Source organism: Microbacterium sp. Root180 (assembly GCF_001428485.1).
Lineage (GTDB): Bacteria > Actinomycetota > Actinomycetes > Actinomycetales > Microbacteriaceae > Microbacterium.
This window is the reverse complement of the sequence record NZ_LMHS01000001.1, coordinates 112,726-170,396: the sequence shown is the minus strand read 5'-3', so window position 1 is coordinate 170,396 and position 57,671 is coordinate 112,726. Positions and strand designations below refer to the sequence as shown.

41 protein-coding genes (2 of these 41 only partly in view) are annotated in these 57,671 nt (G+C 70.8%); 18 read left to right on the top strand and 23 right to left on the bottom strand.

Annotation, left to right across the window (positions count from 1 at the left end; translation table 11 throughout):
* From ASD93_RS00740 to rpoB, 14 genes are all read right to left on the bottom strand, one after another.
* A protein-coding gene (locus ASD93_RS00740; protein WP_056117651.1) for an RDD family protein crosses the window boundary here: on the bottom strand, positions 1-840 show its 5' portion. It extends 468 nt beyond the left edge of the window; 840 of the gene's 1,308 nt are visible here — the first part of the coding sequence; the start codon lies at positions 838-840; the stop codon falls past the left edge of the window.
* Positions 841-864: 24 nt separating this feature from the next.
* Positions 865-1,749, bottom strand: coding sequence for a hypothetical protein (locus tag ASD93_RS00735; protein WP_056117650.1), 885 nt, complete (start codon positions 1,747-1,749; stop codon positions 865-867).
* On the bottom strand, positions 1,746-3,182 hold the full coding sequence (locus ASD93_RS00730) for a DUF5684 domain-containing protein (RefSeq protein WP_162253377.1): 1,437 nt from the start codon (positions 3,180-3,182) through the stop codon (positions 1,746-1,748). Before ASD93_RS00730 ends, ASD93_RS00735 begins: the two co-directional genes overlap by 4 nt.
* A 17-nt stretch (positions 3,183-3,199) precedes the next feature.
* Positions 3,200-5,713: a transglutaminase-like domain-containing protein gene (locus tag ASD93_RS00725; protein WP_082569089.1), complete on the bottom strand. Its 2,514-nt coding sequence runs from the start codon at positions 5,711-5,713 to the stop codon at positions 3,200-3,202.
* Positions 5,710-7,083 carry a DUF58 domain-containing protein gene (locus ASD93_RS00720; protein WP_056117647.1) on the bottom strand — a complete coding sequence of 458 codons (1,374 nt, stop codon included), beginning with the start codon at positions 7,081-7,083 and terminating at the stop codon, positions 5,710-5,712. Before ASD93_RS00720 ends, ASD93_RS00725 begins: the two co-directional genes overlap by 4 nt.
* Entirely contained in the window at positions 7,080-8,045 is a 966-nt protein-coding gene (locus ASD93_RS00715; protein ID WP_056117644.1) for an AAA family ATPase, read from the bottom strand. Before ASD93_RS00715 ends, ASD93_RS00720 begins: the two co-directional genes overlap by 4 nt.
* Positions 8,046-8,074: 29 nt before the next feature.
* Entirely contained in the window at positions 8,075-14,008 is a 5,934-nt protein-coding gene (locus ASD93_RS00710) for an Ig-like domain-containing protein (RefSeq protein ID WP_056117643.1), read from the bottom strand.
* Complete coding sequence (locus tag ASD93_RS00705) at positions 14,008-15,144, bottom strand: serine/threonine-protein kinase (RefSeq protein WP_056117641.1); 1,137 nt, start codon at positions 15,142-15,144, stop codon at positions 14,008-14,010. Before ASD93_RS00705 ends, ASD93_RS00710 begins: the two co-directional genes overlap by 1 nt.
* Positions 15,145-15,279: 135 nt before the next feature.
* A complete protein-coding gene (locus tag ASD93_RS00700) occupies positions 15,280-15,939 on the bottom strand; it encodes a hypothetical protein (RefSeq protein ID WP_056117638.1) in 660 nt (219 codons plus the stop codon).
* An 84-nt stretch (positions 15,940-16,023) separates the two neighbouring features.
* A complete protein-coding gene (locus tag ASD93_RS00695) occupies positions 16,024-16,509 on the bottom strand; it encodes a hypothetical protein (RefSeq protein ID WP_056117636.1) in 486 nt (161 codons plus the stop codon).
* Positions 16,510-17,460: an ABC transporter permease gene (locus tag ASD93_RS00690; protein WP_056117634.1), complete on the bottom strand. Its 951-nt coding sequence runs from the start codon at positions 17,458-17,460 to the stop codon at positions 16,510-16,512.
* A 93-nt stretch (positions 17,461-17,553) separates the two neighbouring features.
* The gene (locus tag ASD93_RS00685; protein ID WP_056117632.1) at positions 17,554-18,174 is read right to left on the bottom strand and encodes a hypothetical protein; all 621 of its coding nucleotides are present in this window, start codon (positions 18,172-18,174) and stop codon (positions 17,554-17,556) included.
* A 122-nt stretch (positions 18,175-18,296) separates the two neighbouring features.
* A complete protein-coding gene (gene rpoC / locus ASD93_RS00680; RefSeq protein ID WP_056117630.1) occupies positions 18,297-22,172 on the bottom strand; it encodes a DNA-directed RNA polymerase subunit beta' in 3,876 nt (1,291 codons plus the stop codon).
* A 47-nt stretch (positions 22,173-22,219) separates the two neighbouring features.
* Entirely contained in the window at positions 22,220-25,708 is a 3,489-nt protein-coding gene (gene rpoB / locus ASD93_RS00675) for a DNA-directed RNA polymerase subunit beta (protein ID WP_056117627.1), read from the bottom strand.
* Between the two features lie 275 nt (positions 25,709-25,983).
* On the opposite strand from rpoB, the gene ASD93_RS00670 reads away from it, so the two are divergent.
* Positions 25,984-31,254 carry a DUF4062 domain-containing protein gene (locus tag ASD93_RS00670; protein ID WP_162253376.1) on the top strand — a complete coding sequence of 1,757 codons (5,271 nt, stop codon included), beginning with the start codon at positions 25,984-25,986 and terminating at the stop codon, positions 31,252-31,254.
* Positions 31,255-31,270: 16 nt separating this feature from the next.
* On the opposite strand, the gene ASD93_RS00665 is transcribed toward ASD93_RS00670, so the two are convergent.
* Together ASD93_RS00665 and ASD93_RS00660 are read right to left on the bottom strand one after the other, a co-directional pair.
* Positions 31,271-32,848, bottom strand: a complete 1,578-nt coding sequence (locus tag ASD93_RS00665; RefSeq protein ID WP_235566842.1) for an urea amidolyase family protein — start codon at positions 32,846-32,848, stop codon at positions 31,271-31,273.
* Positions 32,842-33,597 carry a LamB/YcsF family protein gene (locus tag ASD93_RS00660; protein ID WP_056117623.1) on the bottom strand — a complete coding sequence of 252 codons (756 nt, stop codon included), beginning with the start codon at positions 33,595-33,597 and terminating at the stop codon, positions 32,842-32,844. Before ASD93_RS00660 ends, ASD93_RS00665 begins: the two co-directional genes overlap by 7 nt.
* A gap of 53 nt (positions 33,598-33,650) precedes the next feature.
* Here ASD93_RS00660 and ASD93_RS00655 point away from each other — a divergent pair, with 53 nt between their 5' ends.
* The 3 genes from ASD93_RS00655 (at position 33,651) to ASD93_RS00645 (ending at position 35,784) form a co-directional block, all read left to right on the top strand.
* Positions 33,651-34,514: a spermidine synthase gene (locus ASD93_RS00655; RefSeq protein WP_056117622.1), complete on the top strand. Its 864-nt coding sequence runs from the start codon at positions 33,651-33,653 to the stop codon at positions 34,512-34,514.
* 224 nt (positions 34,515-34,738) lie between these two features.
* On the top strand, positions 34,739-35,266 hold the full coding sequence (locus ASD93_RS00650) for a hypothetical protein (RefSeq protein WP_056117621.1): 528 nt from the start codon (positions 34,739-34,741) through the stop codon (positions 35,264-35,266).
* 29 nt (positions 35,267-35,295) lie between these two features.
* Positions 35,296-35,784 (top strand): SprT-like domain-containing protein, encoded by a 489-nt coding sequence (locus tag ASD93_RS00645; protein WP_056117619.1) that lies wholly within the window; start codon positions 35,296-35,298, stop codon positions 35,782-35,784.
* Here ASD93_RS00645 and ASD93_RS00640 read toward each other — a convergent pair whose 3' ends face one another.
* Positions 35,785-36,423 carry a 2-phosphosulfolactate phosphatase gene (locus ASD93_RS00640; RefSeq protein ID WP_056117617.1) on the bottom strand — a complete coding sequence of 213 codons (639 nt, stop codon included), beginning with the start codon at positions 36,421-36,423 and terminating at the stop codon, positions 35,785-35,787.
* Positions 36,424-36,588: 165 nt separating this feature from the next.
* Here ASD93_RS00640 and ASD93_RS00635 point away from each other — a divergent pair, with 165 nt between their 5' ends.
* The gene (locus tag ASD93_RS00635) at positions 36,589-37,104 is read left to right on the top strand and encodes a hypothetical protein (protein ID WP_056117615.1); all 516 of its coding nucleotides are present in this window, start codon (positions 36,589-36,591) and stop codon (positions 37,102-37,104) included.
* Between the two features lie 123 nt (positions 37,105-37,227).
* Here ASD93_RS00635 and ASD93_RS00630 read toward each other — a convergent pair whose 3' ends face one another.
* The gene (locus tag ASD93_RS00630) at positions 37,228-38,694 is read right to left on the bottom strand and encodes an ABC transporter permease (RefSeq protein ID WP_056117614.1); all 1,467 of its coding nucleotides are present in this window, start codon (positions 38,692-38,694) and stop codon (positions 37,228-37,230) included.
* On the bottom strand, positions 38,691-39,473 hold the full coding sequence (locus ASD93_RS00625; RefSeq protein WP_056117611.1) for an ABC transporter ATP-binding protein: 783 nt from the start codon (positions 39,471-39,473) through the stop codon (positions 38,691-38,693). Before ASD93_RS00625 ends, ASD93_RS00630 begins: the two co-directional genes overlap by 4 nt.
* Before the next feature lie 138 nt (positions 39,474-39,611).
* On the opposite strand from ASD93_RS00625, the gene ASD93_RS00620 reads away from it, so the two are divergent.
* Positions 39,612-40,301, top strand: a complete 690-nt coding sequence (locus ASD93_RS00620) for a hemerythrin domain-containing protein (protein ID WP_056118979.1) — start codon at positions 39,612-39,614, stop codon at positions 40,299-40,301.
* Positions 40,302-40,386: 85 nt separating this feature from the next.
* Here ASD93_RS00620 and ASD93_RS00615 read toward each other — a convergent pair whose 3' ends face one another.
* Complete coding sequence (locus tag ASD93_RS00615) at positions 40,387-41,025, bottom strand: response regulator (protein WP_056117609.1); 639 nt, start codon at positions 41,023-41,025, stop codon at positions 40,387-40,389.
* Positions 41,022-42,194, bottom strand: coding sequence for a sensor histidine kinase (locus tag ASD93_RS00610; RefSeq protein WP_056117607.1), 1,173 nt, complete (start codon positions 42,192-42,194; stop codon positions 41,022-41,024). Before ASD93_RS00610 ends, ASD93_RS00615 begins: the two co-directional genes overlap by 4 nt.
* A gap of 239 nt (positions 42,195-42,433) precedes the next feature.
* On the opposite strand from ASD93_RS00610, the gene ASD93_RS00605 reads away from it, so the two are divergent.
* From ASD93_RS00605 to ASD93_RS00565, 9 genes are all read left to right on the top strand, one after another.
* The gene (locus ASD93_RS00605; protein ID WP_056117605.1) at positions 42,434-43,282 is read left to right on the top strand and encodes a nitrilase-related carbon-nitrogen hydrolase; all 849 of its coding nucleotides are present in this window, start codon (positions 42,434-42,436) and stop codon (positions 43,280-43,282) included.
* Positions 43,283-43,293: 11 nt separating this feature from the next.
* The gene (hydA, locus tag ASD93_RS00600) at positions 43,294-44,727 is read left to right on the top strand and encodes a dihydropyrimidinase (RefSeq protein ID WP_056117602.1); all 1,434 of its coding nucleotides are present in this window, start codon (positions 43,294-43,296) and stop codon (positions 44,725-44,727) included.
* 16 nt (positions 44,728-44,743) lie between these two features.
* On the top strand, positions 44,744-45,760 hold the full coding sequence (locus tag ASD93_RS00595) for a TIGR03842 family LLM class F420-dependent oxidoreductase (protein WP_056117599.1): 1,017 nt from the start codon (positions 44,744-44,746) through the stop codon (positions 45,758-45,760).
* Positions 45,757-46,686 (top strand): ABC transporter permease, encoded by a 930-nt coding sequence (locus tag ASD93_RS00590; protein ID WP_056117597.1) that lies wholly within the window; start codon positions 45,757-45,759, stop codon positions 46,684-46,686. The genes ASD93_RS00595 and ASD93_RS00590 overlap by 4 nt, the downstream gene beginning before the upstream one ends.
* Positions 46,683-47,507: an ABC transporter ATP-binding protein gene (locus ASD93_RS00585; protein WP_056117595.1), complete on the top strand. Its 825-nt coding sequence runs from the start codon at positions 46,683-46,685 to the stop codon at positions 47,505-47,507. The genes ASD93_RS00590 and ASD93_RS00585 overlap by 4 nt, the downstream gene beginning before the upstream one ends.
* A complete protein-coding gene (locus ASD93_RS00580) occupies positions 47,504-48,334 on the top strand; it encodes an ABC transporter permease (RefSeq protein WP_082569087.1) in 831 nt (276 codons plus the stop codon). Before ASD93_RS00585 ends, ASD93_RS00580 begins: the two co-directional genes overlap by 4 nt.
* A 55-nt stretch (positions 48,335-48,389) precedes the next feature.
* Positions 48,390-49,571: an ABC transporter substrate-binding protein gene (locus ASD93_RS00575; RefSeq protein ID WP_056117593.1), complete on the top strand. Its 1,182-nt coding sequence runs from the start codon at positions 48,390-48,392 to the stop codon at positions 49,569-49,571.
* 151 nt (positions 49,572-49,722) lie between these two features.
* Positions 49,723-51,039, top strand: a complete 1,317-nt coding sequence (locus tag ASD93_RS00570; RefSeq protein WP_056117591.1) for an aspartate aminotransferase family protein — start codon at positions 49,723-49,725, stop codon at positions 51,037-51,039.
* Between the two features lie 52 nt (positions 51,040-51,091).
* Entirely contained in the window at positions 51,092-52,624 is a 1,533-nt protein-coding gene (locus tag ASD93_RS00565; protein ID WP_056117589.1) for a CoA-acylating methylmalonate-semialdehyde dehydrogenase, read from the top strand.
* A 136-nt stretch (positions 52,625-52,760) separates the two neighbouring features.
* Here the strand turns inward: ASD93_RS00565 and ASD93_RS00560 are convergent, their stop codons facing one another.
* Both ASD93_RS00560 and ASD93_RS00555 read right to left on the bottom strand, forming a co-directional pair.
* A complete protein-coding gene (locus ASD93_RS00560; RefSeq protein ID WP_056117588.1) occupies positions 52,761-53,744 on the bottom strand; it encodes a diacylglycerol/lipid kinase family protein in 984 nt (327 codons plus the stop codon).
* Between the two features lie 229 nt (positions 53,745-53,973).
* Positions 53,974-54,456 carry an Lrp/AsnC family transcriptional regulator gene (locus ASD93_RS00555; RefSeq protein WP_056117585.1) on the bottom strand — a complete coding sequence of 161 codons (483 nt, stop codon included), beginning with the start codon at positions 54,454-54,456 and terminating at the stop codon, positions 53,974-53,976.
* Positions 54,457-54,577: 121 nt separating this feature from the next.
* On the opposite strand from ASD93_RS00555, the gene ASD93_RS00550 reads away from it, so the two are divergent.
* The 3 genes in view from ASD93_RS00550 to ASD93_RS00540 are tightly spaced (at most 40 nt apart) and all read left to right on the top strand, a layout consistent with a single transcriptional unit that may run on beyond the window.
* The gene (locus ASD93_RS00550) at positions 54,578-56,005 is read left to right on the top strand and encodes a DUF6421 family protein (protein ID WP_056117581.1); all 1,428 of its coding nucleotides are present in this window, start codon (positions 54,578-54,580) and stop codon (positions 56,003-56,005) included.
* Entirely contained in the window at positions 55,998-56,717 is a 720-nt protein-coding gene (locus tag ASD93_RS00545) for an SDR family NAD(P)-dependent oxidoreductase (protein ID WP_056118973.1), read from the top strand. The genes ASD93_RS00550 and ASD93_RS00545 overlap by 8 nt, the downstream gene beginning before the upstream one ends.
* A gap of 40 nt (positions 56,718-56,757) precedes the next feature.
* Positions 56,758-57,671 carry the 5' portion of a threonine aldolase family protein gene (locus tag ASD93_RS00540; RefSeq protein WP_056117580.1) on the top strand. The gene runs 157 nt beyond the window's last position, so 914 of the gene's 1,071 nt are visible here — the first part of the coding sequence; its start codon is at positions 56,758-56,760; the stop codon falls past the right edge of the window.

Here is a 57,671-nt window from a genome sequence, read left to right as displayed (position 1 = left end):
GACAGGGGCGAAGGCGGCCGACGCGGCATCGAAGGGGGTGGCGCCCGGCGCGAACGGGGAGCCGCCGCCGGGAGAGGCCGGCCCGCTCGCGACGGGGGCGGGCGCGGCATCCGCTCCCGGCACGCCGTCGATCACGCTGAGGTCCTCGGCTGCCCGGGCGAGCGCCCACTGCGCCCCGGTCCCTCCGGGACCCACGACGCCCGCACGGGAGCGCGCGTCGGGAATGCGCAGCGCGACGGACTCGGGGGCGCCGCTGGCCATGGACGGAAGATCCTCGCCATCGTCGGCGCGGTCGCGCAGCGCGCGGCGCGCATGACGCAGCGCCTTCGCGTCGAAGGGGTCGAGACCCGCGCGCGCATCGATCAGCCAGCATCCGCCGATGCGGTCCAGGATGCTGCGCCCCCGCCGCTGCGCATCCCACAGCCCTGAGGCGAACAGCAGCGCGGGCCCGACCACGATGAGCACGATCGTGCTCGCCCACAGCACCAGCGCCCGCAGGACGATCCGCCAGAAGCCCGGCCGGCCGAGGTCGGAGACCGACACCGACCGCAGTCGCATCGCCGCCTTGCCCGCGGTCACGCCGCGACGACCGTGCATGATCAGCTGCACCAGGCCGAAGAGGCCGGACAGCACGACGCCGGCGAGAACGAGGATCGCCGGCAGAACGGAGCGGTCCCCCATCGCGAGCATGATGGCGCCCATCGCCGCGGGCGCGGCGAGGAGCAGCCAGATCGAGACATCGATCGCGAAGGCGAGCGAGCGGTAGCCCGTGCCCGCGGACACGAGTCCGAGCCGGGCCGCGGACACCGGATCGGCCTCCAGCGGGTGGTAGTCGGTCATGTCATCCTCAGGTCACCGGAGCCGTCAGGTCAGCAGGAACACGAGCGCCGTCGTGGCCGCGATCGCACCGGCTGCCGCGCAGAGCACCACGATCAGCACCCGGCGACGCGCCCGCGCGCGAGCAGCACGCTCCACACTCTCACGATCGGGCGCCTCGGCCCGCACATCGGCGGCCGGCGTGCGCGGCGGGGCCGGCGCGCGCGCGGCCGTCACGGAGGGAACGGCACGGGGTCGCATCGGCGTGCGCAGGGAATCGGCATCCGGAACGCGAGCATCGCGCGCGCCCGTCGCCTCCTCCGGGGCGGGAGCGGCCTCGCGTGGTCGCGCGCGCGACGGCGGGCGGATGATCGTGTCCTCATCCTCGGCAACCGTGTCGGACGCAGCCGAGGACGTGCGGCGGGAGACGACGGTGTCGTCGACCGGAGTGGAGGCCACGGATTCCGCGCCCCGGAGGGAGGGCGCGGTGTCATCGGGCACATCCGGGTCGAACACCCGCCGGCGGGACGACACCGCGGTGGCATCGTCGGTCTCGGCAGCGGGACGGCGGCGGACCGAGATCTCCGTGGCGTCATCCACCGGATCCTCGGCCGGACGCCGGCGCGCCGAGATCTCCGTCGCCTCATCCACCGGATCCTCCGCCGGACGCCGGCGCGCCGAGATCTCCGTCGCCTCATCCACCGGATCCTCCGCCGGACGCCGGCGCGTCGAGATCTCCGTCGCCTCATCCACCGGATCCTCGGCCGGACGCCGGCGCGTCGAGATCTCCGTTGCCTCATCCACCGGATCCTCGGCCGGACGCCGGCGGGTCGAGATCTCCGTCTCGTCGCTCACGAGGTCGTCGGACGCATCCGGTCCGGACCGGTCGGCGCTAGGGGCGGGGCCCCGGTCAGGGACGTCGGCAGCCGTCATCGGCCCGCATCGTCGGGCACGAGCCGGAGCTCGGCATCGCCGAGCAGCAGGCGCGAGGCCGCCCGGTGGGGCGCTCCCGGGGTGATCTCACGTTCGGAGCCGTCGGCCGAGACCAGCACGGTGCCGTTGGTCGAATGCAGATCGGTCACCGACCACTCCTCGCCGTCGCGCTCCAGCCGCAGGTGCGTCTTGGATACGGTGCCGTCGTGGACCTCGACGATCTGCGCGTTCGGGTACGCCGTGCTCGGCGAGGGACGCCGGCCGACGAGGACGATCTCGGCGACGAGAGCGACCGTCGATCCGGTCGGGAGCACGACCGACCAGTGGGACTCGCGCCGGTTCGCGGCGACCGTGGGGTCGACGGCGTCGCCGGGGATCTCGGGACGGACGTGCTGAGCGGACACCGAGGCCCGGGCCGACTGCGGACCGCCGGCGGACGGCGCTCCCATGACCGCCGACACCTCGCCCGAGGCCTCGGGGAAGACATCCGTCTCCGGGAACGGCGAGCGCGCCGGGGACCAGGGCTCGCGTCGGCTCGTCGAGCGTGAGGCGGGCACGCGGGTCACGGCGGGCATCCCCGCACCTTCGGCCACGTCATCGTCGTGCGCGACGGCGGAGATCGGCGACGGCGCACCCGCGACGGCCGCCGTGACCTCGCTGGTCAATTCGCCGACGGCGCCGAGGTCGAAGCCGCCCCAGCCCTGGTTGGCGCGCGCACCGGATGCCGGAGCCGGCGACGCCGGCTCGGCGAGCACGTCGTCGCTCGACGGGAGCGGAGGCACGGGGGGCACAGCGGGCGCGGAGGAGGGCAGTAGCGGAACGAACGAGATCGGCTCATCGGGAGACTCGACCGACGAGGAGTCCGGCGCCGGGGTCGGCAGCAGCGGCGGCACGTGGTCGTCCGCGGGCACTGCGCTCGAGGGTGCCCATCCGTCGACCGTCACAGGAGGAGGTGCAGGGGCAGGGGCGGGCAGCGGCGGCGGGCCGGCCGCAGCCGGCGAGAACGCAGACACGCCGTCACCGGCGTCTGTCGTCGAGCGGCGGACTCCTGCCACCTGCTCCGCACCCAGCCAGCGCGCCGAGCCGAATCCGAGCACCGTGGCCCACACCGGGAAGAGCAGCGCCGCCAGCACGGTCATCCCGGCCCCCAGGCCGAACGAGACATTAACGCGGTAGCAGGCGATGACCATGACCACCCACAGCGCCAGCGCGCCCGCCACCGGCACGAGGGCGAGGAGCACGAACCACCCGGAGAACCCGCCGAGCTGGAGCAGCACCACGACGTTGAGCACCGGGACCCAGGCCTTCCAGCCCTCTTCTCCCGACTTGCGGAACACGGCCGAGAGTGCGAGCGCCGTCCAGACGTAGAGCGCAGCGAACGCGGCCACACTCAGGAGGATCGGAGCGACCGCTGCCGACGGATCGACGGTCATGGCGGCATCGACGGCATTCATGGCATCGGACGCGCGGGCTGCGGGGCCCGGCGCCTCCCCCTTTCGGCGAAGCGAGGTCCGGAGCCCGGGGCGGGCGCCAGATGTCGGACGAACGATCTCAACGATACGGCGGCGACGAGTCTGCGCCAGAATCCTCGCTCACGTGCGAGGAAGCGACGCTGCTCCTCCACCGCTCGCCAGTACTCCTCGGCATCGACGATCGTCTCGTCTCCGCTTGAGAATACGGCGCGATCGGCGGTGACGGCGAGATTGCGCCCAGCCTGCGTGCCGAACTCGTCGGCGAGCTCGCTGCGGGTGTGGGTGCGCGGTGCCTCCCGACCTGCGTCGACTGCGGCGTCGACGTACTCCTCCCAGCCACCCGAGATCTGCGCGACCGGCGATCCGGCGCGGCGCCGGGCGCGGCGGCGGGACGCCTTCGCCCCGATCACGATGAGGAACGGTCCGAGCGCGAGACCGAGGATCAGCAGCACGATCCCGGTGGTGCGCAGCACGGGCCACAGCCACGCGAGGTCCAGCCCCGCGTCGTCGGCCGCAGGATCATTGGATCCCGAGTCCTCCTGCACGGGATCCGGCGGGACCACCTCCTCGACCCTGTCCGGGCGGACCTCGGTGACGACCTCGGGGTCGCGCTGCTCGGTGACATCGAGGCTCGGCGCGTCCGCGTACTGCGGCGTGACATCGATCGGGACCCAGTCGCCTCCTGCGGTGTGGATCTCGGTCCATGCCGTCAGATCCTGCGCGCGGCACACGCCCTCGTCGCACACCGCGAGCCCCGGACCCGCGTCGGCGAGCCGGGCGCCCAGCACGACGCGCGCCGGGAACCCGAGCTCCCGCGCCATGAGTGCCACGGCGACCGCGAACTGCTCGTCGTCTCCGACCGCGGCGACGTAGTTGCCGGATGCCTCGGCCCGCGGATCGGTCTCGCGCTCCAGCAGTCGCGAGAACATCGCATCGATGCGGGCGAGGGAGTGGCCGGAGGCGCTCGGCTGGAACTGGTAGTCCGTCAGCGACTCGGTCCATGCCGGCGCCTCGTCGCCGAGGGCGAGTCCGTGACTCAGGTAGCCGCGCTCACGCAGCAGCGAGACGAGGCCCGCGAGCGCCGCGCCGCCCGTGCCCGAGACGTGCTCGTCCATCCACGCGCGCAGGCTCTCCGGGGCCGCGACCGCGCCGTCCACGCCGCCCGGCGGGACGGCGGCGGCCAGATCGGGCGAGACGGGCTCGACGCCGCGGAGCGTGTAGGCGTCACCGGCCTGCAGACCGCCGCCGGCGGTCTCCACCCCCGCGGCGGCGGCCGCGTTGTAGTAGAACCTGTTGGCGAGGCTCGCCGCGCGCGCACCGGAGAACTCGACCGATGAGAGCCGACCGGCTGTCGGCATCCAGATCCCGTCGAGGCCGTCGATGGTGACGCGAGCCTTGACGGGTGTTCCTTCACCCGCGTCGAGACTCGACGGCACGCGCACGAACCGGCCCGCCTCGACAGACCCCTCCCCACCGGAGCGGAAGACCTCGCCGTCGTATGCGTCGAGCGTCGCGAGTCGCACGCGGGCGGGAAGGTCCGCGGCCGAGTCCACCGTGAAGAGGACGTCGTCCGCGCGCTCGCCTTCGAACAGCGCGCGGTACTCGGCCAGCGGGCTCACTGCCGCGGAGCGGTCGATCTCGGGGCCGATCGCGCTGCGGAGCACCTCGCGCTCGGCGCCGCGCGCCGCGAACGGAACCACGCCGACCGCGACGACGAGGGCGGCCGCGACCATCGCTGCGCCCAGGGCGGTGCGCCGACGATCCGCGCGGGAGGGTCGCCGCGAGACGCGCACGCCGCTGGAGACGGCGGCGCGCTGGAGTGCGTGGACGCGCGCGTCATGTGTGCGCCACGCGAGCCACAGCAGGCACGCGAGCAGCGTCGCCGCACCCAGCGCCGTCTCGAGGGGGGCGTACAGGGTGAGCGGACCGATCACGAGCGGGGCGCTCGTGACGGTGCGCCCGAAGAAGAGACCGAACGACGTCATCGCGAGGGCGACCGGGACGGCGGCATAGGCCCAGCGGTCGGAGCGCCACGACAGCAGCAGGAGGACGCACGTCCCGACGAGGAACACCACCAGCGCCGGGACGAGCAGGTTGCGGTAGGCGGCCACGGGGAGCTCGACGGTGATGAGGTCCTTCCAGGCCAGGACGACACCCGCGGTCACCTCGCCGACACCCCGCACGAGCTCGGCCGGCCCGCCGAGCCGCGACGGCACCGCAAGCGGTACGCCGAGCACGAGGAACGCCGCCCCGAGCGCGCCCGCCACGATCCAGCCGCTCCAGCGGAAGCGATAGGCCGCGCTCGCGATCGCGGCCGCCACGAGCGCGCTCACGCCGACGAGAAGTCCCAGGTGCCACGAGCGGTAGATCGGCCACGCCGCGACGGCGGCGATCACGACCACCGCCGCCGTGAACGCGGCGCCGACGGCCACGTTCGGCACCAGGCGGGCGGCGCGCTCGACCGGGGGCGCGGCATCCGTGGACGCCGTCATGCCGTCGCCCCTCTCAGGAGGAGCCCCGAGAGGTCGTCGAGCGTGCCGACGGTGAGCACAGTCATGCCCGACAGCGGCTGCATTCGCGGGTGCGCGCGCTCGTCGCACAGCACCGCGACCACGGCGGTGTCGGCGGGGAATGCCAGTGCCGCCTGCTGCAGCCGCGTGAGCGTCACGCGCGATCCGACCACGACGAACGCGATCGACAGCCGGTCGCCGGACTCGGCCGTGAGACGGCACACCTCCGAGACCGGCATGGTGTTCTCGAGCAGCTCGACGCCGCTGAATCCGTCGAGCATCGGGCGGGGCGCGTCCGCCGGGATGCGGCGGATCGAGCGCAGCCGGCCGCGTACGACGCGGGGGATCTCCGACCCCACCACGATCTCGACGTCGCGCGCGTCGCGGACCGCGCGCAGCCCGAGCGACGCGGCGCAGCCGACGGCCAGTTCGAACTCGTCGGCGTCGGCGTACTCCTGCTCGGCGGCCGCGAGCACGACGGCCATGCGGGAACGCCGCGACTCCTCGTACTGCCGGACCATGAGCCGACCCGTCTTCGCCGTCGACTTCCAGTGGATCTGACGGCGCGAGTCGCCGGGCGCGTACTCGCGGATCGCGTGGAACGACATGTCGGAATCGACCAGTCGCCGCGTAGGGCTGCCCTCCAGGTCGCGGATGAAGCCCGCGCTCGTGGAGGGCAGGGACGTCGTGCGGGGGTGCACGAAGACCTCGTGCACGTCGTCGAACGCGTGCTCGCGGCGCAGCAGACCGATCGGGTCGCTGCGCACGGTCGTCGCCGGACCGACGGTGATGATGCCGCGCCGCAGCCCGGGGATGTCCAGGGGCTGCGACACGGCGTGCCCCGGGCGCAGCAGCGGCACGCCGAACTCCACGAGCCCCGACCCCACCGGGATGTCCAGGCGCCCGGGCAGTGCGATCCGGTGACCGTCGTTGCGCACCACGATCTCGCCCTCGACGCCGTCGCCGGCCACGACCCGCTCATGAACGAGCGAGAGGCTCACGTCGTACGACCGGGCGCCGAAGAGGAAGGGGACGGATGCCGCAGCCAGCACGAGCGCGGCGGCGCCGGCCACCATCCACTCGACCCAGCCGAAGACGATGCCCACACCGAGTCCGATGGTCGCTGCCAGGACGACGAGCACGCCGGCCGGCCGCACCGTGCGCGCCGACCACGTGGCAGCCGCGGACGCCCCCTTCGTGATCGCGGTCCACACGCCGGTCCACCACACGACCGCGCGCACCAGCGAGCGCCCACGGCCGGACGACGCCACCGCAGTCTCGGTGACATGCGTGCGGCCGTCGGCGCCGGTCGAGGCGGACGTGCGGGTGAGGCGGGACTCGGTCAGGCTCATACGGCCTCGCGGCGGCTGGGCGGAGCGATGTCGAGGAGCACCTGGCCGATGACCGCCTCCTGGGTGACCCCGTCGAACTCCGCTTCGGGGTGCAGGATGAGGCGGTGCGACAGAACGGGGACGGCGAGCGCCTTCACGTCGTCGGGCGTGACGTAGGTGCGGCCCTGTGACACCGCGCGCGTGCGCGCGGCGTGCGTGAGGGCGAGGGCGCCGCGGATGCTGACGCCCAGCCGCACCTCGTCCGCGGACCGGGTGCTGTCCACGAGGCGCGCGACGTAGTCGAGAACGAGCGCGTCGACGTACACCAGTCGAGCGAGATCGGCCATGCCGACGAGCGACTGCGGGGTGAGGACCGGTGCCAGCTCGGCGGTCGCGACCGCGGCGCCGTCGAGGATGCGCACAGTCGCCGCATGGTCGGGGTAGCCCAGCGAGGCGCGCATCATGAAGCGGTCGAGCTGGGCCTCGGGCAGGCGGTAAGTGCCGGCCTGCTCGACGGGATTCTGCGTGGCGAGCACGAGGAACGGCACACCGACCTGCCGTGAGACGCCGTCGATGGTGACGCGCCCCTCCTCCATGACCTCCAGCAGGGCCGACTGCGTCTTCGGGCTGGCGCGGTTGATCTCGTCGGCGAGCACGATGTTCGCGAAGATCGGGCCCGCGTGGAACTCGAACACGCCCTCTTTCTGGTCGTACACGCTGATGCCGGTGATGTCACCGGGAAGCAGATCGGGGGTGAACTGGATTCGCGTGTTCGTCCCCTGGACGGACTGGGCGACCGCGCGGGCGAGCGAGGTCTTGCCGGTGCCGGGCACGTCCTCGAGCAGCACGTGTCCGTCGCTGAGCATCGCCGTGAGCACGAGTTCGACGACGTGGCGCTTGCCCAGCACCGCGCGCTCGACGTTGTCGGCGATCTGGCTGAACGTCTGCGCGAACCAGGTCGCCTGCTCCTGCGTGATCGTCATGATGTCCTCTGCTGTTGGGCCGTGACGGCTCACGGATCGGGAGTTACCGGGGAGTTGGGATCGCACGCGGCGGAGAAGGTGGAGGATGCCGCAGCCAGCCCCCAGCCTCGCGAGTCCCAGTTCACGGACACGGCGATGCCGTCGACGCGCACGGCGCCGACCGGAACGGTCCAGGTGCCGGGCGTGCGCGTGAGCACAGCGTCGTCCTCGTCGTAGAACACCAGGCCGGCATTGTCGAAGGAGAAGACCGCGGCACCGTCGGTGGAGCTTCCCCCGACCGGCAGGTCCGCGCCGCCGACGCAGCTCGCGACGCCCCAGGTGGCCTGCACCGGATAGGGCGCGCTGCCGGCTCGGGGGGCGACCGGGGCCCACGGCGTGGCCGTGCCCCACAGCTCGTGCACGTAGCGCACCTCGATGTTGGGATCCTGCCCCACGACGGATGTCGGCCAGCCGCGGAACTCCGCGCGGTTCCTGTTGGGGAGGCGTTCGCTCGACTGCGGCGCATCGCGGATCACCCAGTCCGCGCGCTGCCCGTCCACGGCCGGGTCGGGTGCGACCACGAACGTCCATCCGGTCGGCGCAGTGCCCGACTGGACGGCGCGCACCTTCTCGGTCACCGACGACGAGCCGAAGGCCTCATCCTGCCACCAGGACTCCACGCAGAGACGGAAGGTGTACTCGTTCCCGTCCTGCAGGCCCGTGAAGGTCGCCATCGCGCCGCCAGCGATCGGAGTGCAGCTGCTGCCTTCTGGCACGATGCCGTATCGCACCGTCGATCCGTCGCCGTTGCGCAGCGCGGTCGCGCGCGCGGTGACCGTGGCGGTGCCGTCGCCATTGGATACGGAGCTCAGCGACAGGCGCGGGTCGAGGGGGGCTCCGACGCCGTTGCCGGTGACCGTCACTGCCGCGCCGGACTCGCTCCCGCCGAGACCCGGAGGCAGTGCGAAACGCGAGAACGGGGTGACGGTGATCGGCGTCGCCGAGTTCGTGCCCACCTGATACGACGGCACCTCGAGGCGCGTCTGATTGCGGCCGAGGGGGATGCGCACGCGCTCCCCCGTCGCGCTGTTGATCTCGACACTGCCGGTCTCCGCGGGCACCAAGCCCTCGATGGTGAGAGCCACCAGTCCCCCCTCCCCGGCAGTGACGACGGGGCGTACGGTCACCGCGGACGGAGCGGGCGGCGTGTCGTACGCCCAGCCGGATGTGCGCACGCCGGCGCGGGACTCGCCCACACCGTTCACCGCGAACGCCTCGTAGGTGCGCTCCTCGCCGTTGGGCGCCTCGATCGCGGGGCAGATCCCGTCGGCCGAGCACTGTGCCACGGTCTGACCGTTCCAGCGCAGGACGAAGCCCGACAGGGCGGGGTACGCCTGTCGCGCCTCTCCGGGGTCGACGCGCAGCGTCAGGCTCTCATCGGCGTAGGCCGTCTGCGACACGCTGGCGGGCGCCTTCGGATAGCCGAGCAGATCGAGGAGCACACGCCCATCGCGTTCGGCGTTCGTCACGCGCGACTGCGCGTCTCTCACCGAGAAGCTCGCGGTGCAGGTCGCCCCTGGCGCATCCGCCGCCCACGACGCGAGCACCGACGTCGGTGAGGCGACACGGAACTCCACCCCGGCGCAGGCGCCCGTCGGCCGCACGTCGACCACCTCGAGGGGGGTGCGCGGCAGCGGGTTGACCTCGCCGCCGGCGCCGATCACGTGGATCGTGCACGACGAGCCGGTGGCCTGCGAGCACTGCTGCACGGCAGAGCCGCCCTGGGGCAGCGTCGACGGCGCCGCACCGACCCGCAGGATGAGGCGTACGGGCGCCAGCGGGTGGCTGGTGACGGTGACGATCGCCGCCTCCTCGAATCCGGGCACGGCGCGGTCCGCACCGGTGACGGTCACGGTCGACCCGTCGAGGGACACATCGAAGGCGGAGCCCGAGTAGTCGAGCGAGTACACGATGCCGTCCCAGTCCTCCCGAAGCTGCCACGTCGTCATGTCCCGAAGATCGAACCTCGCCGTCTCACCGGGTCCGACCGTCATCGACCCGGGACGCAGGACCGGCTGCGGGTCGAGCGGTATCACGGTGATCGGCACGGAGAGGTAGGTCCAGTCGTCCTGGCCCTCGAGCCGCACCGGCACCCGGCACGAGTCCACCCACGGCGCACCTGCCCCGGCGTCGTACCGCACGGTGGTTCCCGACCCGACGCTGCACTCCGCCTCCCCGCGGGCGCCCGACGCGCGCACGTCGCCGCCCACCTCGATGCGGCTCCCCCGTGGCTTGGCGACGAGATCGGCCATGTCGAACGACACCGACTCGAGCTCGGTCACCTCGGGCGACGAGAAGCCCGTGCGCAGCGCGAGCGCGAGGTCGTCGTCGCCGGGGACGCGCAGGAACGCGTACGTCGTGACCTCACCGGAGGACCCCTCGCCGGTCACCGCGAATGGGATAACCCGGGACTTCGCCGGGAGGGGCCCGCTCAGCTCCCAGCCGTCGGCCGTGACCTCGTCGGCCGCTCCCCAGAGCGAGAGCTCGAGATCGGACACGTCGCCGCCGGACCAGGTCGCCTTCCCATCCAGCACGTCCACGCCGTCGGGGAAATCCTCGCGGGTCTCCGCGGAGAGACTCGTGTCGGCGACGATCGGATAGTCGGGGACGCTCTCACGCACCACCTCGACGACGATGAGACCGCGCCCCGTGTTGCCCGAGCTCGACTCGATGTCGTACAGGAACGACATCGTGGTCGGCTCGGTGCCCGCCGCGATCACGACCGTGGTGTCGTCGCGGTCTTCGATCTGCGCCTCGAGGCGCGTGAACTCGGGGTTGGCGCCGCCGTCCATGAGCGTCTCGGGAAGATCCGGCCAGACGTCGGTGATCTCCAGGGTGCCCAGTGTCGGATCGACGTCGTTCGCGAGGGGGCTCACGCGGATCCTGCTCTCGGCGCCCGCCTGGACCTGCACGTAGTCGGTGAAGGTGATCGGGCTCGGGTTCGCCTCGCTGTCGAGAACGCCGATGCGCACGGTCGCCTCGCCGGTCTTGCCGAAGGCGTCGACGACGCGATAGCCGAACGACACCTGGCCGCTGTCCCCGGGCACGCTCGAGTACACGATCGACGACCCGTCGGCGGAGATCGCGGCCGCACCACGCTCGGGCTGAGACACGATGCGATCGAGCGTCACGACATCCCCGTCGGGGTCCATGCCGAAGCCGTCGAACTCGATGACGGCCGCCTGGCCGCTCAGCGCGCGCCCCTCGAGCGTGTCGGGGACCGGTGCGCGGTTGGTGTCGTCCGGCAGCACCCGGATGCGAACGGTCGCCGTGTCCGCGAGCGCGGGCGCGCCCGTCGTGAACACGGAGTAGTCCACTCCGTACTCCCCCGGCTCGCTCGGAGCCAGGTAGCGCAGCACGTCGCCAGAGGCGAACGCCAGCGCGTCGTCGGTCGACGACGCGACCGTCGCCGGATTCAGGGTCGGACGGCCGCCTGCCGGGGAGATGTCGTTCTCGAGCACCGGGATGTCGATCTGGGCGCCGCTGCGGACGACGACCGAATCGTCGACCGCGATCGGCGCGAGCTCGGGCGCGGGCGGGAGCAGGTACACCGTCGCCTCGCCCTCCACGCTCGCGCCGCGATCCTCGGTGCCGTCGCTCACGATGTAGCGAACCGTGCCGAGGCGTCCCGCCGCGCCGGTGGCTGTGCTGCCGGACACCCGCAGGTTGTTCTGGCCGACGCCGTCCACCGAGAGCGTCGCACCGTCATCTGCCGTGGCGACCACGTCGCTCAGCAGCAGCACCCGGCGGGTGGGATTGGACACCGGAGCGAAGACGTCGAGAGTCGCGTCCTCCTGGGGATGAACGAAGGCCACGACCGGCGACGTCGCGAGATCCGCGGGCGCATCCGCAGGAAGAAGGGTGATTCGGGCCGTGCCGGTCGCGTCCGTCGTGCCGTCGGTCACGGTGAAGTCCACGCGGAACGTCCCGGCGGACTCCGCCGAGAAGTCGAACGATGTCGAGCCGTCGACCACGGTGGCCGTGGCCGCGGCGTCGTCGAGCACGCGCACCGAATCGAGGGCGAGCGTTCCAGCCGTGCCGGTGACGTGGGGGGCGACGTCGATCGTGAGCGAGGCATCCGCTCTGTCGACGACGGCGAACGACTGCACGTGCAGCTGCGGCTCGGGCGACACGCGCACCAGCAGCGACTTCTCCGCGGTCATGCCCGCGGTGTCGGAGACCGTCACGACGAGTTCGATGAGCTCCTCACCACCGGAGCCGTCGTCGTCGTGCTGGTACACCACGTCGCCGGACGGGGTCGACGCCACACTGCCGCCCCCCGTCGTGTCGAGGACGGACAGCAGCACCAGGGGGTCGCCCTCCGGGTCGACCCAGCCGGGGAGCACCGGCACCGTGATCGTGCCGCCGCGCTGGACCTCCGGCTGCGGCCACTCGACGAGGCAGCGCTCGACGCCGCACCACGCCGGGGCGGTATCGACGGACTCCGCGACCGCCGTCAGGGTCACGGTCGTCGGCGTCGACAGCAGGCCCGCCTCGGATGTGCCGTCGGTCACCGCATACGAGAACGTCGCCGAACCGGTCGCGCCCGGCGTCGTCCTGATCGCAAGGCGCTGCCCGTCGTCGGTGATCGAGACCGTGCCGAATCCGGGATCGAGGCCGGTCACCGACTCGGGGTCGATGCTCAGCACGTCCTCGTTCGGGTCGTGGTCGTTCAAGAGCACCGAGAGCGAGGTCAGGCTGCCCGCGCGAACCCCGAAGGCATCGGGCTCGGCGATGGGCGGCTTCGGATCCAGGACGACCGGCAGCTCCTCTTCGCTGGGGACGGCGTTCGGGTCGATGCGATCGTCGAGCGACCAGTCCTGACTCGAGGGGATGAGGTCGCCGTCGGGCACGCTCCACGCCCACCCCGACCGCGTCTCGTTGAGGATGACCGATTCGCCCCCTGTGACGAACGTGGGGCGTCGCTGGTCGGGCAGCGTCTGGGCGCCGTAGTCGAGCACGACGGGCTCGGCATCCGATCTCCACAGCACGCCGCCCGAATCGCCCTGCGCGAGCCAGGCCGCGAACACCGTGCCGTCGTGCACGATCGGCCGCGCCGGCGTGCCGAAGACCGTCCCGGTGCCCCCGGTCTCGATGTCGAAGCCCGAGCCGTCCGCCGGCACGCGGATGAGCGCCGTCTCGTCGGCGAGGTACACGTCGGTGCCGTCGGCATCGGGCTCTCCCACCACCACGGCGCCCGTCGTCGGCGCCTGCGCGGGGTCCTCGCCTCCGCGCAGCCACACGTCGCCGTCCTCGGCGTCCACCACGGCCCACACATCGCCGGCGGAGGTGACTTCGGGTGCGACCAGTCCTTCCGCGACCAGCGGGTCGCGCCCCTTCACCTCGCCCGAGCCGATGTCGAACCGCACCACCGATCCGTCTTGACGCGAGTACGCGAAGAGGATGCCGCGCTCATCGACCGCGATCGCATCGGCGGTGTACTGCGGGGCGTCCTCGTCGTCGGACGGGAAGGGGTCGAGCTGCGTCGGCTCCCCCGTCGACAGGAGTCCGGCGAACACGGCACCCACCTCGGTGCGGTACGCGACGAAGTCACCTGCGGTCGCGACGTCGGTCGTGCCCGCAGGCGTGGATGCGGAGGCGCGGAGGGTCTCTTCATCGAGATCGGCGGGCAGCGCCTCGTCGATCCGCGTGACCTTCGAGTAACTGTCGCTGAAGACGTAGGCGGCGTCGCCGGTCTGCACGACCTGGTCGGGGTTGCTGATGGCGCGCACGGTGTCGAGCTCTCCGACCGCGGTGTTGACCCGCGCGTAGCGCCGGCCCTCGCCCGTCTGCAGAGCCCACACCGCCGTATCGACCTCCGGCGTCTCCTGCGCATCGAGCCCCGGCCAGATCACGCTCACCCCGACGACCACCGCGATCGCAGCGGCGGACGCGACGAGACCGGAGACCGTGCGACGCCGCATCACAGCATCCCCGTCGCGAAGAGGGTCGCGAACACGGCGCCGACCGCCACCAGGGCACCCGCGGCCGCGCCGATGATCCAGGGCACAGCACTCCTGCGCCCCGGCGTCGGAGCCGAGAAGTCGGTGTCCTCGTCGCGCGCGAGCTCGGAGACGCCGGTCGAGGCGCGGCGCTTGCGCGTGAGGTCGCGCTCGAGCTGCGAGCGCGTCGGACCCCTCAGCGCCGAATCGCTGAAGTCCACCGGAGCGGATGCCGGTGACCACTCCTCGTCGGGGATCTCCAGCGGCGTCGGGGACAGTCCCAGCTCGGCCTGCACGGCGCGCAGCGCGTCGGCGAACGCCCGGGCGGACTCGTAGCGACGCCCGGGATCGCGGTTCATCGCGGTCGCGAGCACCGCCTGCAGAGACGCAGGCACGTCGGTCCGCGTGATCTCGGTGTAGCTCGCGCGAGCGATGCGCCGCCGGAGCATGTCCTTCGTGTTCTGGCCGCGCTCGCGGCGCTCGAACGGGCTGTGACCGGCGAGCAGGGAATAGACCGTCGCACCGAGGCTCCACACCTCGCTCGCGATCGATCCGGCGGTCTGCTCCGCGACGACCTCGGGGGCGCTCCACGGGATCGACATCGCCAGGACCTCGTCGGCGCTCTTCTGGATGAGGGAGGACGAGATGCCGAAGTCGGCGAGGACTGGGGTTCCGAAGGTCGTGATCAGGATGTTGCTCGGCTTGACGTCGCGGTGCACGAGGCCGGCCCGGTGCGCGGACTCCAGCGCACCGGCCATGCGCACGCCGATCGCGAGGACTTCATCGACCGGAATGCGCTCGATGCGGTAGCGCTGCGCGAGCGAACCGGGGCAGAACTCCATCACGATGTACGGGCGGCCATCGGCCGAGATGCCGGCCTGATACACCGTGACGATCGACGGATGCGCCGACAGATGGGCGAGCACGTCGGCCTCGGCGTTGAACATGCGCCGCAGCTCGGGATCGCGCACGTCGCTCGGCATGACTTTCACCGCGACATTTCGGCGCGGCATGTCCTGTTCGTAGAGGAACACATCGGCGAATCCGCCTGATCCGAGGGGCCGGATGTAGGCCAGGCCCGGGAGGATGGGCGGCGCGGACGGAAGCCTGGTCGCCACGACACCTCCCCCGAGTCCGTTCCGCCGGGACTCCGGCGTGCCGACAGCACAGCAAACCCGGCCATGCTAACAAAACCACACATCATGAGCCTGGGCGTGGACCCCGAGGTGACGCAGGAACAGCCTTTGTTTTCCTCAGCCGCCCGTGGACGGATCGTGCGGGTCGAATGGCGCGTCGAGGGAGCGGGTGAGCTCCTCGAGCATCGCTTCGATCTGCGGTTCGACGAACTCGGTGATGGCGGCCTGGATGCGCAGTCGATGGTGCAGCAGGATCGTGCACACCTCGCGGCCGACCATGTTCGCGTAGTCGTCGGCGAGTCCCACCTCCTGCCGGAGCGCCGCCTTGGCCTCATCGCTCAGCGGCGGAAGGGCGGGGATGTCGGCGTCGAACTCGTCGGCGAGCCCCGAGATCGTGAACAGGAACGGCGAGCCCGGGACCGGGTCGGGATCGAGCGGGAGGCCCTCGTACTCCGGCTCGAGATTCTCGGCCGGTCGATACGTGCGCGTGCGGTTGCGTGCGGCCTGCTGGTCGAGCTCGGCCTGCAGCATCGGCAGGTTCATCGAGGTGTATTCCGCGACGGCGCGGTCCACGATCGTCTTCATCCGCGTCGAGAGCCCGTGCTGCACTCCGTGCGGGACGTCGGCCCCGAGACCGGCGGCCGAGAGCACCGGGGAGCCCAAGCAGCGCCGGCACGGCGCCACGCGACCTCGGTGAGTCGCGGGCTCCCACCGGGGCAGCCACGCGAGCCAGGCGTCCACCGCCTGGCTGACCTGCGTCTCGAGCGAGCGCTCCACAGCGTCAACGGTAGTACCGCGAGCGGCCGATCGACGGGATTCCGCAGATCACACCCGGAGAACGGTGGATGCCGCGGCATCCGATCACTCGTCGAACTCGTCCTCCCACGGCCACCGTGGCCGGCCCGCGCGGGTGCGCACGAGGGCGATCCCACCCCACGCGCAGACGAAGGCGGCGCAGGCGACGACGAGGCCGAACCACGTCGTCGCGATGCGGCCGGCGACGGCAGTGGCCACCGCGACGCCCGCTCCGGTGATGACCGCCCCGGCCCACAGGCCCCCGACATATGCGAGGAAAGTCGCAGCGGCGATCCACGCGGACGCCCAATACGACGCCGGCGTTCGTCTCAGCGCTGTCGCCAGAGCTCCCGCGAATCCGAGCGTGGCCAGCGCCGTCGCCATGATGCCGGGGAACTGTCCGAGCCCCGGAGTGGCGATGACATCCTCGCCGATGGCCAAGCTCGTCATGCCCAGCCCGAAGATCAGCAGCGCGACGAACGCCGCCGTCGCGAACACGAGCGCGGTGACCGGGCGGACGGGTCCGCCCTCGGGATCCGCTGCCCCGGACATCTACTGACGGACGAGCTGCGGCCCCGCCTCGAGCGTGCGCTCGTACTCGCGCTGCGCCTCGACGTTGAGCTCGGTCACCCGCTTGCCGCGGGCGGCAGCCCACGCGCCGAACCAGACCGTGAGCTCGCGGCCGATGATGAAGGCGGCGATCGCCCCGGGGGCGAGCACGTGATCGGCCATCAGCTCCGCGCCCTGCGAGGCGGTGATGTTCCAGAACTGTTCCTGGAAGAGCACGCCGAGCAGATACCCGCCCCAAGAGGCGAACCCGACGAGGAGACCGAAGATCACCCACGAGCCCCAGCGTCCGCGGTTGATGATGGCACCGAGAAGCCAGAACGCGATGAAGAAGACGATGACGGGCACCCACAGCACCCACGAGGCGAGGGTGGCGAGCGCGACCTCGGCGACGTTGGCGCCGGTGAGCTCACCCGAGAGCGCCGCCAGACCCAGCCACACGGCGATGTACAGCACCGCGAACGAGAGTGCGGCCACGAGGCCGATCGCGCCGGCGGCGGCGCGGTTTCCCCGTGGCCTGGGCGCTTCCGGCGCCTGCACGAAGATCGGCTGGGGCGCGACGGCCGCCGCGGCGACCACGGCGGGCTCCGAGACGGGCTCGCTCGGGGTCACGGCAGGAGCGACCGCCACGGTCTCGGCGGCCGGCTCGTAGGCGGCGACCGCAGGCGTGTCGTAGACAGCGGTGTCGGATGCCGCAGCCGGCGCCGCCTGGTCGCTCAGCGACGCGGCCTCAGGCGAGTCCCACGGGTCGGGCTCGGCCGCAGCCGGAGTCTCGGCGGGAGTGTCGGCGACCGGAGCATCGGTAGCCGGAGCATCCGCGCTGTCGTTGCGCACGGCCTCGGCCTCGGCGAGTCCCTCGTGTGCATGACCGACGACGTCATCGACCGGCTTCGGGTCGTCGACCGGCTCGCCATAGGACGACTTGGGGTCACTCATCGCAGGCACTCCTCACGCGAGGGTTACGACCTCGCAGTGCGAGGGTAGCCCGCGTCCCCCCGTGCAGCGCGCAGGCGTGCCGGTCTTTCGGCGTCATCGGCCGAAGACGGATCTCTCCAGGCGGGCGCCGTAGTCCTCCGGATGCCATGCGCGCTCGATCGTCGCCAGCCACAGGCCCTCGCGCAGCACATGCGCCTCGGCGGTCTCGCCCGAGGTCCGCGTGCAGCGGACGATGCCGTCGCCCGCGGCGCAGGCGAACCCCTGGCCGCGGAGTGCCGCCTCCCCGAGCCCGGAAGCCTCCGGCGCGATCGCCGAGAGCGTCGAGACAACGCCGCGCCCGTCGCGATCGGTCCATGCGCACGACACGCGCACCTGAGGCGCCAGCACTTCGCCGAGGGCCGGCACTTCGGTGGGCGGGGCGTCGAACGACTGGTCGAGGATCGTGCGACCCTGCCAGGTCATCTCGTTCCAGAGGCTGTTGGAGTACAGGGCGCGGCAGTCGAGCGCGTCGCCGGCGAGAGCCGCGCGGGCGGCGGTGTCGCCGGCGGACGGCGCCGGCTGCGGATTCGTCGCGTTGCGCAGCATCTCGCCGGTCCACGCGACGGTGACGGGAACCATCGGCAGCGACATCCAGACCAGCGCGGCGACGATCGCCGCGCAGATGATGCCGACGGGCGCCGCGATCCACGAGTTGCGCCCACTCACGCGTGCCATGGCCCCCACCACCTTCCTGCTCCACGGTACGTCGGGATGGACGGATGCCTCCGCAGGGCGCGCACGAACCACGAAGGGCCCCGGGATGTCCCGGGGCCCTTCGTGTGTCAGTCGGTCAGCGTCTAATTGTAGTTGCCGCTGAAGTCGCCGTCGGAGGAGAAGCTGTCGAAGTCGACGTAGCTCAGGTCGGCGTCCGAGTAGGCGCCGTCCGAGGCGAAGATGCGGTTGGGGTACCGCTCGCTCTTGGCCTCCTCCGTCGCCTCGACCGAGACGTTGCGGTACTTCGCAAGTCCGGTTCCGGCGGGGATGAGCTTTCCGATGATGACGTTCTCCTTGAGGCCGACGAGCGGGTCGCTCTTGCCCTCCATCGCCGCCTGGGTGAGGACGCGCGTCGTCTCCTGGAACGACGCGGCCGACAGCCACGACTCCGTCGCGAGCGACGCCTTCGTGATACCCATCAGCTCCGGACGGCCCGACGCGGGACGCTTGCCCTCGCCCACGGCCTCGCGGTTCATGTTCTGGTAGCGCTTGAAGTCCACCAGCTCACCCGGCAGCAGCGTGGTCTCACCGTGGTCGACCACGGTCACCTTGCGCAGCATCTGACGGACGATGACCTCGATGTGCTTGTCGTGGATCGGCACACCCTGCGAGCGGTAGACGCCCTGGACGCCGTTGACGAGGTACTTCTGCACCTCGCGGGCACCCATGACGCGCATGACCTCCTTGGGGTCGAGCGTGCCGACCTGCAGGGGCTGACCGACGGTGACGTGCTGTCCGTCCTCGACCAGAAGCGTCGCGCGCTTCAGGACCGGGTAGACGTGCGGCTCGTCGCCGTTGTCGGGCGTGAGGATGACCTTCTTCGACTTGTCGGTCTCGTCGATCGTGATGCGTCCATCGGACTCGGCGATCGGCGAGGCGCCCTTCGGGGTGCGAGCCTCGAACAGCTCCTGCACGCGGGGAAGACCCTGCGTGATGTCGTCTGCCGACGCCGACCCACCGGTGTGGAAGGTGCGCATCGTCAGCTGCGTGCCGGGCTCACCGATCGACTGGGCCGCGATGATGCCGACGGCCTCGCCGATGTCGACGATCTTGCCGGTCGCGAGCGAACGGCCGTAGCACTTCGCGCACACGCCGACGGCCGAATCGCAGGTGAGGACCGAGCGAACCTTGATGCTCTCGACGCCCGCCTCGACCAGCTTGTTGATGAGCACGTCGCCCACGTCGTCGCCTGCCGCCGCGAGGACCTCGCCCTTGGCGTTGACGGCATCAGCCGCCAGCGTGCGGGCGAACACCGAGTTCTCGACGTTCGGGTCCTTCACGAGGACGCCGTCCGCACCGATCGTCGCGATCGGAAGCTCGAGGCCCTTGGTCGTTGCGCAGTCCTCCTCGCGGATGATGACATCCTGCGAGACGTCGACGAGGCGTCGCGTGAGGTAGCCCGAGTCGGCCGTACGGAGGGCCGTGTCGGCCAGACCCTTGCGGGCACCGTGCGTCGCGATGAAGTACTCCGCCACCGACAGACCCTCGCGGTACGAGGAGATGATCGGACGGGGGATGATCTCACCCTTGGGGTTGTTCACCAGGCCTCGCATACCCGCGATGTTGCGGATCTGCAGCCAGTTACCACGAGCACCCGACGACACCATGCGGTTGATGGTGTTGTCCTCCGGGAAGTTGTCGCGCATCGCCTTCTGGACGGCGTCGGTCGCCTCGGTCCAGATCTTGATGAGCTCCTGGCGACGCTCGGAGTCGGTCGTGAGACCCTTCTCGAACTGCGCCTGGACCTTCGCGGCCTGCTTCTCGAAGCCGCCCACGATCTCGGCCTTGTTCGGCGGGGTGAGGATGTCGCTCAGCGCCACCGTGACACCCGAGCGGGTAGCCCAGTAGAAGCCGGCGTCCTTGATGCGGTCGAGCGAAGCCGCGACCTCCACCTTCGGGTACTCCTCGGCGAGCTTGTTGACGATCTGCGACAGCTTGCCCTTGTCGGCCTGCTCGCGAACGAACGGGTAGCCCTTGGGGAGCGTGTCGTTGAAGATCGCCTGGCCGAGCGAAGCATCCACCAGTCCGTGGCGCTCGTAGCCCTCGGGGGCTTCGCCCTCGAGGAACGTGAGACCGGGCACGCGGATGCGGACCTTGGCCTGCAGGTCGAGGGTGCCCTCGTCCTTGGCCAGGATCGCCTCGCCGACCGAACCGAACACGCGACCCTCACCGGCGGCGCCGGCCTTGACCGTCGTCAGGTGGTGCAGGCCGATGATCATGTCCTGCGAGGGCAGGGTCACCGGACGGCCGTCCGACGGCTTGAGGATGTTGTTCGAGGCGAGCATCAGGATGCGGGCCTCGGCCTGGGCCTCGACCGACAGCGGCAGGTGCACGGCCATCTGGTCGCCGTCGAAGTCCGCGTTGAAGGCGGCGCAGACGAGCGGGTGCAGCTGGATGGCCTTGCCCTCGACGAGCTGCGGCTCGAACGCCTGGATGCCCAGACGGTGGAGCGTGGGCGCACGGTTGAGCAGCACGGGGCGCTCGCGGATGATCTCCTCGAGCACGTCCCACACCTCGGGACGCGTGCGCTCGACGGCACGCTTGGCGGCCTTGATGTTCTGCGAGTGACCGAGGTCGATCAGGCGCTTGATCACGAACGGCTTGAACAGCTCCAGCGCCATCTGCTTGGGCAGACCGCACTGGTGCAGCTTGAGCTGGGGTCCGACGATGATGACCGAACGGCCCGAGTAGTCCACGCGCTTGCCGAGCAGGTTCTGACGGAACCGGCCCTGCTTGCCCTTGAGCATGTCGGACAGCGACTTGAGCGCACGGTTGCCCGTGCCCGTCACGGGTCGACCGCGGCGGCCGTTGTCGAACAGCGCGTCGACAGCCTCCTGCAGCATCCGCTTCTCGTTGTTGACGATGATCTCGGGGGCACCGAGGTCGATCAGACGGCGGAGGCGGTTGTTGCGGTTGATCACGCGGCGGTACAGGTCGTTGAGGTCGGAGGTCGCGAAGCGGCCACCGTCCAGCTGCACCATCGGGCGCAGCTCCGGCGGGATCACCGGGACGACGTCGAGCACCATCGAGGCCGGGCTCATGCCGGTCTGCAGGAACGAGTTGACGACCTTCAGGCGCTTGATCGCACGGATCTTGCGCTGGCCCTTGCCCTCGGAGATCTGCAGGTGCAGGCTCTCGGACTCGGCCGCGAGGTCGAACGCCTCGAGGCGGCGCTTGATCGACTCGGCGCCCATGTGGGCCTCGAAGTACTGACCGAAGCGGTCCTGGAGCTCGTGGAAGATCTCGTCTTCGCCCTTGAGCTGGCCGACCTCGAGCGTGCGGAAGTCCTCCCACACCTTCTCGAGACGGATGACCTGGTCGTCCGCGGACTTGCGGATCTGGGCCATCTCCTTCTCGGCGGCGTCCTTGACCTTCTTCTTCTGGTCGGCCTTCGCGCCTTCCTCCTCGAGCACGGCGAGCTCCTCCTCCAGCTTCTGGAGGCGGGCCGCGACGCGCGAGTCGCGACGGTCGGCCAGCGTCTTCAGCTCGAGGCGGATGTTGTTCTCCTGCGTCGCGAGGTCGCGGTGACGCGCGTCCTGGTCGACGGAGATCACCATGTACGCGGCGAAGTAGATGACCTTCTCGAGGTCCTTCGGCGCCATGTCGAGCAGGTACCCGAGGCGCGAGGGCACGCCCTTGAAGTACCAGATGTGGGTCACGGGAGCGGCGAGCTCGATGTGGCCCATGCGCTCACGACGCACCGAGGACTTGGTGACCTCGACGCCGCAGCGCTCGCAGACGATGCCCTTGAAGCGGACGCGCTTGTACTTGCCGCAGGCGCACTCCCAGTCGCGGGAGGGTCCGAAGATCTGCTCGCCGAAGAGGCCGTCCTTCTCCGGCTTCAGCGTGCGGTAGTTGATCGTCTCGGGCTTCTTGACCTCGCCGAAGGACCAACGACGGATGTCGTCAGCGGTGGCCAGGCCGATGCGAAGCTGTTCGAAAGTGGTTGATTCGAGCACTAGTTCTCAGTTCTCCTGTATCGGAATTCTGTATCGGACCCGGCGGCTTAGATCTCGTCGATCGACGAGGACTCGAAGCGGCTGGAGATGTTGATGCCGAGCTCCTCCGCAGCGCGGAAGGCGTCGTCGTCGGTGTCGCGGAGGTTGACAGGCGTGCCGTCGGCCGAGAGGACCTCGACGTTCAGGCAGAGCGACTGCATCTCCTTCATGAGCACCTTGAAGGACTCGGGGATGCCGGGCTCCTGGATGTTCTCGCCCTTGACGATCGCCTCGTAGACCTTGACGCGGCCGAGGATGTCGTCGGACTTGATCGTGAGGAGCTCCTGGAGCGCGTATGCGGCGCCGTAGGCCTCGAGGGCCCACACCTCCATCTCACCGAAGCGCTGACCGCCGAACTGCGCCTTACCACCGAGCGGCTGCTGGGTGATCATCGAGTACGGGCCCGTCGAGCGCGCGTGGATCTTGTCGTCCACGAGGTGGTGCAGCTTCAGGATGTACATGTAGCCGACGGAGATCGGAGCCGGGAACGGCTCGCCGGAGCGGCCGTCGTACAGCAACGTCTTACCGGTCGAGTCGATCAGGCGCTCGCCGTCGCGGTTGGGCGTCGTCGAGTCGAGCAGACCCGCGATCTCGGCCTCGAACGCACCGTCGAACACCGGGGTGGCGACCTTGGTGCCCGCGGGGGCCTCGAACGCCTGCTTCGGCAGCTGGGCGGCCCACTCGGGCGTGCCCTCGACCTTCCAGCCCTGCTTCGCGATCCACCCGAGGTGGAGCTCGAGCACCTGGCCGAAGTTCATTCGACCGGGGATTCCGAGCGGGTTCAGCACGACCTGGACCGGCGTGCCGTCCGCGAGGAACGGCATGTCCTCGACGGGGAGGATCTTCGCGATGACGCCCTTGTTGCCGTGACGGCCGGCGAGCTTGTCGCCCTCGGTGATCTTGCGCTTCTGGGCGATGTAGACCACGACGCGACGGTTGACGCCCGAGCCGAGCTCGTCGTCGCCGTCCTCGGCGTTGAACTCCTTGACGGCGATGATCGTGCCCTGCTCACCGTGGGGAACCTTCAGCGACGTGTCGCGCACCTCGCGGCTCTTCTCGTTGAAGATCGCGCGGAGCAGGCGCTCCTCGGCCGACAGCTCGGTCTCGCCCTTGGGCGTGACCTTGCCGACGAGGATGTCGCCGGGGCGAACCTCGGCGCCGATGCGGATGATGCCGCGCTCGTCCAGATCCTTCAGCAGGTCGGGGCTCACGTTGGGCAGATCGCGCGTGATCTCCTCCTTGCCGAGCTTCGTGTCACGGGCATCCACCTCGTACTCCTCGATGTGGATCGAGGAGAGGGTGTCGTCCTTCACGAGGTCCTGGCTGAGGATGATGGCGTCCTCGAAGTTGTGACCCTCCCACGTCATGAACGCGACGAGGAGGTTCTTGCCGAGCGCCAGCTCGCCGTTCTCGGTCGCAGGACCGTCGGCGATGACCTCGCCGGCCTCGATGCGCTCGCCCGCCGAGACCACGACGCGCTGGTTGTACGACGTGCCCTGGTTGGAGCGGTCGAACTTGCGCAGGAAGTAGTCCTGGGTGCCGCCCTCGTCGAGCTGCACGGTGACCACGTCGGCCGAGACCTCGAGCACCACACCGGCCTTGTCGGCCGTGATGACGTCACCGGCGTCGATGGCTGCGAAGCCCTCCATACCGGTGCCGACGACCGGCGACTCGGAGCGGAGGAGCGGCACGGCCTGGCGCTGCATGTTCGCACCCATGAGGGCGCGGTTGGCGTCGTCGTGCTCGAGGAACGGGATGAGCGAGGTCGCCACCGACACCATCTGGCGCGGCGAGACGTCCATGTAGCCGATCTCGTCGGCGTGGAAGAGGTCGACCTCGCCGCCCTTCTTGCGCGCGAGGACGCGGTCCTCGGTGAAGTGACCGTCGGCCTTGAGCGGCGCGTTGGCCTGGGCGACGATGAAGTCGTCCTCCTCCGACGCGGTCAGGTAGTCGATCTGCTCGGTGACCTTGCCCTTGACGACCTTGCGGTACGGCGTCTCGATGAAGCCGAACGCGTTGATGCGCGCGAACGACGCGAGCGAGCCGATGAGGCCGATGTTCGGGCCTTCCGGGGTCTCGATCGGGCACATGCGGCCGTAGTGCGACGGGTGGACGTCGCGGACCTCGACGCCTGCGCGCTCACGCGACAGACCGCCGGGGCCGAGGGCCGACAGGCGGCGCTTGTGGGTCAGACCCGCGAGCGGGTTGTTCTGGTCCATGAACTGCGACAGCTGCGACGTGCCGAAGAACTCCTTGATCGCGGCGACGACGGGGCGCACGTTGATCAGGGTCTGCGGCGTGATCGCCTCGATGTCCTGCGTGGTCATGCGCTCGCGGACGACGCGCTCCATGCGCGACAGACCGGTGCGGACCTGGTTCTGGATGAGCTCGCCGACCGCACGGATGCGACGGTTGCCGAAGTTGTCGATGTCGTCGATGTCGAGGCGGATCTCGGCCGGCTTGCCGCCGCGGATGCCGTCGAAGGTGACGTCGCCGCGGTGCAGGCGGACGAGGTACTTGATGGTCGCGACGATGTCGTCGACCGTCAGCACCGAGTCGCTCAGCGGCTTGTCGAGGCCCAGCTTCTGGTTGATCTTGTAGCGACCGACCTTCGCGAGGTCATAGCGCTTCGAGTTGAAGTAGAAGTTGTCCAGCAGCGCGCGGGCGGCCTCGGCGGCGACCTGCTCGCCCGGACGGAGCTTGCGGTAGATGTCGCGGAGCGCATCTTCCTTCGAGATGATCGTGTCCTTCGACAGGGTCTCTTCGATCGACTCGTAGCCGGCGAACTCCGCGAGGATGTCCTCGCTGGTCAGGCCGAGGGCCTTGAGGAAGACGGTGACCGACTGCTTGCGCTTGCGGTCGATGCGCACGCCGACCTGGTCGCGCTTGTCGATCTCGAACTCGAGCCACGCACCGCGGCTGGGGATGACGCGCGCCGAGACGATGTCCTTGTCGGATGTCTTGTCGGCGGTCCGGTCGAAGTAGACGCCGGGCGAACGGACGAGCTGCGACACGACGACGCGCTCCGTGCCGTTGATGATGAACGTGCCCTTGTCGGTCTGGAGCGGGAAGTCGCCCATGAAGACCGTCTGCGTCTTGATCTCACCGGTCTGGTGGTTCATGAACTCGGCCTCGACGTAGAGCGGGGCGGCGTACGTCTTGCCGCGCTCCTTGCACTCCTCGATGGAGTACTTCTCGGGCTCGAGGTACGGGTTCGTGAACGAGAGCTGCATGGTCTCGCTCAGGTCCTCGATCGGCGAGATCTCCTCGAAGATCTCCTCGAGGCCGCTGATCTCGGGGACATCCGAGCGACCGGCGCTCTTGGCCTCGGCGACGCGTGCCTTCCACGCGTCATTGCCGACCAGCCAGTCGAACGACTCGGTCTGAAGCGCCAGCAGGTCGGGGACCGTCAGCGTGTCGGAGATCTTGGCGAACGAGAGGCGGGAAGCTCCGCGGCCGTTCTTGTGGGTGGTGGTGGCGTTGCGCGCAGCAGCCAAGGGGATTACCTCCGTGGGCCCGGGTGAGGGGCACGTTTCCTTGTCGTCAGGGTGGAGTGCTCAGTCGTCGTCCCCGATTGCCCGCGCGCCACGCCTCGCCGATGAAGGGAGGGGGCGCAGGCACAGCCGACCACCATATGAGGGCAGGGGGAATCCAAGAGCGCAAGGACCTACTATACGCCGGATGGCGCGCCGTGTCCAGCGGCGTCCTTGACGACCTTCGGATGCTGCGGTATAACCGCGCCCGGCCGCGGACGGGCGCTGAGAAATCGGTGATGGCGAGAGCGACTGGGGTGCAGCACCCCGCGATCCGCACCCCCGACCAGCGGATCCGGGTGTTCGTCAGCTCGACCCTGCGCGAGCTCGCCGACGAGCGTCGCGCCGCGCGCGGGGCGATCGAGGCGCTGCGACTGGCGCCGGTGATGTTCGAGCTCGGGGCGCGCCCGCACCCGCCGCGCGCGCTGTACCGGTCCTACCTGGATCAGAGCGACGTGTTCGTCGGCGTCTACGGCGAGAGCTACGGGTGGGTCGCGCCGGGCGAGGAGATCTCGGGGCTCGAGGACGAGTACCGCCTCGCGCCGCCGGAGATGCCGAAGCTGATCTATCTGCGCGAGAGCGCCACCCGCGACGAGCGCCTGCAGGCTCTCGTGCACCTGATCCAGGACGACGACACCGCGTCGTACAAGTCGTTCGCGAGCCCGGCGGAGCTGGCCGAGCTCGTCGAGGCGGATCTCGCGGTGCTCCTCGCCGAACGATTCGACGCCTCGCGCGCCGTCGAGACCGCGCCCCGCGCGGAGACGCCCATGCCCGCGGCGTACAGCCGCATCATCGGGCGCGAGCGCGAGGTCGCCGAGGTGGTCGGGCTCCTCACCTCGGGCGAGCATCGCGTGGTGACGCTGCTCGGTCCCGGCGGGATCGGCAAGAGCCGGCTCTCGCTCGAGGTGGCAGCGGCCGCCGGCCCCCACTATCCCGGCGGCACGGTCTTCGTCGGACTCGAGAACGTGTTCGAGCCTCGGCTGCTGCTGCCCACGATCGCGTACGCGCTCGGCATCCGCGACGGGGGCGACCTTGCCGTCGAAGACCGGCTCGCCCTCGCCCTCGCGTCGCGACGCGTGCTCCTCGTGCTGGACAACTTCGAGCAGCTGGTGGATGCCGCCGCTCAGCTCGTCCGCCTGTACACCCTCGCGCCCGAGGCGTCGTTCCTGGTCACGAGCCGGGCCGTGCTGCGCGTGCGCGGCGAGCGGGTCTACGACGTGCCGCCCCTGCCGACCGCCGACGCAGATGCGCCCGATTCGGTGTCGCGCGCAGCGTCGTCGCCGGCGGTGGAGCTGTTCGTCGAGCGTGCGCGGGCGGTGAAGCCGGACTTCGCGCTGACCTCCGCGAACACGCCGTCGGTCATCGCGCTGTGCCGGCAGCTGGACGGGTTGCCCCTGGCCATCGAGCTGGCTGCGGCGCGCATGCGTCTGCTCACCCCCGACGCGGTGCTTTCGCGACTGCACGGATCGACCTCCGTGCTCGGGGATGCTGCGCGCGATCTTCCGCAGCGGCAGCGCACGCTGCGCTCGACGATCGAATGGTCGGCGGGGCTCCTCGCGGAGCACGAACGCGCGATGCTGCGCGATCTCGGCGTGTTCTCCGCCGGGTTCACGCTGGACGCTGTCGAAGCGGTGGCACCCGGGCGCCCGTGGGCCGAGCGCCCTGTCGACGCCCTCGAGGCGCTCGTGGACAACTCGCTCCTGTCACAGTCCGAGACCGACGGCGAGGCCGTCTTCACCATGCTCGTGATCGTGCGCGAGTACGCCGTGGAACGGCTGCGCGAGGCGGGCGACGAGCAGCTGCTGCGCGACGCCCACGCGGCCTATTTCCTCGACCTGTCGGGCCGCGCGGCTCCGCTGCTGGGGGGTGTCGACCAGCGGGGGGCAACGCGTCGGCTCGACCTCGAGCGCGGCAATCTCCGCACCGCGGTGCGCCACCTCACGGCCTCGGCGAACGCGGACGATGCGACTGAGATCGCGTGGCGCCTGTACATCTACTGGTGGCTGCGCGGGTACTTCTATGAGGTCCGGGTGTGGATGGAAGAACTCCTCGCCGCCGTGCCGCACATGTCCGCGCGCGCCCGGGCGGTGGCCCGCTTCTTCTTCCTGTGGTCGGAGATGTGGCGCACCGATCAGCGCGAGGGCATCGTCGCCGGACTCCGGGAGTCCGCCGAGCTGTTCCGCGAGAGCGGTGACGAGTTCGGCCAGACGTTGGCCGAGGCGACGGCCGGGCTCGCACGCATCACGATGGGCGACCCCGACGTCGCGTCGACGTATGCCGATCTGCAGCGCTGCGCACGGCTCTTCCATGAGCGCCGCGATCGCTGGGCGGAGACCCTGACGCTGATTGCACTCGGGCGCCTGGCGTGGGCGCTCGACGACGCCGACGGTGCGGCTGAGCGATTCGCCGAAGCGGCCGCTGCCGCCCGGGACGGTGGCGGGATCTTCGGCCTGTCGGTCGCCACCCACCACCTCGCGCGCGTGCGCCTGCTGGCGGGCGAGACGGATGCCGCGGCCTTCGGGTTCACCGAGGCCATGCGCATGTCGATGGAGCTCGACCACGACGAGGGCATCGCGTACGCCATCGAGGGGCTGTCGGCGGTCGCCTCGCTGCGCGGCGACGTCGAGCAGGCGGCGGTGCTCGCGGGCGCCGCCGCGAACACCCGCGAGCGACTGACCATGTTCGACGCTCCGCAGTTCGTGTTCCACCTCCGCTATCTCGCGGCGGCGGGCGGAGAAGACGAGGTCGTCGCCGCGGCGCTCGCGCGCGGACGCTCGCTGTCGGCCTCCGAGGCGGCCGCGTACGCGCTCGCGCACGTGCCGGCGCTTCCGCGAGCGGACGACTCCCGTGCGAACAGTGATGGCGAGAGCGGTCCCATGACTGGGGTGCAGCACCCCGCGATCCGCACCCCCGACCAGCGGATCCGGGTGTTCGTCAGCTCGACCCTGCGCGAGCTCGCCGACGAGCGTCGCGCCGTCAAGAGCGCCATCGAACGGATGCGGCTCGCCCCGGTCATGTTCGAACTCGGCGCCCGCCCCCACCCGCCCCGCGAGCTCTACCGCTCCTACCTCGCCCAAAGCGACGTGTTCATCGGCATCTACGGCTCCTCCTACGGCTGGGTCGCCCCCGACGAAGAGATCTCCGGCCTCGAAGACGAATACGACCTCGCCCCCCGCTCGATGCCCAAACTCATCTACATCAAGAACACCGACCACCGCGACGACCGCCTCAACGACCTCATCACCCGCATCCAGACCGACGACACCGCCGCCTACCTCCACTTCCACTCCCCCGACGACCTCGAAGACCAGGTCGCCGACGACCTCGCCATGATCCTCGCCGAACGCTTCGACGAATCGCGCATGGTCGAGGACCCCGACCCCGAGGCATCCGCGTCCGCACTGGTCGCTCGCGTCCCGGTGCCCTACACGACGACGATCGGACGCGAGGGCGACATCGCCCGGGTGCGGGATCTGCTCGCCCGGGCCACGGACCGGGTCGTCAGCCTCATCGGCCCAGGAGGCATCGGGAAGAGCCGGCTCGCGATCGAGACGGCGCTCGCGACCGAGGACCTCTTCCCAGACGGCACATACTTCGTGCTCCTCGAGGGCGTGCTCGAGACCGGCCTGCTGCTCCCGACGATCGCGTACACCCTCGGCATCCGCGACAACGGGGAAGCCGAGCTCGAGGAGCGGATCTCTCACGCCCTGGCCGATCGCAAGGTGCTCGTGGTGCTCGACAACTTCGAGCAGATCGTGGATGCCGCGCCCGTCCTGGTGCGCCTGTACACGGTCGCCCCGACGGCGACGTTCCTCGTCACGAGCCGCATCGTGCTGCGCATCCGCGGAGAGCGCGTGTTCGAGGTGCCGACGCTCTCGACCCCACCGCGGGACGCTCCTGCGAGCCTGGATCGCTCGACGCGGTCCGCGGCCGTCGCCCTGTTCGTCGACCGTGCGCAGGCCATCAAGCCCGGATTCGACGTGACCGAGGAGAACGCCGCCGACCTCGCCGCGATCTGCCGGCGCCTGGAGGGCCTGCCGCTGGCGATCGAGCTGGCCGCGGCCAAGGTGCGCATCCTCACGCCTGCGGGGATCGCGGACCGTCTCGAGCAGAGCCTGCCGCTGCTCACGGCGGCGGTGCGCGACCTGCCCGAACGCCACCGGACGATGCGCGCCACCATCGACTGGAGCGTGAGCCTGCTGCCCGAATGGGAACGCGAGCTCCTCGAGGACCTCGGCGTCTTCGCCACCCGCTTCACGCTCGATGCCGTGGAGGCGATCGGCGTGGGACGGTCGTGGGAGGGGCGCGAGATCGACGGACTCGCCGCGCTCGTGGACGGGTCGCTGGTGAAGCAGACCGAGATCGGCGGACGCGCGGTCTTCTCCCTCCTGGCCATCGTGCGGGAGTACGCACTCGGGCGGCTCAAGGCCCGGGGCGAAGCGGATCGCGTGAGGGCGGCGCACGCCGACTACTACTTCGAGCTCGTCCGGAAGATCGCCCCGGGCCTCGGCGGGAAGGACCAGGCCGACGCGGTCGTGCAGCTGGGACTCGAGCTGCCCAACCTGCGCGCGGCCGTGCGGCATCTCGTGTACACCGACCGTCTCGACGACGCCGGCGACTTCGCATGGAGCCTGCTCATCTACTGGTGGATCTCGGGCTTCTTCGCCGAAGTGCGCGTGTGGATGCTGGAGCTCCTGGAGAAGCAGCACGACCGCCCGATCACGCAGCACACCCGGGCCGTCGCCTGGTTCCTCGCACTGTGGGGCGAGATGTGGCAGCGCCCCAGCGCACAGGTCGTCGCGGGCCTGGGTGAGTGCGTGCGCCTGTTCACGGAGAGCGGCGACGAGGATGCCGCGGCCATGGCGCTCGCCGCGCGCGCGACCGCGCGCGTCCAGCTGCGCGACCCGAACGCGGGGAAGGCCGCGAAGGAGCTGCGCAAAGCCGTCGCGAAGCTGCGCGAACTCGGCAACGGCTGGGCCGAGGCGATCACGGAGGTGTCGCTCGGGCGCCTCGCCTGGGTCCGCGGCGACACCGACGAGGCGCTCGCCCACTTCGACCGCGCGAAGGAGATCGCCTCGGCGCGCGGCGACCTCTTCACGACCTCGGTCGCCGGCAACCTCTGGTCGAGGCTGAGCTTCCAGCTCGGGCGCCTCGACGAGGCCGAGGACGAATTCGTCCGCACTCTGCTGCTGTCGGTGCGCCTGCACTACGAGGAGGGCGTCGCCTACGGACTCGAGGGCGTGTGCGGGGTCGCCGCTGCGCGCGGGGAGGCCTGGCGGGCGGCGGCGCTCGCCGTCGCGGCGGGCGTCATCCGGCGCCGCATCGGCATCTTCGACGCCGAGGCGTTCACGGTCCACACGCCGTATCTCGACATCCTGCGCGGAAAGGAGGCCGAGAGCGTCGCCGCCGGCGAGGCCGCCGGCGGCGAGATGCGCGTGGCCGAGGCTGTGCTCCTCGCTCTGCCGCCGTCCCACCACGCCGAGGTCGAGGAGGCCTTGCGCCACTGGTGAGGGGTGACGCGCACACCTATGCGGATCGGCGGGCGTGACGGAAGCGGATGCGGGTGCCCGGCCTCGCCTGTGCGACGAGGTCGAGCGAGGCATCCGTCACCACGGCGATCACGGGGTAGCCGCCGGTCACCGGCCCGTCGGCGAGGAGGATCGTCGGGCGCCCGCTCGGCGGGACCTGAATCGCCCCGGGGACCATGCCCTCGCTGGGCAGCTCGTCCGTGCGCGAGCGCGCGAGCGGCGGCCCGTCGAGGCGCGCGCCGATGCGGTCGGCCTGGTTCGACACGGTCCACACGGCGTCGAAGAGAGCCGCCTGCGCGGCGGCGGTGAACCAGTCGGCGCGCGGGCCGGGCGCGAGCTCGAGCGTCACCTCGTCGTCGTGAGGCGCGCCCCACGGGGCGGGCGGCGCGACCGGGATCGGGGTGGATGCGTCGCTGCGCACAGCCACGCCCTCGCCGGGCCGCAGCGCCGCCGGGCCGAGACCGGCGAGCAGGTCGGCCGAGCGGGATCCGAGGACGGCGCGTCCGTCGAGGCCCCCACGCACGGCGAGATACGCACGCGCGCCGTGCGCGAACCAGTCGAGGTGCAGCTCCGCGCCGGCGGGCCAGGCGTGCGCCTCGTAGGGATCGACCTCGCGGCCGGCGAGCCGGATCGGCCCCCACGCGCCGGTCACCGCGAACCACAGATCGCGCACGGCCACGGCGCGCAGGCCGCCCATCGTCACCTCGACGCACGTCGCCGGCTCGGCGTTGCCGACCAGCCGGTTGGCGGTGCGCAGCGCGGCGCGGTCGAGCGCTCCCGATCCGGCGACGCCGAGGGATGCCGCCCCGGCGCGGCCGAGATCCTGCAGCGTCGAGAGCAGCCCCGGCTCGACCACCTCGAATCCTGTCGAGAATTGAGGAGATTCGGCGCTGCCGCCGTCCGGAGACGGCGCACCCTCGGCGTGTCTCCTCGTTTCTCGACGCCCGGCGTCCTCCCGGCGCCGGAACCGCACGCGCGCTCCCGGCGCGAGAAGAGCCGGGGAGGCGGCATCCGGATCGAACAGCGTCGCGTCCGTCGTCCCGATCAGTCGCCACCCGCCGGGCGTCTCGCGGGGGTAGGCGCCCGAGAACCGGCCGGCGAGGCCTACGGCACCGGCCGGCACGCGGGTGCGCGGTGACGCCAGTCGCGGCACGTCGAAGGGCCAGTCCTCGCTCACGAGGTATCCGAAGCCGGGCGCGAAGCCCGTGAAGGCGACGGTCCAGTCGGCGGCGGCGTGGCGGCCGGCGAGCTCGTCCGTGCTGATTCCGAGAAGCTCCGCGGTGTCGGCGAGGTCGGCGCCGTCGTAGGCGATGTCGAGCTCGATCAGCGGGCCGTCGCCGATCGTCCCGCCGTCGGCACCGACGGCTGCCGCGACCGCCCACGATCGCGCCGCGGACGGCAGCAGCAGGCTCGGGTCGATGCGGACCAGCACGGTGCGCGCGGCGGGGACCACATCGATCACGCCGTGCGGGCGGGACGAAACGAGCGCCGCGTGCACGGCGACGACCTCGGCGAGCGAGTCCGTCTCCAGAAGGAACGCACGCTCGCCCATGGGCAGGACGCGGGCGTTCACCACGGCGCCCGCACCTCGATTCCGTCGGCGTCGAGCGCTGAGCGCACCGCCCGGGCCATCGCCACCGCCGCCGGGCTGTCGCCGTGAAGGCACAGCGAGGCGCCGTCGACGGCGACGAGCGTGCCGTCGACGGCGACGACGACCCCTTCCCGCACGAGGCGCACGGCACGGGCGGCCACCTCCTCAGGATCATGGAGCAGTGCACCGGGTGCCGTCCGCGGCACGAGGCCGCCGGCCGACGTGTACCCCCTGTCGAGGAACGCCTCGCGCACGAAGGGGAGTCCGACCGACGCCGCGGCCGCCGAGATGGCGCCGTCGAGGCCGAGCACCGGCAGCGGTCGGCCGAGCAGCTCGGACTGGTCCACGATCGCGCGGGCGACGGCATCGGCCTGCGCCCGGTCGCTCGTGACTGCGTGATAGAGCGCGCCGTGCGGCTTGACGTACCGCACGTCGGCGCCGGCCGCGACGAGGGCGCCGAGCTGCACGGCAACCGACGCAGCGAGCTCATCGGGCGCCATCGTCATGGGGAGGCGGCCGAAGCCCGCAGGGTCGGGATAGGAGGGATGCGCACCGACGGCGACCCCGTGCCGAGCGGCCCGCTTGACGCAGTCACGCATCGATGCGGCATCCCCCGCATGTCCGCCGCACGCCACGCTCGCGCTCGAGATCACCGCGAACATCGCCTCGTCATCCGCGGTGGGTGCGCCGTCCACGGTCTCGCCGAGGTCGGCGTTGAGGTCGATGGCCGCCATGGCTCCACGCTAGCGGCGACGCGCCGAGGACCGGCAGGGCTAACGTGGAGCGCATGGCGCGAGGCAGGGACGAGGCATCCGCTCCCGCCGTCAGGCTCTCGGACGGCACCCTCGCGCGCGTCGTGACCTCGGCGTACGGCGGTGGGTGGGAGCTCGACGTCGACGGCACCCCGCAGTCCCACGTCGACCTCGACGACCCCACGCACCTGCACTTCGAGTACATCGCGCGGATGGGCGCGGTCATCGACCGGCTCCGGATGCCGCGACAGCCGCTGACCGCCATCCACCTGGGCGCCGGCGCGCTCACGATCCCGCGCTACATCGAGTCCACGCGGCCGGGGTCGCGCCAGCAGGTCATTGAGCTCGAGCCCGCGCTGTGGGACCTCGTGCGCGAGCACCTTCCGCTCCCCCGCGGCGCATCGATCCGCGTGCGCATCGGCGACGCCCGCGAGGGCCTCGGCCGGCTCCCGGCCGGGCTCGTCGGCGCCGCCGACCTCGTGGTCTCGGACGTGTACTCGGGTGCGCAGACCCCCGCCCACCTCACGACGGTCGAGTTCTACGCCGAGGCGGCGAGGTTCCTCGCTCCCGACGGCGTGCTGCTGGTGAACGTCGCCGACGGCGCAGGACTCGCGTTCGCACGGCGACAGGTGGCGACGATCGCGACCGTGCTCGACCACCTGATCGTGCTCGCGGAGGTGCAGACCCTCAAGGGGCGGCGCTTCGGCAACCTCGTGATCGCGGCGTCCCGCGCACCCCTGCCCACGCAGTGGCTGCCACGTCTCATGGCGGCAGGACCCCACCCCGCCAAGGTCACGCAGGGCGACGAGGTCGTCGAGTTCGCGCGCGGGGCGCGCATCGCCACCGACGCCGACGCCACCGCATCGCCCAAGCCCTCGGCATCCGTCTTCGACCGGTGACGCGACCGGCTTCCGGTCGGTGTCCCGATTTCGCTCGGCCGTGTCCCGATTTCGCTCGGTCGGTGTCCCGATTTCGCTCGGTCGTGTCCCGATTTCGCTCGTTCCCGGTCGCCCTTGTGGACGAAATCGGGACATGCACCGCGGCTCGGCGTGCCACAGCCGGAGAACCGCGTCGCGCGAGGCACACTGGAACGAACGAACGACCGCATGCGAAGGGAGTCGCTGTGAGCTACATCCGCGGGTACGACCCCGACACCCTGCGCGAGAAAGTCGACGCTCGTCACTGCCGCGAACGTCTCGACGAGATCGGCGAGCAGCGCAGCCTTCCCGCTCTCCTCGAGCGGGTCTGGCTGCTGAAGGTGCTCGAGCGGACCGAGGACGCCCTCGTCGTGTCGGAGCAGTCTGTGCGCGTCGCCCGTATGGCCGGCACGCGCAAGGACCTGCTGCGCGCGCGCATCCTCCACGCCACGGTGCTGCAGGCGCGCGGCGCGTACGCCGCCGCCGACCAGGAGCTCACGACCTGCGCCGAAGAGGCCGAGGGCCAGGGGTGGGCCGGCATCGCCGCCTTCGCAGTCCAGCACCGCGGCAAGGTCGCCTACGAGGCCGGTGACTTCGACGCCGCACGCCGCGACTTCAAGCGGGCGCTGTTCCTGCGCCAGGAGTCCGGCGCGCCCGACGATCAGCTCGAGTCGACGCTGCTCGCCATCGATGCCGCCGACCGCCGCCGAGCCGCGGCATCCGTCGCCAGCTGACTGTCGGCGGCTCGGCCTAGTCTCCCTCCATGTCGGATCTTCACCGCGTGCGCCATTGGGCCGAAGCCCTCATCGCAGCGCACCTCGACGACACCTGGTCGTTCGGGTTCGACAACGCCAAGCGGCGCGCGGGCCTGTGCGACTACACGCGCCGGCGCATCAGCGTGTCGCGCTACCTCGCCGCCCGGCACGACGACGACGACAACCACCAGACGCTGCTGCACGAGGTGGCACACGCGCTCGCCGGTCCCTCGGCGGGCCACGGTCCGCGGTGGAAGGCCATCGCCCGCGAGCTCGGATATGTCGGCGGCACCACCCACCGCGGCGAGACGGCGACCGAGCTCGCGCCGTGGATCGGGGTCTGCCCTTCCGGGCACGTCGCCTACCGCCACCGCCGGGCGACGAGGCCGACGTCGTGCGCGAAGTGCGCGCCGCGATTCGACGAGCGCTTCGCCTTCTCCTGGACGCGACGCGAGATCACCCCCGCCACGCGCCTCGCCGCGAAGACGCCGCGCTGATCACAGGGCGGTGAACACCCCGTCGCGCAGGACGGGGACGACGGATGCCGCGTCCACGGCCGCCGCCGCGAGCACCTCGTCCCGCGCACCTGCCGCGTCGAGTTCGCGGCCCGACCCGCTCGCGGTGAGCAGGTGCTTCGCCGCGCCGCGCAGGGCACGGAAGCCCTCGCCGGCGACCGCGGCCTCCGGCGAGGAGTGATCGACGCCGAGATCCGCGAGCGCGGCGATCACGGCTCCGGCCCCGAGGAGATCCTCGACCGCGAACCGCACGGGCGCGTCGGGATCACGCGACGTGCGCTCACCGCACGCGATGACGGCGATGCTGGTGCGCACGCCCCGGCGCTCCTGCTCGGCGAGGACCGCGCGGGCGATGGCTGCCGCGTTTCGGAGGCCGCCGAGCACGACCAGCCCGGTCGCCGCCGCCGCGACGGACGCGCCGTTGATCGAGACGGCGTGGGCGGCGCCGTCGAGCGCAACGTCCTCCCCGCGCTCGACCGCCTGGATCACCGTCGAGGAGAAGCGGAGCACGTCGACGACGACGACGATGTCCGACGGGGCCAGGCGGGCGAGGCCGCTGGCGCCCCATTCGAAGCGCACCTGATACGAGGACTGATCGAACGAGGACGCGGCGGCGGGCATCCCTCCAGGGTAGGCGTGGTGCGCCCCCTGGCACGTCTGCTGGACGGGCGACGTCGGCTGGACGGGCGACGCCGGCGTGACGGGAGCGACCGAGATCGTGGGATGAACCGACAGGGAGCAGAGCCGCAACGACGCCCGAGCAGTCACCCGGTGCAAGACTGGAGCATGCGCATCCTGCTCAAGCTCGTGATCGACTGCGACCCGGATGCCGCGTGGCGGGCGGTGCACTCGCCGCGCGCCGTGGCCGAGCTCTACGGACCGCTCCTCGATCTCGAGCCGATGATCCCCGACGGCCTGCCGACATCCTGGTCGCCCGGCGACGACGTCCCCGTCCAGCTCTCTGCTCTCGGCAAGGTGCCCGCGGGGCAGCAGCTCATCCACGTCAGCGAGCGCGAGGTCGACGAGCCGGCCGGACGCGTGCGGATCTTCCGCGACAGCGGCATCCCCCTGACCGGTCCGCTGTCGAGTCTCGGCGTGTGGGACCACCAGATGGCCGTCTCCCCCGCGCCCGGAGAGCCGGGCCGCACCCTGTGGCGCGACCGCCTCGTGATCGGCGGCCGGACGGCCCCCATCCTGTGGCCGGTCCTGTGGAGCGCGTGGCAGTGGCGCGGCGCGCGCATCCGGGCGCTCGCACCGACCTGGGCCCACGACCTCGCCGACGACGCCGATCCCGCGATCTGACCCGGCCCTCACCCTTCCCGACAGATCCGTTTGTGCGGGCGAATGCGCGCTCAAGTCCCCTGACGGGCGCGCATTCGCCCGCACAATCGACCGATGAGTGTGGCCGACCGGCGTTGACGGGTCTCAGTCCGCCAGCGCCTCGACGGGTGCCACGCGGGTCGCCAGGCGCGTGGGCACGACTGCGGCCACGAGCGTGAGCACCGCGGTCGCGACGACGATGAGGAGGACGGGGATCCACGGGACGGCCGGAGCCACGAAGGTCGGCGACTGCCACAGCGGCGGCACCTGCACCGAGCCGAGGAGCGACTGCGCGCCCGCCCAGCCGTAGGCGGTGCCCAAGACGAGACCGGTCGCCACCGCGGCGATCGTGATGTGCGCCGCCTCGAGGAGCACCATGTGACGCACCTGACCGGTGGACAGTCCGAGCGAGCGCAGGAGTCCCAGCTCGCGCCTGCGCTGCACGACGCCGATGGTCAGGAGGTTGACGAGCCCGACGGCCGCGATCACCGCCGAGACCGCGACGAGGCCCATCATGATGCCCGCGAACGTGTCGATGATCGTGTTGAACTCGGTGTCCACCTGACCGCCCGCCGACGCGGTCACGACGGACTTCACCGTCTCGAGCGCGACGGCGAACATCGTCACGAGCGTGACTCCGATGACGACGCCGATCGCCATGCGGCTCGAGCGCTCCGGGTAGCGCAGCGCGTTCTCGGCCGCGAGGCGCGAGGTCGCCGAGCGCCCGAAGAGTCGCCCGACCAGGCGGAGCACCGGGGGCATGATCAGCGTCGAGCCGAGCACGAGGCCCGTGAACGAGAGCAGCCCGCCGACGAACGCCACGACCACCCCGAGCGGGGTCAGCAGTCCGAGCGCGATGCCCGCCGCGAGCAGCGCCGCGCCGGCCGCGAACAGCCCGATCGCGCCGGCGTTGCGCGCCCGGTGCCCCGCGAGCGACTCGTGCGTCGCCTCGACCGAGCCGCCGAGCGCCTGCAGCGGGGTCACGGAGAGCACGCGACGGGAACCGACCCACGCCGCCGCCCAGGTCGTGAGCGCCACGATGATCGCGGGGATCACGAGGACTCCCTGCACGACGCCGTAGCCGACGTCGTCGATGCCCAGCAGCAACTCCGCGAGAGCGATGCCGGCGGCCGAGATCGCCGTGCCGACGACGAGGCCCAGCACGGCGCCGATGACGCCCACCACGAGGCCCTGACGAGCGACCTCGGCGCGCTGAGACCGCGCGGACGCCCCGATGAGCCGCATCAGCGCGATCCGGCGCGTGCGGCCGGCGACCACGGTCGAGAAGGTGTTGGCCGTCACGATCGCGGCCACGTAGACGGCGACGCCAGTGAGGATGATGCTCAGGATGATCAGCACGGCGGCGAGCACCTCGCTCTGGCCGATGTACGGGTCGGCACGCAGGATGGCGGCGAGGTATCCCGTCGCCGTGAGCAGCACCGCACCGAAGGCGCTCGAGATGGTCGCGACGAGCACGCTCGCCCCCATTCCGCGCTCGCGCAGCCACAACAGGCGCGACGAGGCGGCGCGCGGGATCCGCTCGGCAGAGACGGGCCCGGCGACGGCGGTCACGACGCCACCGCCGGCTCGCCCGCGCCCAGCTCGGTCGCGAGCATGTAGGCCGAGATCTCCTCGGCGCTCTGGCGCGGCTTGTCGGCCACGATGCGGCCGTCGCCGAGGAACAGCACGCGGTCTGCGTGACTGGCGGCCACCGGGTCGTGCGTGACCATCGCGATCGACTGGCCGTGATCGCGGCTCGCGGTGGCGAGGAGCCCCAGCACCTCGCGCCCGCTGCGGGAGTCGAGGTTGCCCGTGGGCTCGTCGGCGAACACGAGGTCGGGCGCCGTGGCGAGCGCCCGGGCGATCGCCACCCGCTGCTGCTGCCCGCCGGAGAGCTCGTGCGGACGGTGCGCGAGGCGCGGTGTCAGGCCGAGCGTCTCGATCAGCCCGTCGATGCGGGCACGTTCGAGGGCGGTGGGGCGGCGGCCGTCGAGGTCGAACGGCAGCAGGATGTTGCCGAGCGCGTCGAGTGTGGGCACGAGGTTGAACGCCTGGAACACGAACCCGACGCGCCGGCGGCGCAGGATCGTGAGCTCGAGGTCGGAGAGGCCGGTGATATCGGTGTCGCCGATCCACGCTCGGCCCGACGAGGGAGCGTCCAGGCCCGCCATGATGTGCATCAGGGTGGACTTGCCCGAGCCGGAGGGCCCCATGATCGCGGTGAACTCGCCACGACGGATGCCGACCGAAACGCCGTCCAGCGCCCGCACCGTGCTCTCGCCGGCGCCGTAGGTCTTCGTGAGCTGCTGCACCCGGGCGGCCAGGCCCAGGTCGGTGGTTGAAATCTCCATGCTTCGACGCTACGAACCGCCACCGGGCGCGCGCATCGGCCAGGCGAGGCATCCGCGTACATCTCGAGGATGATCTCTTCCGGCGCGAGGCCGCCCGGCGCTATCGTCGCGGCAGGACTCGACGACGAGGAGACCCGCATGCCCGCGACGCCCCTGCCCCCGAGCGGAGCCCTGCCCGACGGCCCGAAGACCTGCGATGCGAGCGGCATGGCCGAGATCCATCGCATGTTCCGCCGCGGCTTCGGCGAAGGCCCCGATCTGGTGCGCCGGGTGTCCGAGGGCGACTCGGCGCACGCCGAGATCGTGGCCACGCAGCTCGAGACGCTGTCCATCGGCCTGCACGCCCACCACGACGGAGAGGACGAGCGACTGTGGCCGGCTCTCGACGAGCGCGCCCCCTCGTGCGCGGCGCACGTCGAGCGCATGAAGGCGCAGCACGCCGAGATGCTCACGCACCTGATCTCCCTCGACGGCACCCTTCCCGCGTGGCGGCGATCGGCGAGCGGGTCGGATGCCGCGGCCGTGCTCGCCGCACTGGACGGCATCAACGCGGCCCTCGCCGTGCACCTCCCGGACGAGGAGACGAACATCGTGCCCGTCATGGAGCACACGATCACCCAGCCCGAGGTCGAGTGGTTCGCCGAGCACGGCCGCAAGGCCGTCCCCAAGGGCCAGACCTGGCAGCAGCTCGGCGAGATCCTCGCCTCGCAGCCCGACGGCGGCGACGAGTGGCTGCACAAGCACATGCCCGCTCCCGGACGCCTCGCGTGGCGGCTGATCGGCCGGCGGAAGTACGCCGCGCACCGGGCTTCCCTCGAAGGCCGCTAGGACGTTTCGTCTCGCTCCGCTCGCTCAACGACCGGACGTCGGTCGTTGAGCGAGGAGCGAAGCGACGAGACGAAAGGCCCCCCGCTCAGGCGAGGCCGTGCTCGAAGGCGAACACGACGAGCTGCACGCGGTCGCGCAGGCCGAGCTTCGCGAGGATCCGGCTGATGTGGGTCTTCACCGTGGCCTCGCTCAAGTACTCCCGCGCCGCGATCTCGGCGTTGGAGAGGCCGCGGGCGGCGAGGGCGAAGATCTCGCGCTCGCGCTCGGTGAGCTCGCCGTAGCTGTCGGGGACCCGCCGGGGAGCGGCATCCGAGAAGTGCGCGAACAGGTCGCGGGTGGCGGATGCTGCGATCACGGCCGAGCCGGCGTGCACCGTGCGGATCGCGGCGAGGAGGAACTCCGGGTCGGCGTCTTTGAGCAGGAACCCGCTCGCGCCCTGACGGATCGCGCGCGCGGCGGCCTCGTCGAGGTCGAAGGTCGTCAGCATCACGATGCGCGGCGGATCGGCGTCGGCGAGGAGCTCGGCGGTGGCGGCGAGACCGTCCATCACCGGCATCCGGATGTCCATCAGCACCACATCGGGACGCGTCGCCCGGACCACGTCGAGCGCCTCCCGACCGTCGGACGCCTCGGCGACGACCTCGAGGTCGGGCTGCGAGTCGACGAGCATGCGGATGCCCGCGCGGAACAGCGCCTGGTCGTCCACGAGGGCCACGCGGATCATGCCGGGGCCCCGATCGGGAGTTGCGCCCGCACGACGAACCGGTCCTCCTCGAGGCCCGCGTCGAGTCGGCCACCGGCCAGCTGCGCCCGCTCGCGCATGCCGATGAGCCCGTGCCCGGGCGATTCGGTCGGCGGCGCCGCGTGGGCGACGGCATTGCGCACCTCGAGCTCCACGAGCGACGGATGCCACGCCAGACGCACGTCGACGGCTCCGCCGTCTCCGTGTCGGAGGGCATTGGTGAGCGCCTCCTGCAGGATCCGGTAGACCGCCAGCTGCGCGGCCGCGGGCGGCTCGCCGTTCGGCGCCGGATCGACGTCGACACGCAGTTCGACCCCGGCGTCGCGCACGTGCGCGTAGAGCTCCTCGAGGTCCGCGAGCATCGGCTGCGGCCCGTCCCCCTGGCTGTGGCGCAGCTGCGTCAGGAGCAGCCGCACGTCGGCGAGCGCGGCGCGCGCCGTCGTCGAGATGGTGCCGAGGGCGGTGGTGGCGGCGGCGGGGTCGGCAGCGGAGGCGTACCGTGCGCCGTCGGCCTGCGCGATCACGACGGCCAGCGAGTGCGCGACGACGTCGTGCATGTCGCGCGCGATGCGCACCCGCTCCTGCTCGGTGACGGCCTCGGCCTCCGCGCGCTGCTGCGCGTCACGGTTCTCGCGGGCGCGGACCCCGGTGCGCACGAGTGCGCCGACCGTCCACGACAGCAGCAGAGCGAACCCGGCGGCGACGAGCACGGCGAGCGCGATCGGGATCGAGCTCCACGTGACGCCGCCCGATCCGAAGTACGGCCCGATCACGAGGTAGACGGTGATCACCAGGGCGCCGACGAACGACGAGGCGAAGCCGAGCCAGAACACCAGCTGCGAGCCGTACGCCGCCGTGGCGTAGAGCACCGCGAAGATCGCCAAGTCGACGGGGCTCGGCGGGCGACCGAACGACATCTGGACGATCGCAGCGAGCCACGCCAGTGCGAGCGCGAGCGCGGGGGACAGCCGGCGCAGCGCAAGCGCCGCCGACAAGAGCATCGTGACCAGGACGGCGGCCAGCACGGCGGCGGCATAATCGCCGTCCCATCCGCGCGCGAGCTGGAGCTCGACCACCAGAGCGGTGAGCGCGAAGAAGCCGGCGACCACCACGTCGGTGACGAGCTGGTACGTCTTCAGCGGGCGGAACACCGTTTCACGGTACGCGAGAGCGGATGCCGCGGCATCCGTCCTGCGATGTATCCGGCGCGGATTCCTATGGTTTGCCCAGCCAACCATTGCCAGCGTCCGCGTGAGGCTTTACTGTCGCGTCACAGGCCGAAACCGACGGGAAACGTCGACTCGACAAGATCGGGAGCGGGACTGCTCCATCGATCCATCCCCGCCGGTCCGAGCCCGAAGGACCTCGATCGAGCACGGACGGAGACACCATGACGACGGTACGCGCAGCCATCTCGCAGACGACCTGGACGGGCGACAAGGAGTCGATGCTGGACAAGCACGAAGGCTTCCTTCGTGACGCCGCATCGCAGGGAGCACAGGTCGTGTGCTTCCAGGAGCTGTTCTACGGCCCCTACTTCGGCATCACCCAGGACAAGAAGTACTACCGGTTCGCCGAGGCTGTCGACGGTCCGATCGTGCAGCGCTTCGCCGACGTCGCCAAGGAGCTCGGGGTCGTCACCGTGCTCCCGATCTACGAAGAGGCCGAGACCGGCGTGTACTACAACACCTCCGTGCTCGTCGACGCCGACGGCACGACCCTCGGCATCTACCGCAAGCACCACCTGCCGCACCTGGACCGGTTCTGGGAGAAGTTCTACTTCCGCCCGGGCAACCTCGGGTACCCCGTCTTCGACAGTGCGGTGGGCCGCATCGGCATGTACATCTGCTACGACCGACACTTCCCCGAGGGGTGGCGCGAGCTCGGCCTGAACGACGCGCACATGGTCTTCAACCCCAACGCCACCAAGCCCGGCCTCTCCAACCGGCTGTGGGAGGTCGAGGGACCGGCCGCCGCCGTCGCGAACGGCTACTTCGTGCTCCAGCCCAACCGGGTCGGCCGCGAGGACAACGAGTACGGCGACCTCGCCGTCGACTTCTACGGCACCAGCCAGGTGATCGACCCGCGCGGCAACTTCGTCGGCGAGCGCGGCTCGGGTGAGCACGAAGAGCTGCTCGTGCGCGACCTCGACCTGGACATGGTGCGGGAGATGCGCGACGACTGGCAGTTCTACCGCGACCGCCGCCCCGACTCCTACACCCGGATCGCGAAGCCGTAAGGGGACGGATCATGACCACCACACTCATCACGGGCGGCACCGTCGTCTCGGCCACGGGCCGCGGCGAGGCGGACGTCCTCATCGACGGCGAGACCATCGTCGCCGTGCTCGCCCCGGGCTCGCAGCTGCTCGGGACGGATGTCGCGGCATCCGTCGACACCGTCATCGACGCCGCCGGCAAGTACGTGATCCCCGGCGGCATCGACGCCCACACCCACATGGAGCTGCCCTTCGGCGGCACCGCCGCGTCCGACACCTTCGAGACGGGCACGCGGGCCGCGGCCTGGGGCGGAACCACCAGCATCATCGACTTCGCCGTGCAGAAGTACGGCGAGCGCGTGCAGGACGGGCTCGCCGCCTGGCACGAGAAGGCGCGCGGCAACTGCGCGATCGACTACGGCTTCCACCAGATCATCGGCGGCGTCGACGACGACTCGCTGCTCGCGATGCGCGGACTCCTCGACGAGGGCGTCTCGAGCTTCAAGCTCTTCATGGCCTACCCCGGCGTCTTCTACTCCGACGACGCCCAGGTGCTCAAGGCGATGCAGGTCTCGGCGGATACGGGCCTGCTCACGATGATGCACGCCGAGAACGGGCCCGCGATCGACGTGCTCGCCGCGCAGCTCGCGGAGGCGGGCAAGAAGGCGCCGTACTACCACGGCATCGCGCGCGCCTGGCAGATGGAGGAGGAGGCGACGCACCGCGCGATCATGCTCGCCAACCTCACCGGCGCACCCCTCTACACGGTCCACGTGAGCGCGAAGCAGGCCGTCGAGCAGATCGCCTGGGCGCGGGATCAGGGCTGGAACGTGTTCGGCGAGACCTGCCCGCAGTACCTGTACCTGTCACTCGAGGAGCAGCTCGGCGCGTTCAGCGAGGAGTGGGGCCAATTCGAGGGCGCCAAGTGGGTGTGCTCCACCCCGCTGCGCAGCCGCGGCGAGGGCCACCAGCACCACATGTGGCAGGCCCTGCGCACGAACGACATCCAAATGGTCTCGACAGACCACTGCCCGTTCTGCATGAAGGGTCAGAAGGAGCTCGGTCTCGACGACTTCCGCGCGATCCCCAACGGCATCGGATCCGTCGAGCACCGCATGGACCTCATGTACCAGGGCGTCGTGACCGGCAAGATCACGCTGGAGCGGTGGGTCGAGCTCACCTCGACCACGCCGGCGCGCATGTTCGGCCTGTACGGCCGCAAGGGTGTGATCCAGCCGGGCGCCGACGGTGACGTGGTGGTCTACGACCCGAACGGGCACACGTCGATCTCCGCGGCATCCCACCACATGAACATGGACCATTCCGCCTGGGAGGGGTTCGAGATCGACGGGCACGTCGACACGGTGATCTCGCGCGGAAAGGTCATCGTCGACGACGGTCGGTACCTCGGCGCCAAGGGCGACGGACGTTTCCTCAAGCGCGGCCTGTCGCAGTACCTCATCTGACGGACCTAGGAGAATCATGGACTTCGGCGTCGTCCTCCAGACCAACCCGCCCGCCGCCAGAACGGTGCAGCTCGCGCAGCTGGCCGAGGCCCACGGCTTCAGCCACGTGTGGACCTTCGACTCGCACCTCCTCTGGGAGGAGCCCTACGTCATCCACTCGGCGATCCTGGGCGCCACGAAGCGGGTGACCGTCGGGCCGTTCGTGACGAATCCCGCCACCCGGGACTGGACGGTCACGGCATCCGTCTTCGCGACGCTCAACGAGATGTACGGCAACCGCACCGTCTGCGGCATCGGACGCGGCGACTCGGCGGTGCGCGTCACCAACGGCAAGCCGGTGACGATGGCCGAGCTGCGCGAGTCGATCCACGTGATCCGCGAGCTCGCGAACTCGCGGGCGGTCGAGTACAAAGGCGCGACACTGCAGTTCCCGTGGAGCCGCGGATCGGAGCTCGAGGTGTGGGTCGCCGCCTACGGGCCGATGGCGCTCAAGCTGACGGGCGAGGTGGGCGACGGCTTCATCCTGCAGCTCGCGGACGTCGACATCGCCGCGTGGATGATCAAGACGGTGAAGGATGCCGCAGCCGCCGCGGGTCGCGACCCCGACGCCATCTCGTTCTGCGTCGCCGCCCCGATGTACATCGGCGCGGATCGGCAGCACATGCTCGACCAGTGCCGCTGGTTCGGGGGCATGGTGGGAAACCACGTCGCCGACATCGTCGCGAAGTACGGCGAGCACGGCGCGGTCCCGGAGGCGCTCACGGCGTACATCGAGGGCCGCCACGGCTACGACTACAACACGCACGGCAAGGCCGACAACGATCACGTCGACTTCGTGCCGGACGAGATCGTCGAGCGGTTCTGCATCCTCGGCACGGCCGAGGAGCACATCGCGAAGCTCGAGCAGCTGCGGGCGCTCGGCGTCACCCAGTTCGCCGGATACCTGCAGCATGACAGCAAGGAGGAGACCCTCCGCGTCTACGGCGAGACGGTCATCCCCGCGCTCTCGGCGCACGTGACGGCCAAGACATGAGGCCGATCGGGTGGACTGCCCGGCGACAGGGCGAGCTGCGCGGGTGGATCGTCGTCGGCTGGGGCGCTCTCGGCGTGTTCGCGGTGCTCGTGCTGTGGGAGCTGTACAAGTTCATCGGTCCCGAAGAGGGCGTCGTGATCGGCGCCGTGGAGGGGGAAGCCGGATCGGGCGTCATGATCCTCCCCCGCACCCACGACCGCGCGATGCCCCATGTGTGGGACATGGTCACGCGGCTGTTCCTGCCGACGAGCGGCGGTGAGACCCCGCCGCTGTGGGTGTCCGTCGCGAGCGCCGCCCTCGTGACCCTCGGCATCGCGGCCGTCGGCTGGATCATCGGGGTCGCCGTCGGCGCGATCCTCGGTCTCGTGATGCAGCGGTGGCGCCTCGTCGAATGGGGGCTGCTGCCGTGGATCGTCGTCAGCCAGATCGTGCCGCTCATCGCCTTCGCGCCGGTGGTGAACGCGATCGGCAACCAGATCGACCGCGGCGGCGGAACGTGGCCGCAGTGGCTGTCGGTGGCGGTGATCGCCTCCTACCTCGCGTTCTTCCCCGTCGCGATCGGCGTGCTCCGAGGCCTCGCCTCCCCCGATCGCATCCACCTCGATCTCATGCAGAGCTATGCCGCCGGGTATTGGCCGACCCTGCTGCGCCTGCGCCTGCCGGCAGCGGTCCCGCACCTGCTCCCGGCCCTGCGCCTCGCGGCCGCCAATGCGGTGCTCGGCGCCGTCGTCGCCGAGGTGTCCATCGGCATGCGCGGCGGCATCGGACGCATGCTCATCCAGCTCGCCGGTCAGGCCTCCAGCGACCCCGCTGCGCCGTGGGGGCCGACGTTCGGCTCGATCGCGCTCGGCCTCATCGCCGCAGCATCCGTCGCCGTCATCGGGCTCGGGCTCGCCAACTACCGCAGAGGAGAAGCTCCGGCATGACCCTTCCCCACACTCTCGACGAGAGCGCCGCCGCCCGGTCCGCCGTGCGGGCCGCCGGCGTCGGCAAGGTCTTCCCGACCAAGACCGGCGATGTCGTCGCCCTCACCGAGGTCGACCTCGAGGTCGGCGAGGGCGAGTTCGTCTCCCTGATCGGGCCCTCCGGATGCGGCAAGTCCACGCTCCTGCGCCTCATCGCCGATCTCGACGGGGCGACCAGCGGCACGCTCGAGATCTTCGGCAAGCCCGCGTCTCGCGCTCGCGCCGATCAGGACTACGGCATCGCGTTCCAGCAGGCGGGCCTGCTGCCCTGGCGCACGGTCGCCGCCAACATCGGCCTTCCACTGGAGCTGCACGGCAGCGGCAAGGCGCAGCGCGCCGCGCGCGTCACGGAGCTCGCCGAGCTCGTGGGGCTCACCGAGTTCATCGACCGCTACCCCGACCAGCTCTCGGGGGGCATGCAGCAGCGCGTCGCGATCGCCCGCGCCCTGGCGGCTCGGCCACGGCTGCTCCTCATGGACGAGCCGTTCGGCGCCCTCGACGAGATGACGCGGGAGTACCTGCAGTCCGAGCTGACCCGCATCGCCGGCGAGACGGGGGCGGCCGTCGTCTTCGTGACGCACTCCATCCCGGAGGCGGTCTTCCTGTCGGATCGGGTCGTCGTCATGAGCCCGCGACCGGGCCGCATCACCGACGTCATCACGACGGGGCTGGGCTCGGTGCGCGACGAGGGGCTGCGCGAATCGCCCACCTACTTCGACCGCGTCACCGCCGTCCGCGAGGCGCTGCACGGCACCCGCATCGAGAGGGCGAACGAGCGATGACTGACGCGGCGACCACGATCCTCCCGCCGCCGACGGGCCGGAAGCCGCGGGCGGGCGCCTCCGACGAGAAGCCGCTGCCCGGATGGCTGCGGATCGTCGCTCCGATCATCGTCGGCTTCCTCATCCTCGCGGTCTGGACGATCTGGGTGGCTTCGGGCACCGCGCCCCGCATGCTGCCGAGTCCGGTCGCCATCGCCGCCGAGTTCGTGCTGCGCTGGCCGATCATCGCCGAGGACATGGCGGTGACCGCGACGAACGCCCTCGTCGGCCTCGTCGCGGGCTCGATCCTCGCGATCCTCTTCGCGGCGCTGGCGGCGGCCGCGCGGCCGATCGACGGCATGCTCGCCCCCCTGATCTCGGCGCTGGCCGTGATCCCGATCGTCGCGATCACGCCGATCCTCAACACGATGTTCGGCGCGTCGAGCCAGTTCGGCCGGCAGGCGGTCGCGACGATCGCGGCGTTCATCCCCGTATTCGTCAACGTGCTGCGAGGCCTCCGGCAGACCCGGCCCGTGCATCGTGACCTGATGCGCGCATCCGGCGCCTCCGGCTCGCAGACCTTCCGCATCCTCACCCTCCCCACCGCCCTCCCCTACCTGATGACGGGCCTGCGCATCGCGAGCTCGCTGGCCGTCATCGCGGCGCTCGTCGCCGAGTACTTCGGCGGCCCCGCCGACGGCATCGGCACGGCGATCGCGACCTACGCGAAATCGGGGCGCGCCGCCCTCGCATGGGCGTACGTCGTCGGCGGCATCATCATCGGCCTCGTGTTCTTCCTCGTCACCTCGCTCCTGGAGCGGCTGGCGACGAGGCGTTCGCGCCACTGACCCCCTCCACCGTCAGCTCCACACCGAGAGAAACGCACCACACGAAAGGATCAGCATGAGACACAGCACCAGACGCGGCATCGCCGTGGCATCCGTCTTCACGATCGCAGCGCTCGCACTCGCCGCGTGCTCCGGGTCCGGGGACTCCGGCGACGGCGGCGACGGAGGGGGCGGCGAGGACTTCGAACCGCTGACCTCGGTGAAGCTGCAGCTGCAGTGGCTGCCGCAGGCTCAGTTCGCCGGCTACTACGTCGCGCAGGAGCAGGGCTACTTCGAGGAGGAGGGATTCGACGACGTCGAGATCGTTCCGTCCGGCGGCGACATCGTCCCGCAGGACGCGCTCGTCGCGGGCGACGTCGACTTCGCGATCGCGTGGGTCCCGAAGGTCCTCGGCACGCTCGAGGCCACCGGCGTCGAGTTGACCGACATCGCCCAGGTCTTCCAGGAGTCGGGCACGATGCAGGTCGCCTGGAAGGGCGACGGCATCGAGTCGGTCGCCGACTTCGAGGGCAAGCGCATCGGCTCGTGGGGCTTCGGCAACGAGTGGGAGATCTTCGCGGCCATGGCCGCGGACGACCTCGACGCGAGCACGGTGTCGATCACGACGCAGGACTTCTCGATGAACGCCCTGCTCGACCGCGATGTCGACGCCGCCCAGGCGATGACGTACAACGAGTGGGCTCAGATCCTCGAGGTCGTGAACCCCGACACGGGCGAGCTGTACCAGCCCGAGGACTTCGACGTCGTGTCGTACCAGGACACCGAGGGGGCCATGCTGCAGGACGCCATCTGGGCCGACACGCAGCGCCTCGCGGATGACCCGGCCTACGCCGACGCCGCGGTGCGGTTCCTCAAGGCCGTGACGAAGGGCTGGATCTTCGCGCGCGACAATCCCGAGGAGGCGGCCGAGATCGTCTACGACATCGCCTCGAACGCCGAAGCCGCCTTCCCGGTCGGCCCCGTGCATCAGCTGTGGCAGATGAACGAGGTCAACAAGCTGATCTGGACCGGAGCCGACTTCGGCCTGGTCGACCAGACGGCGTGGGACAGGACGGTCGCGGGCGCGCTCTCGGCCGTCAACCAGGACGGCCTCGAGCTCATCACGACCGAGCCCGCGGCATCCGCCTTCTCGAACGAGTACATCGAGCAGGCTCTCGCCGAACTCGCGGAGGATGGGGTCGAGGTCGGCGGCGAGTACACGCCGATCGACGTCGTCCTGACCGAGGGCGGCCAGTAGCCAGCCATCCCGTCCGGTCGCACCCCTTCCAGAGGGGTGCGACCGGACATTCCGTCTGACAAGGCGGTGTGCCCGACTGCGATCGTCGGTTGACCGTCGAGCGTCGACCGACGAGCGTAGCTAGGGGGATCACGCCACAGGAAGGACCGCCATGCCCGAAGACCTCGACGCCACGGCAAAGTCGCTCGATCGTGCCCACGTCTTCCACTCCTGGTCGGCGCAGGCAGGACTCGATCTGCCCGTGATCGCCGGTGGATCGGGCACCGTCGTGTGGGACCACGCCGGGAATCGGATGCTGGACTTCGCCAGTCAGCTCGTCAACGTGAACATCGGGCACCAGCATCCGGCCGTCGTCGCCGCGATCCAGGCGCAGGCCGCCGAGCTCGCCACCATCGGACCCGCGACGGCGAACCTCGTCCGAGGACGCGCGGCGCAGCGCATCCTCGACAAGGCGCCCGATGGGTTCGCCAAGGTCTTCTTCACCAACGGCGGCGCCGACGCGAACGAGAACGCCATCCGCATGGCCCGCCTCCACACCGGCCGCGATACCGTCCTGTCGACCTACCGCTCCTACCACGGCAACACCGGCGCGGCCATCGTCGCGACCGGCGACTGGCGACGGATGCCGAACCAGTACTCCCGCGGACACGCGCACTTCTTCGGCCCCTACCTGTACCGCAGCGAGTTCTGGGCGACCACTCCCGAGGAGGAGTCGGCCCGCGCGCTGCACCACCTCGAGCGCGTGATCCAGTCCGAGGGCCCCGCGACGATCGCCGCGATCCTGCTGGAGTCGGTGCCCGGCACCGCCGGCATCCTCGTGCCGCCGCCCGGCTACCTCGCCGGCGTGCGCGCGCTGTGCGACCGCTACGGCATCGTGCTCATCCTCGACGAGGTCATGGCCGGTTTCGGCCGCACCGGCCGCTGGTTCGCCTTCGAGGGCTACGACGTCGTCCCCGACCTCATCACCTTCGCCAAGGGCGTCAACTCCGGCTACGTGCCCGTGGGCGGCGTGATCATCTCGGACGCCATCTCGGCCACCTTCGACGACCGCGTCTTCCCGGGCGGGCTCACCTACTCCGGACACCCGCTGGCGGCGGCATCCATCATCGCCTCGATCGATGCGATGGAGGACGAGGGCATCGTCGAGAACGCCCGCCGCATCGGCGACGACGTCATCGGCCCCGCACTGGCCGGCCTCGCCGAAAAGCACCGTCTCATCGGCGAGGTGCGCGGCGAGGGCGTCTTCTGGGCGATCGAGCTCGTCAGCGACCGCGCGACCCGCGAGCCGGTCGGCACCGACGTCATCGGCCGGCTCAAGAAGGAGATGTCGTCGCGCGGCCTCATGCCGTTCGCCGCCGACAACCGCATACACGTGGTGCCGCCGTGCGTGGTCACCGACGACGAAGTGGCGCAGGCCATGTCGATTTACGATGAAGCTCTGACGAGCGTCGAAGAGGACCTCTCTTGACGCGTGCGCGTCCTCTCACGAGGAGGGCTTCCCATTGGAGGGCAGGAACACCATGACCGACACGACGACCCTGGAGCGGACCGACCAGTCCGCGACGACGATCCTCGAGCACTGGGTAGGCGGCGGCGCCTGGGCCGGCACCTCCGAACGCACCGGCTCCGTCTTCAACCCGGCGCTGGGAACCGTGCAGAAGAGCGTGCGGTTCGCCTCGACGGCCGACGTCGGCACCGCGGTGGACGTCGCGTCCGAAGCGTGGGCGGGATGGCGTGATGCGTCCATCGCCAAGCGCCAGACGGTGATGTTCGCGTTCCGTGAGCTGCTCAACGCCCGCAAGGGCGAGCTCGCCGAGATCCTCACCCGCGAGCACGGCAAGGTGCTCTCCGACGCGCTCGGCGAGATCGCGCGCGGCATGGAGGTCGTCGAGTTCGCGTGCGGCCTCGGCCACCTCACCAAGGGCGCCTACTCCGAGAACGTGTCGACGGGCATCGACGTGTACTCGCTGCGCCAGCCGCTCGGCGTCGTCGGCATCATCAGCCCGTTCAACTTCCCGGCCATGGTGCCCCTGTGGTTCTTCTCCATCGCGCTCGCGGCCGGCAACGCCGTGATCCTCAAGCCCAGCGAGAAGGACCCGACCGCCGCGAACTGGATGGCCGCGCTCCTCAAGGAGGCCGGACTCCCCGACGGCGTGCTCAACGTCGTCCACGGCGACAAGGAGGCCGTCGACGCGCTGCTCGAGCACCCCGACGTGCGGGCGATCTCGTTCGTCGGCTCGACGCCGATCGCGAAGTACGTCTACGAGACCGCCACCTCGCACGGCAAGCGCGTGCAGGCCCTCGGCGGCGCGAAGAACCACATGCTGATCCTCCCCGACGCCGACCTCGACCTCGCCGCCGACGCGGCCGTCAATGCCGGCTTCGGCTCGGCCGGCGAGCGCTGCATGGCGATCTCGGTCGTGCTCGCGGTCGACACCATCGCCGACGAGTTCGTTCAGAAGGTGTCCGAGCGCATGGCGACGCTGCGCACGGGCGACGGCATGCGCGGCTGCGACATGGGCCCGCTCATCACGGGACAGCACCGCGACAAGGTCACCTCCTACCTCGACATCGCCGACGCCGACGGCGCCTCGGTCGTGGTCGACGGGCGCGACGTCGAGATCGACGGCGACCCCAACGGCTTCTGGCTCGGACCCACGCTGATCGACAACGTGCCCACGACCTCGGCCGTGTACCAGGACGAGATCTTCGGCCCTGTCCTCTCGGTCGTCCGCGTCCAGGGTTACGAGGACGGCCTCGGCATCATCAACTCGAGCCTTTACGGCAACGGCACGGCCATCTTCACCAACGACGGCGGCGCCGCCCGGCGCTTCCAGCGCGAGGTGCAGGTCGGCATGATCGGCATCAACGTGCCGATCCCTGTGCCGGTCGCGTACCACTCGTTCGGCGGATGGAAGGCCTCGCTGTTCGGCGACGCGAAGGCGTACGGCCCGCATGGGTTCGACTTCTTCACCGCCGAGAAGGCCGTCACCTCGCGGTGGCTGGACCCCTCGCACGGCGGTCTGAACCTGGGCTTCCCCCAGCACGACTGAGCGCGCACACCGGATGCCGCGGCCCCGCGTGGGTCGCGGCATCCGCGTCTCCGCTCTTAACGCCACCACGCCCTCTCCGAGCCGAGTCGCCAAGACACGCCGTCCACGCGACGCGAGAACGGCGTGTCTTGGCAACTCAGGATGGGGAGCGCGGGCGGTCACCCGGCGCGAACACCCGGAGCGCGTCCGGCACGGCGCGGCAGCGGAGCCGGAAGCCGTCAGGCGCGCGCTCCTCGAGCTCGCCGTCGTGGACGAAGAGCGACGGGCGCCCCGGCGCCGGCGTCACGCGCAGGTCCAGCTCGCGTACGACGAGCCGCTCGATGTCGGCGTCGCGCGGGAACAGGCGCACGGCCCGCAGCACTGCGGCTGTGCGCTTGCCGAAGGCGAGGGAGGCCAGCGCCCGCACGCGCGAGCCCCGCGCGTGATGGACGCGGACGTCCAGGACAGAGGCATCCGCTTCCTGCCGCTGCATCGTCGCGACGCGCTCGGGGTCGTTTCGCCCGGCGCTCACGAACACCGACCACACGCGCGCCCGGCGTCCGTCGAGCACGATCGTGAGCGGCTCGGTGCTGCGCAGCGCCGCCCACGTCGCCGCGACGCCGCCCAGCCACTTGCCGAGGTCGCTGCGACGCTCGCGCTCCTCGATGAGCGCGGGATACGCGCCGACGGAGACCACGTTGAGCACCGTCCGGGGCTCGTCGTCGTCGGCGATCGCCTCGACCACGCCTACCGACACGGTCGACCCGGCCTCGAGTGCGTCCAGCGCGATGCCGACGCTCTCGATCCCCAGTGCGCGCACGAAGTGATTGAACGTCCCGCCGGGCATCGCGAGCATCGGCCGGTCGTACCGTCGAGCGAGGTCTGCCATACGCGAGACCGAGCCGTCGCCGCCGTAGATCCCGAGCACGGCGGGTGCGGCATCCGACTCCATCGCCGCGGCGACGGCGTCTGCGAGGTCCTCGCCCTCGGCGAGCTCGTGGACCTGCGCCTCCGGCACCCGCGCGGCGAACGTCGCGGCCGGATCGGACCGGATCACCGCCGTCCCCGACGCCGCGTTGCGCACGATCAGCACGCCGCCGTCGGCCCGGAGCGGCGCACCGGTTTCGCTGGACCCCTCCATCTTCACGAGCGTAGTGGCGGCTTCGGGGCCTGCCGTCGATCTGCGGGGAGAAGGTGCGGTTGCGCGCGCCGGGACAGCTCGGGTCCCGGTTTTCTCCCCGTGCCTTCACGCGCGCGACGCGCTCCCCGCCGAGAAGTGTTGAAAACCGAGGAGACACGCCGACGTGCACCCCGGAACAACGCGGCCAGGGGCGAGTTCTTCCTCGTTTTTCGACGCCGACGGGCCGAGACTACGCCGGCAGGATCGGGCGGCTCTCGTAGAACGTCTGCAGCACCACGGTGGTGCGGGTGTTGACCGAGGCTGCCAGACGGATGTCGCGGATCAGCGTCTCGAGATGCCTCGGCGAGGTCACCCGCACGAACAGGATGTAGCTCGCGTCACCGGCGATCGAGTGGCAGGCCTCGATCTCGTCGAGGTGCTCCAGCAGCTCCGGCGCATTGTCGGGCTGAGCGGGGTCGAGAGGCGTGATCTCGATGAACGCCGAGAGCGGCTTGCCGACGGCTTCCGCATCGACCGTGGCGCGGTAGCCGGTGATCACTCCGCGCGCCTCGAGCCGGCGAAGGCGCGTCTGCACGGCGGAGACGGACAGCCCGGTCGCCGTCGACAGCTCGGCGAGGGTGGCGCGCGCGTGCTGCGACACCTCGCGGACGATCACGACGTCGATCGGGTCGTCGACGCGGCCGGGAGCCGGCGCCTCGTCGGAGTTCACCATGCGCCGACCTTATCAAGGCGCCCCGGTCGCGAAACAGGAAGCGTTCCTGCCGGACGCATGAATCACAGGAAACCTTCCCGTAGAATGAGGGGCGTCAGAGAAAGACGATCGGAGGTTCACTATGCCCATCAGCCAGACTCCCGCGCAGGCCATCGTCGGCGAACCCGAGGTCGTCGAGGACGCCCGCGCCCTCACCGCCGGCGTCGAGAACTCCCCCGCCTGGCGGAGCCTGAAGGCCGCCGCATCCGCTCTGCAGCCCCTCCAGATCAAGGACGGCTCGGTCCCGGATGCCGCCGCTCACGCCGATGCACGTGCCCACGTCGAGGCGATCATCGCCGCGATCGACGAGCTGCGCCCCCTGTTCCCGCACGACGCCGAGTACCTCGAAGCGTCGATGAGCGACTTCCGCCGCTGGATGGACCAGGGCTTCGGCGTGCCGGACTTCCTCGACTCGCTCGTGGCCTTCCAGCCGCAGCGTCACCGGGTCGACGGCATCCGCCATCTCGTCGTCTTCCCGATGTACACGCAGAACGGTTCGTCCGACCGTCACGTCGAGGCCGTCCTCGTCGAGGTGATCTGGCCGGACTTCATCGCGGAGCTCGAGACCGAGTACACGAACAAGCTGTTCGTGTCGCTGCGCTTCCTCGACTTCACGCCGGGCTACGACACCAACTCGGCGGTGCTCTTCCCCGAGACGGTCGCGATGCGCGAGATCCCCTCCTTCACGTGGGGTGCGATCTTCCAGGACCGCGAGGCCGCGCGCTATCGTCGCGTCGTGCGTGCGGCATCCGAGATCACGAAGCTCGACCTCCCCGACGATGCTGCGCGCATGCTCGATGACCAGCAGCTCACCGAGAAGACGTTCGTGATGTGGGACATCATCCACGACCGCACCCACATGCGCGGCGACCTGCCGTTCGACCCGTTCATGATCAAGCAGCGGATGCCGTTCTTCCTGTACTCGCTGGAGGAGCTGCGGTGCGATCTGACGGCGTTCCGCGAGTGCGTCGCGATCCAGGGCCGCCTGTCGCCGCGCGACGGCCTGTCGGCGTCCGAGGCGGAGATGCTCGAGCACGCCAAGCTCGTGCAGTACGCGGTGATCTTCGACCGGATCTTCCGCTTCTCGATCACCGGCTCGCGCGTGCGCAACTACGACGGGCTCGGCGGGCAGCTGCTGTTCGCGTGGCTGCACCAGCGAGGCGTGCTGCACTGGACCGACACCGCACTCGCCTTCGACTGGGAAGAGGTTCCCGCAGCGGTCGTGGCTCTCGCCGATGCGATCGACGAGCTCTACTGGCGCTCGATCGACCGGCCCAAGACCGCGCACTGGCTCGCGGCCTACGACCTCGTGCGGGGCACGCTCACGCCGAACCCGGCCTCGCAGTGGGCCCGCGGCCTGCCCGACGAGGTCCTCGCCGGTGCCCCGAAGGGCTACACCGACGCGGTGCTGGACGACGAGTTCCCGCTCTCGATGTTCTTCGAGGCGCTCGACAAGAAGATGAAGCCGGTCATCGAGTCGACGGCCGGTGTCACGGGCCGGGATGCCTGACGACGTTTCGTCTCGCTTCACTCGCGAACGAGACCACACGCAGTCCCTCGCCGGCCGGCTCGTCGTGATCGCGGGCGCCACGAGCGCGTCCGGCCTCGCGGCGACGCGCACGCTGGTCTCGGCCGGAGCGCGCGTCGTCGCGGTCGGGCGCGACGCGGCCAGGCTCGGGCCGCTGGAGGCCGCAGGAGCCCGTACCGACGTCTGCGACCTGACCGATGAGGACGCGGTCGCCGGGCTTGCGGAGCGCCTGCACGCGACCGGAAGCGCCGTCGACGGCGTGCTCCACCTGGTCGGCGGCTGGCGTGGGGGCGGCGGGCTCGCCGGCCAGAGCGACGCCGACTTCCGTTTCCTCGAGGGCTCGCTCACTGCGCTGCGCCACGTCAGCCGTGCGTTCGATGCCGATCTGCGGGCATCGTCCGCGGGGCGCCTGGCCGTCGTCTCCTCCACCGCGGTCGCGCGGCCGCTCGCCGGGGGCGCCAACTATGCGGCGGTGAAGGCGGCGACCGAGGCGTGGGCGCGCGCGGTCGCGCAGGGCTTCGCGAAGTCCGCCCGGGATGCCGGACAACCCCTGGCCGCGGCATCCGTCGTCTTCCGGGTCAAGAGCCTCGATGGGCTGGAGGATGCTCTCGCGCAGCGCTTCGCCGATCTGTGGGCCGTCGACGCCGCCGAGGTGAACGACACCGTCGTCGAGCTCACCGCCCCCTCGCTCTGAGTCCGCGCGACCCCTGTCGCACGAACTAGATTGGACACCCGTGACCACGATCCACGACCCGAACCTGCGCGGCTTCGCCTCCGACAACTACTCCGGCATCCACCCCGAGGTGCTCGCGGCCATCGCCGCCGCCAACGACGGGCACCAGGTCGCCTACGGCGAGGACGTCTACACCGAGCGGCTCCAGCACGTCATGGCCCGGCACTTCGGCGAGGGTGTTGAGGCCTACCCGGTCTTCAACGGCACCGGCGCGAACGTCGTGGGCCTGCAGTCGATGCTCCCGCGCTGGGGCGCCGTGATCTCCGCCTCGTCCGCGCACATCAACGTCGACGAGGGCGGTGCGCCCGAGCGCGTCGGCGGGATCAAGATCCTCCACGTCCCCACCGACGACGGAAAGCTCACACCCGAGCTGATCGATCGCGAGGCCTGGGGCTGGGGCGACGAGCACCGCGCCCAGCCGCTGGTGGTCTCTATCACGCAGTCCACCGAGCTCGGCACGCTGTACACGGCCGACGAGATCCGCGCGATCGCCGACCACGCGCACGGCCACGGCATGCGGCTCCACATGGACGGCTCGCGCATCTCGAACGCGGCGGCCTCGCTCGGCCTGCCGCTGCGCGAGTTCACTCGGGACGTCGGCGTCGATGTGCTGAGCTTCGGCGGCACCAAGAACGGGGCGATGCTCGGCGAGGCGATCGTGGTGCTCGAGCCGGCGGCATCCACCGGTCTCATCTACCTGCGCAAGCTCGACATGCAGCTCTCATCCAAGATGCGGTTCGTGTCGGCCCAGCTGGTGGCGCTGCTCGAGGGCGACCTGTGGCTGCGCAATGCGTCGCACTCCAACGCGATGGCGCAGCGACTGCGCACCGGCGTCGAAGCGGGACTGGCCGGCGGATCTATCCGCGGGGTGTCCTTCACGCAGCCCACGCAGGCCAACGGCGTCTTCGCGACTCT

Coding starts and splice junctions, on each gene's coding strand:
- ASD93_RS00735 (WP_056117650.1), bottom strand. CDS start 1,749: ATGACGGCTGCCGACGTCCCTGACCGGGGCCCCGCCCCTAGCGCCGAC.
- ASD93_RS00730 (WP_162253377.1), bottom strand. CDS start 3,182: ATGACCGTCGATCCGTCGGCAGCGGTCGCTCCGATCCTCCTGAGTGTG.
- ASD93_RS00725 (WP_082569089.1), bottom strand. CDS start 5,713: ATGACGGCGTCCACGGATGCCGCGCCCCCGGTCGAGCGCGCCGCCCGC.
- ASD93_RS00720 (WP_056117647.1), bottom strand. CDS start 7,083: ATGAGCCTGACCGAGTCCCGCCTCACCCGCACGTCCGCCTCGACCGGC.
- ASD93_RS00715 (WP_056117644.1), bottom strand. CDS start 8,045: ATGACGATCACGCAGGAGCAGGCGACCTGGTTCGCGCAGACGTTCAGC.
- ASD93_RS00710 (WP_056117643.1), bottom strand. CDS start 14,008: ATGCGGCGTCGCACGGTCTCCGGTCTCGTCGCGTCCGCCGCTGCGATC.
- ASD93_RS00695 (WP_056117636.1), bottom strand. CDS start 16,509: ATGTCCGGGGCAGCGGATCCCGAGGGCGGACCCGTCCGCCCGGTCACC.
- ASD93_RS00690 (WP_056117634.1), bottom strand. CDS start 17,460: ATGAGTGACCCCAAGTCGTCCTATGGCGAGCCGGTCGACGACCCGAAG.
- ASD93_RS00685 (WP_056117632.1), bottom strand. CDS start 18,174: ATGGCACGCGTGAGTGGGCGCAACTCGTGGATCGCGGCGCCCGTCGGC.
- ASD93_RS00670 (WP_162253376.1), top strand. CDS start 25,984: ATGGCGAGAGCGACTGGGGTGCAGCACCCCGCGATCCGCACCCCCGAC.
- ASD93_RS00660 (WP_056117623.1), bottom strand. CDS start 33,597: ATGGCGGCCATCGACCTCAACGCCGACCTCGGCGAGACCGTGGACGGC.
- ASD93_RS00655 (WP_056117622.1), top strand. CDS start 33,651: ATGGCGCGAGGCAGGGACGAGGCATCCGCTCCCGCCGTCAGGCTCTCG.
- ASD93_RS00645 (WP_056117619.1), top strand. CDS start 35,296: ATGTCGGATCTTCACCGCGTGCGCCATTGGGCCGAAGCCCTCATCGCA.
- ASD93_RS00640 (WP_056117617.1), bottom strand. CDS start 36,423: ATGCCCGCCGCCGCGTCCTCGTTCGATCAGTCCTCGTATCAGGTGCGC.
- ASD93_RS00635 (WP_056117615.1), top strand. CDS start 36,589: ATGCGCATCCTGCTCAAGCTCGTGATCGACTGCGACCCGGATGCCGCG.
- ASD93_RS00625 (WP_056117611.1), bottom strand. CDS start 39,473: ATGGAGATTTCAACCACCGACCTGGGCCTGGCCGCCCGGGTGCAGCAG.
- ASD93_RS00620 (WP_056118979.1), top strand. CDS start 39,612: ATGCCCGCGACGCCCCTGCCCCCGAGCGGAGCCCTGCCCGACGGCCCG.
- ASD93_RS00615 (WP_056117609.1), bottom strand. CDS start 41,025: ATGATCCGCGTGGCCCTCGTGGACGACCAGGCGCTGTTCCGCGCGGGC.
- ASD93_RS00605 (WP_056117605.1), top strand. CDS start 42,434: ATGACGACGGTACGCGCAGCCATCTCGCAGACGACCTGGACGGGCGAC.
- hydA (WP_056117602.1), top strand. CDS start 43,294: ATGACCACCACACTCATCACGGGCGGCACCGTCGTCTCGGCCACGGGC.
- ASD93_RS00595 (WP_056117599.1), top strand. CDS start 44,744: ATGGACTTCGGCGTCGTCCTCCAGACCAACCCGCCCGCCGCCAGAACG.
- ASD93_RS00590 (WP_056117597.1), top strand. CDS start 45,757: ATGAGGCCGATCGGGTGGACTGCCCGGCGACAGGGCGAGCTGCGCGGG.
- ASD93_RS00585 (WP_056117595.1), top strand. CDS start 46,683: ATGACCCTTCCCCACACTCTCGACGAGAGCGCCGCCGCCCGGTCCGCC.
- ASD93_RS00580 (WP_082569087.1), top strand. CDS start 47,504: ATGACTGACGCGGCGACCACGATCCTCCCGCCGCCGACGGGCCGGAAG.
- ASD93_RS00575 (WP_056117593.1), top strand. CDS start 48,390: ATGAGACACAGCACCAGACGCGGCATCGCCGTGGCATCCGTCTTCACG.
- ASD93_RS00570 (WP_056117591.1), top strand. CDS start 49,723: ATGCCCGAAGACCTCGACGCCACGGCAAAGTCGCTCGATCGTGCCCAC.
- ASD93_RS00565 (WP_056117589.1), top strand. CDS start 51,092: ATGACCGACACGACGACCCTGGAGCGGACCGACCAGTCCGCGACGACG.
- ASD93_RS00560 (WP_056117588.1), bottom strand. CDS start 53,744: ATGGAGGGGTCCAGCGAAACCGGTGCGCCGCTCCGGGCCGACGGCGGC.
- ASD93_RS00555 (WP_056117585.1), bottom strand. CDS start 54,456: ATGGTGAACTCCGACGAGGCGCCGGCTCCCGGCCGCGTCGACGACCCG.
- ASD93_RS00550 (WP_056117581.1), top strand. CDS start 54,578: ATGCCCATCAGCCAGACTCCCGCGCAGGCCATCGTCGGCGAACCCGAG.
- ASD93_RS00545 (WP_056118973.1), top strand. CDS start 55,998: ATGCCTGACGACGTTTCGTCTCGCTTCACTCGCGAACGAGACCACACG.